The 57,671-nt window shown below is 37.8% G+C and carries 62 protein-coding genes and 2 pseudogenes (1 of these 64 running past the window's edge); 5 read left to right on the top strand and 59 right to left on the bottom strand.

What is annotated here, in order from left to right; translation table 11 throughout:
• A protein-coding gene (locus tag N782_RS08820; protein WP_036818609.1) for a PBP1A family penicillin-binding protein crosses the window boundary here: on the top strand, positions 1 to 498 show its 3' end. It extends 2,139 nt beyond the left edge of the window; the window shows 498 of its 2,637 coding nt (coding positions 2,140-2,637); the start codon falls outside the window, past its left edge; it ends in the stop codon at positions 496 to 498.
• A gap of 21 nt (positions 499 to 519) precedes the next feature.
• On the opposite strand, the gene N782_RS08815 is transcribed toward N782_RS08820, so the two are convergent.
• From N782_RS08815 to dapB, 17 genes are all read right to left on the bottom strand, one after another.
• Positions 520 to 867, bottom strand: a complete 348-nt coding sequence (locus tag N782_RS08815; protein ID WP_036818606.1) for a YpoC family protein — start codon at positions 865 to 867, stop codon at positions 520 to 522.
• A complete protein-coding gene (nth, locus tag N782_RS08810) occupies positions 860 to 1,525 on the bottom strand; it encodes an endonuclease III (protein ID WP_036818604.1) in 666 nt (221 codons plus the stop codon). The genes N782_RS08815 and nth overlap by 8 nt, the downstream gene beginning before the upstream one ends.
• A gap of 21 nt (positions 1,526 to 1,546) precedes the next feature.
• Positions 1,547 to 2,251 carry a DnaD domain-containing protein gene (locus N782_RS08805; RefSeq protein ID WP_036818603.1) on the bottom strand — a complete coding sequence of 235 codons (705 nt, stop codon included), beginning with the start codon at positions 2,249 to 2,251 and terminating at the stop codon, positions 1,547 to 1,549.
• Positions 2,252 to 2,479: 228 nt separating this feature from the next.
• Positions 2,480 to 3,772, bottom strand: a complete 1,293-nt coding sequence (gene asnS, locus N782_RS08800) for an asparagine--tRNA ligase (RefSeq protein ID WP_036818600.1) — start codon at positions 3,770 to 3,772, stop codon at positions 2,480 to 2,482.
• A gap of 19 nt (positions 3,773 to 3,791) precedes the next feature.
• Positions 3,792 to 4,976 carry a pyridoxal phosphate-dependent aminotransferase gene (locus N782_RS08795; protein WP_036818598.1) on the bottom strand — a complete coding sequence of 395 codons (1,185 nt, stop codon included), beginning with the start codon at positions 4,974 to 4,976 and terminating at the stop codon, positions 3,792 to 3,794.
• A 20-nt stretch (positions 4,977 to 4,996) separates the two neighbouring features.
• On the bottom strand, positions 4,997 to 5,521 hold the full coding sequence (locus tag N782_RS20675; RefSeq protein WP_237582629.1) for a cell wall elongation regulator TseB-like domain-containing protein: 525 nt from the start codon (positions 5,519 to 5,521) through the stop codon (positions 4,997 to 4,999).
• Positions 5,484 to 5,654 carry a YpmA family protein gene (locus N782_RS21020; RefSeq protein WP_084103031.1) on the bottom strand — a complete coding sequence of 57 codons (171 nt, stop codon included), beginning with the start codon at positions 5,652 to 5,654 and terminating at the stop codon, positions 5,484 to 5,486. Before N782_RS21020 ends, N782_RS20675 begins: the two co-directional genes overlap by 38 nt.
• 474 nt (positions 5,655 to 6,128) lie before the next feature.
• Positions 6,129 to 6,938, bottom strand: a complete 810-nt coding sequence (locus N782_RS08785; RefSeq protein WP_036818597.1) for a ComEC/Rec2 family competence protein — start codon at positions 6,936 to 6,938, stop codon at positions 6,129 to 6,131.
• Between the two features lie 60 nt (positions 6,939 to 6,998).
• Positions 6,999 to 9,803, bottom strand: coding sequence for an ATP-dependent DNA helicase DinG (gene dinG / locus N782_RS08780; protein ID WP_036818595.1), 2,805 nt, complete (start codon positions 9,801 to 9,803; stop codon positions 6,999 to 7,001).
• A gap of 73 nt (positions 9,804 to 9,876) precedes the next feature.
• Positions 9,877 to 10,260 (bottom strand): aspartate 1-decarboxylase, encoded by a 384-nt coding sequence (panD, locus tag N782_RS08775; RefSeq protein ID WP_036818593.1) that lies wholly within the window; start codon positions 10,258 to 10,260, stop codon positions 9,877 to 9,879.
• 12 nt (positions 10,261 to 10,272) lie between these two features.
• Positions 10,273 to 11,145, bottom strand: a complete 873-nt coding sequence (gene panC / locus N782_RS08770; protein WP_036818591.1) for a pantoate--beta-alanine ligase — start codon at positions 11,143 to 11,145, stop codon at positions 10,273 to 10,275.
• Positions 11,132 to 11,980, bottom strand: a complete 849-nt coding sequence (panB, locus tag N782_RS08765; RefSeq protein WP_036818590.1) for a 3-methyl-2-oxobutanoate hydroxymethyltransferase — start codon at positions 11,978 to 11,980, stop codon at positions 11,132 to 11,134. Before panB ends, panC begins: the two co-directional genes overlap by 14 nt.
• A 4-nt stretch (positions 11,981 to 11,984) precedes the next feature.
• A complete protein-coding gene (locus tag N782_RS08760) occupies positions 11,985 to 12,968 on the bottom strand; it encodes a biotin--[acetyl-CoA-carboxylase] ligase (protein ID WP_036818588.1) in 984 nt (327 codons plus the stop codon).
• Positions 12,944 to 14,146, bottom strand: coding sequence for a CCA tRNA nucleotidyltransferase (locus tag N782_RS08755; protein WP_036818636.1), 1,203 nt, complete (start codon positions 14,144 to 14,146; stop codon positions 12,944 to 12,946). Before N782_RS08755 ends, N782_RS08760 begins: the two co-directional genes overlap by 25 nt.
• Positions 14,139 to 15,287: an N-acetyl-alpha-D-glucosaminyl L-malate synthase BshA gene (gene bshA, locus N782_RS08750; protein WP_036818586.1), complete on the bottom strand. Its 1,149-nt coding sequence runs from the start codon at positions 15,285 to 15,287 to the stop codon at positions 14,139 to 14,141. Before bshA ends, N782_RS08755 begins: the two co-directional genes overlap by 8 nt.
• Positions 15,284 to 15,706, bottom strand: a complete 423-nt coding sequence (mgsA, locus tag N782_RS08745) for a methylglyoxal synthase (protein WP_036818584.1) — start codon at positions 15,704 to 15,706, stop codon at positions 15,284 to 15,286. The genes bshA and mgsA overlap by 4 nt, the downstream gene beginning before the upstream one ends.
• Positions 15,707 to 15,718: 12 nt before the next feature.
• Positions 15,719 to 16,519: a 4-hydroxy-tetrahydrodipicolinate reductase gene (dapB, locus tag N782_RS08740; RefSeq protein WP_036818582.1), complete on the bottom strand. Its 801-nt coding sequence runs from the start codon at positions 16,517 to 16,519 to the stop codon at positions 15,719 to 15,721.
• 480 nt (positions 16,520 to 16,999) lie between these two features.
• On the opposite strand from dapB, the gene N782_RS08735 reads away from it, so the two are divergent.
• Complete coding sequence (locus tag N782_RS08735; RefSeq protein WP_036818580.1) at positions 17,000 to 17,866, top strand: YitT family protein; 867 nt, start codon at positions 17,000 to 17,002, stop codon at positions 17,864 to 17,866.
• A gap of 137 nt (positions 17,867 to 18,003) precedes the next feature.
• Positions 18,004 to 18,639 (top strand): hypothetical protein, encoded by a 636-nt coding sequence (locus N782_RS08730; RefSeq protein WP_036818578.1) that lies wholly within the window; start codon positions 18,004 to 18,006, stop codon positions 18,637 to 18,639.
• Positions 18,640 to 18,991: 352 nt separating this feature from the next.
• Here N782_RS08730 and N782_RS08725 read toward each other — a convergent pair whose 3' ends face one another.
• From N782_RS08725 to N782_RS08560, 33 genes and pseudogenes are all read right to left on the bottom strand, one after another.
• Positions 18,992 to 19,684, bottom strand: coding sequence for a zinc metallopeptidase (locus N782_RS08725; RefSeq protein WP_036818575.1), 693 nt, complete (start codon positions 19,682 to 19,684; stop codon positions 18,992 to 18,994).
• A gap of 71 nt (positions 19,685 to 19,755) precedes the next feature.
• A complete protein-coding gene (locus N782_RS08720) occupies positions 19,756 to 20,547 on the bottom strand; it encodes a sporulation protein YpjB (protein WP_036818573.1) in 792 nt (263 codons plus the stop codon).
• Positions 20,548 to 20,616: 69 nt separating this feature from the next.
• Positions 20,617 to 21,204, bottom strand: coding sequence for a lipoprotein heptaprenylglyceryl N-acetyltransferase LhaT (gene lhaT / locus N782_RS08715; protein ID WP_036818571.1), 588 nt, complete (start codon positions 21,202 to 21,204; stop codon positions 20,617 to 20,619).
• A gap of 116 nt (positions 21,205 to 21,320) precedes the next feature.
• Positions 21,321 to 21,536, bottom strand: a pseudogene (locus N782_RS22185) (c-type cytochrome); the annotation flags it as partial.
• A 210-nt stretch (positions 21,537 to 21,746) separates the two neighbouring features.
• A pseudogene (locus N782_RS21955) lies at positions 21,747 to 22,505 on the bottom strand (menaquinol-cytochrome c reductase cytochrome b/c subunit); the annotation flags it as partial.
• Positions 22,506 to 22,546: 41 nt separating this feature from the next.
• Positions 22,547 to 23,221 (bottom strand): menaquinol-cytochrome c reductase cytochrome b subunit, encoded by a 675-nt coding sequence (qcrB, locus tag N782_RS08700; protein ID WP_036818569.1) that lies wholly within the window; start codon positions 23,219 to 23,221, stop codon positions 22,547 to 22,549.
• A 3-nt stretch (positions 23,222 to 23,224) separates the two neighbouring features.
• Positions 23,225 to 23,734: a Rieske (2Fe-2S) protein gene (locus N782_RS08695; protein ID WP_036818567.1), complete on the bottom strand. Its 510-nt coding sequence runs from the start codon at positions 23,732 to 23,734 to the stop codon at positions 23,225 to 23,227.
• Between the two features lie 138 nt (positions 23,735 to 23,872).
• Positions 23,873 to 24,340 (bottom strand): YpiF family protein, encoded by a 468-nt coding sequence (locus N782_RS08690; RefSeq protein WP_036818631.1) that lies wholly within the window; start codon positions 24,338 to 24,340, stop codon positions 23,873 to 23,875.
• A gap of 114 nt (positions 24,341 to 24,454) precedes the next feature.
• Positions 24,455 to 25,009, bottom strand: a complete 555-nt coding sequence (locus N782_RS08685) for a ReoY family proteolytic degradation factor (protein ID WP_036818564.1) — start codon at positions 25,007 to 25,009, stop codon at positions 24,455 to 24,457.
• Between the two features lie 37 nt (positions 25,010 to 25,046).
• Positions 25,047 to 26,306 (bottom strand): tetratricopeptide repeat protein, encoded by a 1,260-nt coding sequence (locus tag N782_RS08680; protein WP_036818562.1) that lies wholly within the window; start codon positions 26,304 to 26,306, stop codon positions 25,047 to 25,049.
• Positions 26,307 to 26,322: 16 nt separating this feature from the next.
• Positions 26,323 to 27,198, bottom strand: coding sequence for a hypothetical protein (locus tag N782_RS08675; RefSeq protein WP_036818560.1), 876 nt, complete (start codon positions 27,196 to 27,198; stop codon positions 26,323 to 26,325).
• A 68-nt stretch (positions 27,199 to 27,266) separates the two neighbouring features.
• The gene (aroA, locus tag N782_RS08670; RefSeq protein WP_036818629.1) at positions 27,267 to 28,553 is read right to left on the bottom strand and encodes a 3-phosphoshikimate 1-carboxyvinyltransferase; all 1,287 of its coding nucleotides are present in this window, start codon (positions 28,551 to 28,553) and stop codon (positions 27,267 to 27,269) included.
• Positions 28,554 to 28,576: 23 nt separating this feature from the next.
• Positions 28,577 to 29,677 (bottom strand): prephenate dehydrogenase, encoded by a 1,101-nt coding sequence (locus N782_RS08665; protein ID WP_036818557.1) that lies wholly within the window; start codon positions 29,675 to 29,677, stop codon positions 28,577 to 28,579.
• 3 nt (positions 29,678 to 29,680) lie between these two features.
• Positions 29,681 to 30,778 (bottom strand): histidinol-phosphate transaminase, encoded by a 1,098-nt coding sequence (gene hisC / locus N782_RS08660; protein ID WP_036818555.1) that lies wholly within the window; start codon positions 30,776 to 30,778, stop codon positions 29,681 to 29,683.
• Between the two features lie 3 nt (positions 30,779 to 30,781).
• A complete protein-coding gene (gene aroH / locus N782_RS08655; protein WP_036818554.1) occupies positions 30,782 to 31,159 on the bottom strand; it encodes a chorismate mutase in 378 nt (125 codons plus the stop codon).
• Positions 31,156 to 32,250, bottom strand: coding sequence for a 3-dehydroquinate synthase (gene aroB / locus N782_RS08650; protein ID WP_036818552.1), 1,095 nt, complete (start codon positions 32,248 to 32,250; stop codon positions 31,156 to 31,158). Before aroB ends, aroH begins: the two co-directional genes overlap by 4 nt.
• Entirely contained in the window at positions 32,250 to 33,416 is a 1,167-nt protein-coding gene (gene aroC, locus N782_RS08645) for a chorismate synthase (protein ID WP_036818550.1), read from the bottom strand. The genes aroB and aroC overlap by 1 nt, the downstream gene beginning before the upstream one ends.
• An 819-nt stretch (positions 33,417 to 34,235) precedes the next feature.
• The gene (locus tag N782_RS08640; protein WP_036818547.1) at positions 34,236 to 35,009 is read right to left on the bottom strand and encodes a CheR family methyltransferase; all 774 of its coding nucleotides are present in this window, start codon (positions 35,007 to 35,009) and stop codon (positions 34,236 to 34,238) included.
• 392 nt (positions 35,010 to 35,401) lie between these two features.
• Entirely contained in the window at positions 35,402 to 35,848 is a 447-nt protein-coding gene (gene ndk / locus N782_RS08635; protein WP_036818545.1) for a nucleoside-diphosphate kinase, read from the bottom strand.
• 98 nt (positions 35,849 to 35,946) lie between these two features.
• Positions 35,947 to 36,918, bottom strand: a complete 972-nt coding sequence (gene hepT, locus N782_RS08630; RefSeq protein ID WP_036818544.1) for a heptaprenyl diphosphate synthase component II — start codon at positions 36,916 to 36,918, stop codon at positions 35,947 to 35,949.
• 192 nt (positions 36,919 to 37,110) lie between these two features.
• Positions 37,111 to 37,824: a demethylmenaquinone methyltransferase gene (locus N782_RS08625; protein ID WP_036818543.1), complete on the bottom strand. Its 714-nt coding sequence runs from the start codon at positions 37,822 to 37,824 to the stop codon at positions 37,111 to 37,113.
• Positions 37,825 to 37,826: 2 nt separating this feature from the next.
• The gene (locus tag N782_RS08620; RefSeq protein WP_036818627.1) at positions 37,827 to 38,630 is read right to left on the bottom strand and encodes a heptaprenyl diphosphate synthase component 1; all 804 of its coding nucleotides are present in this window, start codon (positions 38,628 to 38,630) and stop codon (positions 37,827 to 37,829) included.
• Positions 38,631 to 39,060: 430 nt separating this feature from the next.
• On the bottom strand, positions 39,061 to 39,291 hold the full coding sequence (gene mtrB / locus N782_RS08615) for a trp RNA-binding attenuation protein MtrB (protein ID WP_202406218.1): 231 nt from the start codon (positions 39,289 to 39,291) through the stop codon (positions 39,061 to 39,063).
• Between the two features lie 257 nt (positions 39,292 to 39,548).
• Complete coding sequence (locus N782_RS08610; protein ID WP_036818539.1) at positions 39,549 to 39,821, bottom strand: HU family DNA-binding protein; 273 nt, start codon at positions 39,819 to 39,821, stop codon at positions 39,549 to 39,551.
• 441 nt (positions 39,822 to 40,262) lie between these two features.
• Positions 40,263 to 41,741 carry a stage IV sporulation protein A gene (gene spoIVA / locus N782_RS08605; protein ID WP_036818536.1) on the bottom strand — a complete coding sequence of 493 codons (1,479 nt, stop codon included), beginning with the start codon at positions 41,739 to 41,741 and terminating at the stop codon, positions 40,263 to 40,265.
• A gap of 311 nt (positions 41,742 to 42,052) precedes the next feature.
• Positions 42,053 to 42,790, bottom strand: a complete 738-nt coding sequence (locus N782_RS08595) for a hypothetical protein (protein ID WP_338048251.1) — start codon at positions 42,788 to 42,790, stop codon at positions 42,053 to 42,055.
• A 23-nt stretch (positions 42,791 to 42,813) separates the two neighbouring features.
• Positions 42,814 to 43,011, bottom strand: coding sequence for a DUF2768 domain-containing protein (locus N782_RS08590; RefSeq protein ID WP_036818530.1), 198 nt, complete (start codon positions 43,009 to 43,011; stop codon positions 42,814 to 42,816).
• A gap of 265 nt (positions 43,012 to 43,276) precedes the next feature.
• Entirely contained in the window at positions 43,277 to 43,531 is a 255-nt protein-coding gene (locus tag N782_RS08585; RefSeq protein WP_036818528.1) for a stage VI sporulation protein F, read from the bottom strand.
• Positions 43,532 to 43,608: 77 nt separating this feature from the next.
• On the bottom strand, positions 43,609 to 44,649 hold the full coding sequence (locus tag N782_RS08580) for an NAD(P)H-dependent glycerol-3-phosphate dehydrogenase (protein WP_036818526.1): 1,041 nt from the start codon (positions 44,647 to 44,649) through the stop codon (positions 43,609 to 43,611).
• Between the two features lie 13 nt (positions 44,650 to 44,662).
• Positions 44,663 to 45,973 carry a ribosome biogenesis GTPase Der gene (der, locus tag N782_RS08575; protein WP_036818626.1) on the bottom strand — a complete coding sequence of 437 codons (1,311 nt, stop codon included), beginning with the start codon at positions 45,971 to 45,973 and terminating at the stop codon, positions 44,663 to 44,665.
• A 249-nt stretch (positions 45,974 to 46,222) separates the two neighbouring features.
• Positions 46,223 to 46,408 (bottom strand): capping complex subunit for YIEGIA, encoded by a 186-nt coding sequence (locus N782_RS08570; protein ID WP_036818524.1) that lies wholly within the window; start codon positions 46,406 to 46,408, stop codon positions 46,223 to 46,225.
• Positions 46,405 to 47,301, bottom strand: coding sequence for a YIEGIA family protein (locus tag N782_RS08565; protein WP_036818522.1), 897 nt, complete (start codon positions 47,299 to 47,301; stop codon positions 46,405 to 46,407). Before N782_RS08565 ends, N782_RS08570 begins: the two co-directional genes overlap by 4 nt.
• The gene (locus tag N782_RS08560; RefSeq protein WP_036818520.1) at positions 47,298 to 47,900 is read right to left on the bottom strand and encodes a YphA family membrane protein; all 603 of its coding nucleotides are present in this window, start codon (positions 47,898 to 47,900) and stop codon (positions 47,298 to 47,300) included. Before N782_RS08560 ends, N782_RS08565 begins: the two co-directional genes overlap by 4 nt.
• Positions 47,901 to 48,006: 106 nt before the next feature.
• On the opposite strand from N782_RS08560, the gene N782_RS21010 reads away from it, so the two are divergent.
• Positions 48,007 to 48,135, top strand: coding sequence for a YpzI family protein (locus tag N782_RS21010; RefSeq protein ID WP_084103029.1), 129 nt, complete (start codon positions 48,007 to 48,009; stop codon positions 48,133 to 48,135).
• A gap of 354 nt (positions 48,136 to 48,489) precedes the next feature.
• On the opposite strand, the gene fni is transcribed toward N782_RS21010, so the two are convergent.
• The 9 genes from fni to prsW all read right to left on the bottom strand — a co-directional run bounded on the left by fni (position 48,490) and on the right by prsW (position 56,234).
• A complete protein-coding gene (gene fni, locus N782_RS08555) occupies positions 48,490 to 49,521 on the bottom strand; it encodes a type 2 isopentenyl-diphosphate Delta-isomerase (RefSeq protein WP_036818517.1) in 1,032 nt (343 codons plus the stop codon).
• Positions 49,522 to 49,536: 15 nt separating this feature from the next.
• Positions 49,537 to 50,673 carry a 30S ribosomal protein S1 gene (rpsA, locus tag N782_RS08550; protein ID WP_036818514.1) on the bottom strand — a complete coding sequence of 379 codons (1,137 nt, stop codon included), beginning with the start codon at positions 50,671 to 50,673 and terminating at the stop codon, positions 49,537 to 49,539.
• Between the two features lie 99 nt (positions 50,674 to 50,772).
• Positions 50,773 to 51,354 carry a lysophospholipid acyltransferase family protein gene (locus N782_RS08545; RefSeq protein ID WP_036818513.1) on the bottom strand — a complete coding sequence of 194 codons (582 nt, stop codon included), beginning with the start codon at positions 51,352 to 51,354 and terminating at the stop codon, positions 50,773 to 50,775.
• A 2-nt stretch (positions 51,355 to 51,356) separates the two neighbouring features.
• Complete coding sequence (cmk, locus tag N782_RS08540; protein WP_036818512.1) at positions 51,357 to 52,040, bottom strand: (d)CMP kinase; 684 nt, start codon at positions 52,038 to 52,040, stop codon at positions 51,357 to 51,359.
• Positions 52,041 to 52,119: 79 nt separating this feature from the next.
• On the bottom strand, positions 52,120 to 52,320 hold the full coding sequence (locus N782_RS08535; protein ID WP_052111256.1) for a DUF5359 family protein: 201 nt from the start codon (positions 52,318 to 52,320) through the stop codon (positions 52,120 to 52,122).
• Between the two features lie 59 nt (positions 52,321 to 52,379).
• Entirely contained in the window at positions 52,380 to 53,030 is a 651-nt protein-coding gene (locus tag N782_RS08530) for a flagellar brake protein (protein ID WP_237582627.1), read from the bottom strand.
• A 104-nt stretch (positions 53,031 to 53,134) separates the two neighbouring features.
• Positions 53,135 to 54,475, bottom strand: a complete 1,341-nt coding sequence (ypeB, locus tag N782_RS08525) for a germination protein YpeB (protein WP_036818506.1) — start codon at positions 54,473 to 54,475, stop codon at positions 53,135 to 53,137.
• A gap of 21 nt (positions 54,476 to 54,496) precedes the next feature.
• Positions 54,497 to 55,345 carry a spore cortex-lytic enzyme gene (sleB, locus tag N782_RS08520; protein ID WP_036818503.1) on the bottom strand — a complete coding sequence of 283 codons (849 nt, stop codon included), beginning with the start codon at positions 55,343 to 55,345 and terminating at the stop codon, positions 54,497 to 54,499.
• A gap of 202 nt (positions 55,346 to 55,547) precedes the next feature.
• Entirely contained in the window at positions 55,548 to 56,234 is a 687-nt protein-coding gene (gene prsW / locus N782_RS08515; RefSeq protein ID WP_036818500.1) for a glutamic-type intramembrane protease PrsW, read from the bottom strand.
• Positions 56,235 to 56,323: 89 nt separating this feature from the next.
• Between prsW and N782_RS08510 the strand changes: the two genes are divergently transcribed.
• Complete coding sequence (locus tag N782_RS08510; RefSeq protein WP_036818497.1) at positions 56,324 to 57,292, top strand: asparaginase; 969 nt, start codon at positions 56,324 to 56,326, stop codon at positions 57,290 to 57,292.
• Positions 57,293 to 57,671: the final 379 nt, after the last annotated feature.

The following is a 57,671-nucleotide window of genomic DNA, read 5'->3' as shown; positions in this document are numbered from 1 at the left end:
GTCGTATTTACTGTTAATGGCGGCGCACAAGGTGAAGAAAAGCAAACAATCGTTCCAAATACCAAGGATACAAAAGCAGAGATAAGCAACCTTGAAAAAGGTAAAACGTACACCTTTGATGTTATTGCCATTAGTGAAACAAACTCGGACAACAAAAGTGATCCAGCTTCTGTTCAAGTCCAAATACCTGAAGAACAAGATCCAGATGATATCTTAGACGGCGTTGGTGAAGATGAAGACGAAGAAGACAATCAAAATAACAATGACGAAAACAACGGCGAAGATAATGAGAATAACGAGGATCAAGAGGGTAATAACAACAACGATAACCAAAATAATGATTCCGATAATAATGATTCTAGCAGTAATGATGACAATGACACTGACAATCAGAATAACAACCAAAATGATGATTCTTCTAACGATTCTACAAATCAAGAAGATCAAAATGATACTAATAACGACGATGAAACAAATCAAACAGAAGATAGCAACTAATACAAAAAGGATCAATCCTGTTTAGGATTGATCCTTTTTCTTTAAAACCTTTGCTTTTGCAAATTGTTTTTCCAATGACTCATACAATTCGTCTAACTGTATGTAGGCATGGTAATGTTGTTTAGAATGATCGATAAAGGTTAGTCTGTCTACCGTATTCATCGGCTTATACTGAAATCCTTCGATATCTTTATGAATACTAGCATCGTCTCTATACTCTCTCTCGTTTAACTGGTATAGAGATTGGATAAATCCGATTATGTGCTTCTCCATACAAGAAGAAGCTTTCTGGTTTTGGCGAGATTTATAAAGAGATGCTATATAGTCTCGTTCCTTTTTCCATGTATCGATAGAATCTATACTATACATTGGTTTCTCTTTCCTTTTTCTTCATCCGTTTTTGGCCTTCACGGCATATCTCCAATAACGGACATATTTCACATTGAGGAACTTGTGCCTTACAATGATAACGTCCAAAGAAAATCATTCGATGATGTGTTGCACTCCACTCTTCTCTCGGAATTTTCCTCATCAATGTTTTTTCAACTTCTAAGACTGAATCTTTCCATCTGCATATACCAAGACGCTTTGATACTCGTTCAACGTGAGTATCAACTGCTATAGCAGGTTCCCCAAATGCTACGGCGCTTACTACATTTGCAGTTTTTCTTCCTACTCCAGCTAACTTTTCTAACTCAGCTTTTGAAGATGGTACTTCACCATCATATTCATCAATTAGCATCTGACTAAGCTTACGAATGTTTTTCGACTTATTTCTATAAAGACCAATGGAACGAATGTCTTGTTGTAACTCTTCTATTGGAACATTTACGTAATCTTCAGGTGACTTGTATTTCTTAAACAATTCTTTTGTCACTTTATTAACTAATGCATCTGTACATTGAGCTGACAACACTACAGCTACAAGCAACTCAAATGGATTTGAATGCTCAAGTTCACAATCCGCTTCAGGGAACATCTCTTGTAATGTATCAAGTACTGTACGAATTTGGGATTGATTTAACATATAGCTTTTCCTCCACCCTTTTTAAGCATCTTCAAGCCAATTGTAATAAATGGAGGCATCTTTCTTTTGCTGAGTGGACTCTTCAGTAGCAGGTGCTCCATATGATTGCTGGCTTCTAAATGATTTGCTGGCTTCTCTCGCCTCTTGGACAGTTCGAATTCCTTTTTTCTTCCATTCACGTAAAATACGATCAATATACTTGAAATTTAATTTACCCATTAAAACCGACTCACGTAGGGCAGCCTTAATGAGAGCTGGTTCTTGATGATCTTCATCAATCCACAAGTTAATGGTTTCAATCTCAAAAGGAGAAAGGGGACGACCGAATTCCTGCTCAAATAGTACAAACATATTTGGTTGTTCTTCCTCATCAGATTGGGAAGAAGTGGACTCATTATATTCCACTTTCTCTTCTACTAACGATTGCCACAAACCATCTAGAGTATAGATTTCATTTATAACATTGTCTTCATTTGTCATTTGTTCAATGGATAGATATCCTTTTTGTATTAACTTTCGCAAAACTTGAGAACATTCTTGTTCTGAAACAGTCAAGTATTGGGCAAGCTCACTTGGTGTTGGAAAGTCATTTCCTTCTATTTGAAAACGATGTATTTGAAGAATAACTAAAACATCTACCTCTGAAATTCCTAAAGTATGATAGTTTGTTAGTAATTTTTTCGGAAAAGCCATCTGATCTTTCATTAATAAGCTAATATGATTCATATTTTTCCTCTCACCTCTGCCTTTTCTTTAGAGCAACTCGCATCCTCATATTCGAGAGCGATCATATGATGTGAATCTTTTTATTAAAAGCAAAAGTAGACTGTAATTACAAGCGATTATTCCTATCTCAATGAGTGATACAAACTTGATTATAACATGTATCGCTTTCGATATCCGAGTATAAAAATAATGAAAAAGCTCCCAAGTAATGGGAGCTTTCTGAGTAAATTAAGGATATAAGCGATTTAACAAACGTGGGAATGGTATGGTTTCTCTAACGTGTTCAACACCTGCAATCCAAGCTACTGTTCGCTCTAAACCTAGCCCAAATCCAGAGTGAGGAACACTTCCATACTTTCTTAACTCAAGATACCACTGATAGGCATCTCCTGTTAAACCATGCTCTTCATATCTTTGTTCCATAAGCTCAAGATCATTAATACGCTCTGAACCACCAATGATTTCGCCATAGCCTTCAGGTGCTATTAAATCCGCGCATAAAGCAACATCAGGGCGCTCTGGATCAGGTTGCATATAGAAAGCTTTAATATCAAGCGGATAATGCGTTATGAATACAGGCTTTTCATAGCTTTCTGCGATGGCTGTTTCATGTGGCGCACCAAAGTCTTCTCCCCATTCAATATCATCAAACCCTTTTTCCTTGAGAAGTTTAACAGCATCATCGTACGTGATACGAGGAAAAGGTGCTTGGATTGATTCCAGTTTTGATGTATCTCGTTCTAAAATTTGTAACTCTAACTTACAATTTTCAAGTACAGATTGCACTACATGCGAAACATACTGTTCTTGGACTTCCAAGCTATCGTTATGATCCATAAATGCCATTTCAGGTTCAATCATCCAAAACTCAATAAGATGACGACGTGTTTTTGATTTCTCTGCTCTAAATGTTGGCCCAAAAGAAAACACCTTCCCAAAGGCCATTGCAGCAGCCTCCATATAGAGTTGACCACTTTGTGATAGGTAGGCATCCTCATCAAAGTATTTTGTGTGGAAGAGCTCTGTAGACCCCTCTGCTGATGAACCAGTTAAGATAGGAGGATCAATTTTAGTATAGCCGTGTGTATTGAAGAATTCGTACGTAGCTCGAATAATCTCATTACGTACTTTCATAATTGCATGCTGCTTCTTTGATCTAAGCCATAGATGCCTATGATCCATTAGAAATTCTGGTCCATGTTCTTTTGGTGTAATAGGGTAATCCACTGCTTCATGGATCAGTTCTAGAGATGATACTTGCATTTCATAACCAAATGGAGAACGAGAATCTTCCACAATGGTTCCAGTAACATATAAAGAAGATTCTTGAGTGATATTTTTAGCAAGTGTGAAAGCTTCCTCATCAACATCTGCTTTCACTACAACACCTTGCATAAATCCAGTTCCGTCTCGTAACTGTAAGAATGCAATTTTCCCACTTGATCGTTTATTTGCAAGCCATGCTCCTATGGTAACTTTTTCTCCAACATATTTATGAACTTGAGATATCGTTGTTTTCAAAATGGTTCCCTCCACTTACTTAAGATTGATGCTTTTCTACAAAACGGCGAATACGTTTTGAAGCTTCTTCTAATTGATCTAGTGATGTTGCATAGGATAAACGCACGTTTTGTTCTGACCCAAATCCAGAACCAGGTACGAGTGCAACTTTTTCTTCTTCTAATAGAGCTTTAACCCAGTCATCTACAGAATCGAAGTTATTTTCCTCTACCGCTTTACTCACGTTTGGAAATAAATAAAACGCACCTTTTGGCTTCACACATTCTATACCTGGTATATCTGTAATCCAATCATAGAGTTTCTCAAGCCTATGACTGAATGCAACCTTCATTTCCTCAACTTTTTCCTGTGAAGACGTATAGGCTTCTAGTGCTGCATATTGAGCAATAGTTGTTGGGTTAGAGGTTGAATGTGATGCTAAATTTGTCATGGCTTTAATTAATTTCTCATCGCCTAATGCGTACCCAATTCGCCATCCAGTCATAGCATGTGATTTAGAAACACCATTAATAATAATGGTTTGGTTTTTCAGTTCTTCAGAAACTTGTGCCATGGATACATGAGTACCATCACCATATATGAGTTTCTCATAGATTTCGTCTGAAATTATGTAAACGTTATGACGCTTACATACCTCTCCTATCTTCTCCAATTCATCTTTGGAATAGAGCATACCTGTTGGATTGGAAGGAGAGTTAATAATGATAGCTTTTGTACGACCCGTAATCGCTTCTTCCACTTGTTCCGGTGATAATTTAAAGTCATTTTCTTCTAAGGCCTTAACTACAACAGGAGTTCCTTCAGCTAATTTAATTTGCTCTGGATAACTCACCCAATAAGGAGCAGGAACGATAACCTCTTCTCCTGGATCTAATAATGCTTGGAAAAGTGTATAAAGCGCATGTTTTGCTCCGGTAGTAACGATTACTTGATTCGTCTCATATGTAAGCTGATGATCAACTTTATACTTTTTAATGATTGCTTCTTTAAGAGCAGGGATACCACCTGATGGAGTATATTTGGTATGCCCTTCATACATGGCTTTTTGAGCTGCTTCTAAAATATTTTCAGGTGTATTAAAATCAGGTTCTCCAGCACCAAGGCCAATAACGTCATGCCCTTCAGCTTTTAAGGCGTTTGCCATGGCAGTAATGGCTAATGTACTGGATGGAGTTAAAGTTTGTACTCTTTTAGCTAATTCCATGAAAAGTCCCTCCTATTGCTTTATTGTTTAAATCGTAATTGTTCATAAAAGTCGCCATTCTTCATGAGGAAGTAGTCTAATACATATCGATTTTTGTCATCAACGTATGTTAATTCCCATAATGGATTTCCTTTATCAATGGCAGGTTGTATTGAAATTAATTCACAACCATTACATGATGATTTCCATGAAGATAACATCTCTTGTTCCGTAGTGGTATTAGTAAGCATCTGATAGAAAATATCTTCATCTTTATTGTTAATTGGAACAAATGCATAACCTTTTGTTTCATCAACACCTTCGCCTGCTACTATATCATAACGATACTCTCCATGGTAGCGTGTAACTGAATTGGTAACTTCGAGTGGTGTTTCTTCGATAGCTGCTTGTTTTGAATGATCGAACGTGCTTGTCTTATCTTGTATGATTTGTATATAAATATAAATGAAGAGAAAAAATAGCAAAAGTAAACTGACACCTAAACCCCAAAATAAATATTTGAGTCGACTACGTTCTGTAGATGGTGAAAACTGCTGTGTTTTCATCATGTTCATCCAATGCTAGACCAAACATTAGGTCCTGTTGTTTTAATGTACGATTTAATGAATCAACTATTTTATACAAGTCATTTGATTTTTCCACTCTCACGGTTGATAAGACTTCCATTTTTTGCTCCATTCATGAACCTCCTAATGAAAAGTTACATCTATAATTTATCAAAAAATTCCCTTTCATATTTCGGTCGATAGTACACACAATAATAGTACACCAAAGAGAAATACCTCTTTATTATAACAGTAAATGTAAGACAATTTGATAACTATCCACCAATTTCAAAAATTCTTCCTAACCCATCTATTGCCTGTACAAATTCTTGTACAGGCTTTTTTTATCGTCAAGTAAATTATAAAATTCAATGCTTGTGTATAACTGAAAAAGTGATACGGCCACGTCCAGCTCCAGCGCCCAGCGACTAGTATGCTTCCCTCGCCTCCGTACGATAAGTTAACATCGAATCACTTCGTTCTTCGTGTTGCCTTTATCTCCTACGGCTCAGTCCAGCATATACGTCGCTAAACGGGCGCCTGCGCTTTTGTTCTATTTAAAAAGAACGAATGCAAGTTACATAAAAGTAACCTGCAATCATTTTTATTATTTAGGATACAACTCATAATCCTCTTTTGTGCAATGTACTGTAGTTGTCCCGACTTTTTTCAATTGGTAAACATCAATCCATGACTCATATAGACGTTCTAACAACCCATCATTAGGTGAAGATCCTTTGAGGGGATAAATCATAGCTATATGAGGATCAACACTCTCTAACAGCTTCAAGGTAGGGGAGTCTGTCCTTGCATAATCACCTATTTTAAGTATTTCTGCTTTAAGTGACGAATGTAACAATGCATCTTCAAGTTCCGTATCACCGCTTGCTAAATATAACAAAGACGTTTTGCCAAATGTAAAGTATAGACTCATATCATCTTGTTTGCTTATAGGTAACACCTTTACTTGTAAAGAAGAAGTTAATTCATGTGATTCACTCTGCTCCCATTCCTCCATATTGGCTTGTTCCATAACTTGATCCATGCAATCACCACGGACATTACCATGATAATATATGGTTTCAATGTGATATCGATCAACCATTCTTTTTGTATTTCCGCATTCAGATTCACTATGATTGGTTAATATCAAGCCATCTATTTGCTTCAAACCCAGATGGTTTATTTGTTTAATCAACTCATCTTCGCTTGCTTTTGATGCTGTGTTAACAAGGTAATTCTTGTCATTACCTGTTGCAATCAGCATAGCTTCTCCATCAGGTAAAGCAAAAAAGATAAATAACGCTTCATCTTCCTGCAAGGATACTTTTGGAGGAGATTGTGCATAACTTGGAGGCAATCCTACTAGCTGCACTCCAATTACAATCGTGAACATTAAGCAAATAATTACCCTCATTAGATATCACATCCTAACATCAAACTTCTTTATTAGAATGTGTTTATAAGCTTCACTTTATCATAACCACTTACGTGCCTCTTCCATTAAATCATTGGTAGTTCCATACTGAATAGGAACTTTAGGAATAGATTGGGTGAAATACTTTCCATATTTAGCCTTCATTATACGATCATCACACACCATAACTAAGCCCCGATCAGTACTTGAGCGAATCAATCGACCAAATCCTTGTTTAAATCGAATGACAGCATTTGGTAGCGATAATTCCATAAATGGATTTTTACCATTTTCTTTAATAGCTTCAGCTTTAGCTTCATATACAGGATGGTTAGGTGGTTGAAACGGTAAACGAACAATCACAAGGGACGACAAGTCATTCCCAGGTATATCCACACCTTCCCAGAAGGAACTCGTACCAAATAAAATTGCTTGATCAAATGCTTGGAAATTCTTTTTTAATCTAGCACGACTACCACTTGAAACACCTTGTGCGATCAGCATGAATTCATCCATATTAATGAATTCTTTCATGATGTTATATGTTTTCTTTAGCATCTCATACGAGGTGAACAGAACTAGCATACGTCCTTTGGAAATGGTGGCAAGGGAATAAATCGCCTCACATGTAGCATAGATAAAATCATCTTGATTTCCTGACTTAATACTTGGAAAATCATCTGGAACAAGTAATTGCACTTGATTCTCATAATGAAACGGTGATTCGATTTTCTTTTGAACGGTCTGGTTACGATCCAAGCCTAGACGTTTTAACATAAATGAAAATGAGTCATTCATTGTTAACGTTGCACTAGTCAATATGACACTTTCTTTTTCTTTAAAGAAATAATCAGATAAGAGTGAGCCTACTTCAATAGGTTCACTATAAATGAAGACAGAATTTCTTGCACCATATGCTTCAATCTCAATCCATTTCACCATTTGGTTGTCATCTGTTAATAGCAATTGATCAATGGAGTCAATAACCATCTCCAAACGTTCTGTGTACATGCGTATATCTTCTGTCCACCGTGCAGATTCCTCCGATGTTTCGGTCATACTAATCCAATTCTTGCACTTATGAAGGAATTGAATAGAATCCCTTATATGAAAAGAAACTCTGTTAGCCATTTCTCTAACTGTACTCCAGACGGTTGAACTTTCTTTCTCAGGCACATAACGATATTGAAATCGACCTACATCATTTAAAGAAATGTTAGCATTTTGCTGTTTAGATACGTAAGTAAATAAGTACCGGAATAATTCATCAGCATCCTCTTTGATCATCTGAACGGTATTATCCCATTTTGATACATTTTGCTTTAATGCCAAATCAGGATAGGATGACAACAAGTTACTCATCCAATCTCCCGATTTATTACCCCCCATCTCATTTAACAGGTATTGAATAGAAACATAATCAAGCTTTAATCCAAAGTGTTTTGCTGCTGATGATTCTAGATGATGAGCTTCATCAATAATGACTTTTGGATAAGAGGATAATAATCCATAATCATATATAATATCCGTACATAATAAAGAATGGTTCGTAACCACTATATGAGCTTTTTGTGCATTTTTTCTAGCACGCTGATAAAATGACCTAGAGAACCATGGCGATTTTGGCGTAAAATATCCTTCTGCCTCAGCGGATATTTTACGCCAAAATATGGCACCACTCGATGGAAGTTGAATCTCTTCTATATCACCGGTAGTGGTTTCTGTAAGCCAAACCAATATCATGGACTTTGTAAGTACAACATCGTAATTATTATCCGTTGAAGATTGAAGTTCGTATTCAAACTTTTTTAATGAAAGGTAATGTTGTTTCCCTTTCAATAATGCTGATCGAAAAGGAATTGGAAGTATTTCTTGAAGTAAGGGTATTTCTTTTTCAAGCAACTGTGATTGTAAATGAGTTGTATGCGTACTAATCATGATTCGTTCTTCTTTAAAAACAGACTCATAAATACATGGAAGTAGGTAGGCAAGGGATTTCCCTGTACCTGTTTCTGCTTCTATTAATGCATGCGAATGGGACTGAAATGCATCATATATCGTCGAAGACATTTCTCTTTGCCCCTTACGCTCCTCAAAATTATGTACATGGCTACTCATAAGTCCATCAGGTTTTAAAACATCATCTAAGAAGGGGTCAAAGCCTTCTTCTACATAATGATTTTCCTCTTCTATTTCGATTTCTCTCTTTAAGGCAATACCTCTAAAGATTTCTAAATCTTCTCGATCGTGAGTACTAAAGGATTTCTCTTGTAACCACATGTGAAGTATTTCGCTTAAATCGCTTTTAAGCCTTCCTTGAATTAAGGATAATTGATGCAGAACTTCGTATGGTAATTGTTTTGCCTTTGCGAGTAATTTCAGTAATATTTCTGCAGTCACATAAGCATCTGCTAACGCACGATGTGGATCATCGTGTTGGACTTCAAAGAACTCCGATAGTTGGGAAAGCTTAAATCCTGGAGCTTGAGGCATAAAAATGCGAGCAAGCTCTACAGTATCTAGTACAGGGACTGATAAAGCAGAACGATTCGCTTCCTCAAGTGCATAATTTAAAAAACCTAAATCAAATTGAACATGATGCGCTACAAAATATGCTCCCTCACATCTAGTTAAAATATCATCAATAAGTTCGTTAAATAAGGGTGCATCTACAACATCGTCATCTGCTATCCCTGTTAATTGTGTAATAAAGGTTGGTATTGGCTGCTCAGGATTTACAAAGGATTTATATTGGTCGGTTATGACACCATCTTCAATTGTAACCATCCCAATTTCGATAATTTTATCGCCTTTTTTAGGAGTATGGCCTGTCGTTTCTAAATCTACAACTACATATTTCGCCATTAGCTCACCTCTTTTCCACCTTACAATGGCTTTTATATAGAAGCTATATTAAGAAAGCTCCCAAGAATGGGAGCTACATTTCCGTTAATGGAGGTTCTTGTTCAATGATTTCATCAATCCCATTTTGTTCATTCATTAAGGCAACTCTCGGCTTGAAAGTTGCTAATTCATGATCATCTACCATAGCATAAGAAACAATAATGACAATATCATCTGGTTGTACAAGACGAGCAGCTGCTCCATTCAAACAAACTACTCCGCTATGTCGCTCGCCAGGTATAACATATGTTTCTAGACGAGCTCCGTTATTATTATTAACAATTTGTACTTGTTCATGTGGTAAAATGCCCACTTGATCTAAAATATGTGTATCAATGGTGATACTGCCTACGTAATTCAGATTTGCTTCTGTAACGCGGGCACGATGAATCTTTGATTTCATCATGGTGCGAAACATATTTCCTTCCCCCTATACGATCGCTGTTGCAAACGAACCTTGTTGATCTAATACAACGTTATCTATAAGCCGGGCGTGCTTAAAGTACACAGCAACAGCAAGTATCACTTGTTCATTAATATGGTTCACACGCTCCAATTCAGGGTATGACAAGAGATCAACATAATCTATTTTACCATGGGTGTGTGTATGAATGAAATGAGAAACTTCCTTGATAATAACCTCTGCATCCTGTTCACCTGCTTGCATAAGCTTTTGGCCATGAAGGAGAGCTTGATAAATATAAGGTGCCTCTATCCGTTCCTGATCGGATAAATTTACATTACGACTACTTTTAGCAAGTCCATCTTGTTCTCTAACAGTAGCAATTGGTCTCAATTTGATAGGAAAATTATAGTCTTGTATGAGTGCATCAACTACAGCTACTTGCTGAGCATCTTTCAATCCTAAATAGACATAATCAGGATAAACGATATTAAATAGCTTAGCCAATATGGTAACAACCCCATCAAAATGACCTGGGCGACTTTTTCCACATAACACATCTACCCTTTGATGGACGGTCATTCTTATCGTTTGATCCTTAGGATACATTTCATTTACATGAGGATAAAATAATATATCTACTTGTTCTTTTTTGGCTATATCTGTATCATGCACTTCATCTCGAGGGTATCGTTCGTAATCTTCATCCGGTCCAAATTGAAGGGGGTTAACAAATATACTTGTCACGACAATATCATTCTCTTGCCGAGCTTTCTTCATCAGTTGTTGATGCCCTTCATGAAGATATCCCATTGTGGGAACAAAACCAATGGATTTACCTGATTGCTTCCATTGCATCATCTTGGATTGCATGTCATGAATAGACTTAATGATTTCCATCTGATTGCCCTCCGTAAATACGAGGTAAAGACTCTTCTTTCATATGGAAGCTTTGTTCGTCATTTGGAAAAGTGCCATCATGAACATCTTTGATATAAGCACTTATAGAAGATTTTATTTGTTCATTAGCATTCAAATATGATTGTACAAACTTAGGAAGACGATCAACACCATATTGTATAAGGTCATGGTACACCAATACCTGACCATCGCACTCAACTCCTGCACCTATTCCTATGACAGGGATATGGAGTTTTTGTTGAACCTCACGGGCCAATTGTTTAGGTACACATTCCAATACAAGTCCGATGGCACCTTGTTGTTGGATGGCAACAGCATCTGATATAAGCTGTTCAGCAGCTTGGGAATCTTTCCCTTGTACACGGTATCCCCCTAGTACATGGACAGATTGTGGTGTTAATCCTAAATGGCCAACAACAGGGATTCCACCTTTTGTTAAGCGACCAATGATCGATATAACATCACCAGCACCTTCTAGCTTTAATGCTTCCGCTCCTGTTTCTTGCATCATACGCATTGCCTGCTTCATCGTCTCTTCTTCAGAAATATGATAAGACATAAACGGCATATCAATTACAGTAAATGTGTCAGTCGCTCCACGTTTAACCGCTTTTCCATGGTGGATCATATCTTCTACTGTAACTGGGATAGTTGAATCATAACCTAAAACCACCATCCCTAATGAATCCCCAACGAGAATCATATCCACACCAGCATCTTGAGCTAATTTTGCTGAGGGATAATCATAGGCTGTAAGCATGGCAATTTTTTGGTTCTCTTGTTTCATTTTCTTTAATTGTGTACTTGTTTTCATTGTATTAATCCTTCCCCCATTGTATCTCTGCAGAGTATAGAGTTTGTTCCTTCCCCTCTTCATCTACAACTCGAAGCGCTCCATCGCTTTCTATGCCCATTATTCTTCCATTCCAAGATGATTGATATGTCTGTATAGGCACAATTTCCCCTATACGATACCCAAATGCTTCCCATCGTAATTTCACCTTAGAAAATCCATCTTCCATAAATTCCTCGTATCTCTTCTCAAACGTTTGTATGATCTCTCGGATTAAACTTGCTAATTCCCAGGACTCTCCAGACTCGATTTTCAAGGAACTAGCTTTATCTCTAATTTCTTCTGGAAATGTCTCAATCGGATGGTTCACATTTATACCCATACCTAAAATAATATAATTAATTTGATCTTGTTCAGCTTGAAGTTCTGTAAGTATTCCTGCTAGTTTCTTACCATCTGTTAATATATCGTTAGGCCACTTTATTTGTGGTTTAATATCACAATACCCCTTAAAAACTTCAGCTAAGACAGTAGCAGCAAGTAACGTGATCTGTGGTGATTTATAAGGCTCAAAAGTAGGACGAAGGACGATGCTCATCCAAATCCCTTCTCCTTTATGCGAATGCCACGAGCGATTTAACCTACCTCTTCCCTTCGTTTGCTCATCCGCAATCACTATGGTTCCATGAGGAGCACCTTCTTGGGCTGCTTGATGAGCTAAGATTTGGGTAGAGGTTACAGTTGACTTATGTATGAGCCTTTGACCTAACCAGTTTGTGTTCATTCCCCATTGAATTGTGTTCTCGCTTACTTTATTAGGAAACGATACAATTCGATATCCTTTTCGAGGTGCAGCTTCGATCTCATATCCATCCTTCTCTAGTTCCTTCATGTGCTTCCATACGGCTGGTCTGCTTATATGAAGGTCTTCAGACAGCCTTTGACCCGAAACATACCCTTCCTCAACTTGAGATAATAATTCAATTAATTTTCCTCTTGTGGATTCCATTGTAAAACCCTCTCTTTAAGGATTCCCTTCTCATTCGTTAACTCACCTTCTATGACAACTCTTTCTATCGTAACGAGCATCGACTCAATCCAAGGCCCAGGTGTGCGATTAGGAAACCAAGATCTTATGTCCTTACCATTAACAGCTAATTCTTCTCTATTATAAATAGGTAAATGATGATACATCTTTTCAAGTGATGCAACCTCTAGTTTTTCTTCTGAACTCAATAAATTTATTACACGAGTAAATGGCGGTAACTGATCGAAGCCAAGCTTATATATGGCCCATATCGTATTTCCTTGCATCCATTCTGTATAAGCATTTAATAACCTGGTGGCCTTGCGTTTCACTTTGTTGGATAGCTTCCATTCTTTAACCCAATACTCTATCGAAAAAGTAGGTTCAAGTATATGGAACATACAGATTGCTTCGGAAAAATCACCTAATGCAAGCCAGTTTTTATTCGAACAACGTTTCATCAAGGAAGGCTCTTCTTTCAATACAGGTAAATACTTCTCCATATTCGATTGGGTGAACAAGGCCCAAGCATGTTTGGCACCATCGCCCTGAATAAGCTTTTCGAATTCAATCGATAAACGTTCTATAGCTATATTTTCTAACAATGATGCATGCTGTTGAATTGCATGATATGTAGTAGGAGAAAGAGTGAAACCTAACTGACTAACGAAGCGAAGTGCTCTCATCATACGAAGGGGATCTTCTTCAAAACGATCCTCAGCCTTCCCAACCGTTTCAATTTGGTTTCTTTTTATCGCTTTAGCGCCATTATAAGGATCAATTAACTCCCCATCTATATCCATGGCAATTGCATTCATAGTAAAATCGCGTCTAGCTAAATCATCTTGAATGTCTTCTACAAAATAAACTTGATCTGGATGACGGTAATCATGGTAATCCCCCTCGGTACGAAAAGTTGTTACCTCAAAGGATTCCTCACCATACCTGACCATGACTGTTCCATGTTCAATCCCTACTGGTATTACTTTTTCAAAAATACCTTGAACCTGTTCTGGTGTAGCAGAAGTAGCTATATCAATATCTCCAATCGGTCTTCCGATGAGAAAATCCCTAACCGCTCCACCAACGAAAAAAGCTTTATATCCATGATAATGTAACGTTTGAAGGATAGGTTCAGCGTTTACAAAAACATTATTCATCTCTTTCATCCCTTTGAGATAGTAAGTCGCTGTATATCTCCTCGTACTGTTTGACAATCGTTTCAGATTGGAACTCTGTTCTAACACGCTTCAATCCATTCTCTGAAAATGCTTGCCACTTATCCTTATTCGTAAGAAGTGTAAGAGCTCTTGAAGCAATTGTATCTACATCACCTAAAGGACATATGAAACCGTTATATTCGTCCATGATAACTTCAGGTATGCCACCTATATCTGTACCAATACAAGGCACCCCACAAGCCATCGCCTCTAATAGCACAAGGCCGAAGCTTTCCTTTTCAGATAACAACAATTTTAAATCAGAAATAGATAATAACTCAGACACATTTTCTTGTTTCCCTAAAAATAATACGCGATCTCTTAGTCCTAACTCACTAACAAGCTGACATACTTTAGAATACTCAGGTCCATCGCCAACTAATAATAATTTAGCCTTCGTGTGGGAGGCGATTTTATAAAAGGAGTGGATGACATCAGGTACTCGTTTTACTTGTCTGAAATTGGAGATATGTATAATAACACGATCATCATTTTCTATCCCATATTCCTCTTTTAAATGAGCCTCGTTTCTTTGTCTATACTCCCGTTCATCCACAAAATTATAGATAACATCCATCTTGCGATTCACTTGAAGCATATCTTTAGTTTGATCTACAAGGCTATGCGATACGGCTGTGACCCTATCCGATTGTTCAATACCAAATCGAATCATATTTTTAAAGCTTGAATCGACACCTAATACCGTAATATCTGTACCATGTAAGGTCGTAACAATCTTTACATCATGCTCAACCATCTGCTTTGCAAGAATTGCACATATTGCATGTGGCATAGCATAATGCACATGAAGAATATCAATTTGCTCTCGATTGATAACCTCTGCCATCTTATTAGCAAGTGCCAAATCATATGGAGGGTATTGAAAGACAGCATAATGATTCATTTCAACTTCATGATAATAAATATTTGGATAAATTCGTTTTAAACGGAAAGGGACGCTAGAAGTGATGAAATGAATCTCGTACCCTTTTTCCGCTAATAATTTTGCTAATTCCGTAGCGATTACTCCTGACCCACCTACAGTTGGGTAGCAAGTAATTCCGATTTTCGTTCGTCTCATTCTTTTCTCCCTTGCTGCTCATTCTCTTGTCTATTTTCTCTCCAGTTTAAATCACCACGTTCTATAGCTTGTACTAATATCTCAGCTCCTGCCAAATTAGTAGCTAAAGGGATTTGGTGAACATCGCATAATCTCATCAAAGCACTGATATCTGGTTCATGAGGTTGTGCTGTAAGTGGATCTCGTAAAAACAACACAACATCCATCTCGTCTTGAGCAATATATGCACCGATTTGTTGGTCCCCCCCAAGAGGACCTGATTGAAAACGATGTATGGATACACCTGTTGCTTCTTCTATTCTTTTTCCGGTAGTACCTGTAGCGAAAAGTCTGTGTTTTTCTAAAATGCTTTTATATGCAGTCGCAAATTGGACTATGTCTTCTTTCTTCTTATCATGGGCAATCAGTGCAATATTCATGATATCCACCCTCTACTCTAATAAATTTTCTAAACCATAGACGAGTACTTGTAAAGATAGAACTTTCTCAACGGAAAGTTTCACACCTGTCATAAACGATTCTCGATTAATTGAATCATGTTTAATCGTTAACGTTTCGCCAGTTGACCCAAACATAACCTCTTGATGAGCAACTAGACCAGGTAAACGAACACTATGAATTTTCATACCATCTACATCGGCACCACGTGCTCCTTCTAGCGTCTCCTGTTCATCTGGATGTCCTTGCTTCTTTTGATCACGAACCTCTTGAATGAGTTCGGAGGTTTTTACAGCGGTGCCACTAGGTGCATCCAATTTATTATCATGGTGACGTTCTATGATTTCGACATCCGGGAAGTATTTAGCAGCCCATTTAGAAAATTGCATCATTAGAACAGCACCAATAGCAAAGTTAGGTGCAATCACAACACCTAGTTGCTTATCTTCAGCCATTTGCTCTACCTCAGATAATTGCTCTTTCGTAAATCCTGTTGTTCCTACTACTGGCCTTACTCCGTATTCTAAAGCAAGACGAGTATGCTTGTACCCAAATTCCGGAGTCGTTAAATCAACCAAAACGTCAGCTTCTACCTCTTGAAAGCATTGCTCTATATCCTCATAGATCGGTGCATCAAGATTTGGTAGATACTCTATGTCTTTAACAGCTAATCCTCCATTTTTATGATCCACACAAGCCACTAATTCAAAATGGTCTTGCTTCTCAATCATCCGAAGTGCTTCACTCCCCATTTTACCTCTTGGTCCTGCTACAATGATTTTTGTATTACTCATTTGAATCTGCCTCCTCTAATCATATCCATCGTTTATTCTATATCTCTTTGCAAACTTACCCTTACATGTTTTAAACTCTCTCAAACCATCTGAAATTAAGACAGGTAAAAACAATTCATTTTTAATCAACCTATTTAATAGCGCTTTAATCTTATACGGATTTTTAAGGTTTCACCTATAGTATTAGTTTGTTTCACTAGCTAATCCTCTATCTATCATTAAGGTCAACACTCTTAGTATCTACGTTAAGATTGTGTTTTTAATTATGTAACAAACTTTTTCAGCTTAGGATTAAGTCAAATAGGTAGTTCCATTTCATCATTTTATTAGTAAGCTTGTTATCAATCTCCCTTCATGTTAGCTAAAAGGGGCTTGTTTGACAAATTTTTTGCTACATTAAAAGTATTCATTGCTCCTCATTCACTAATTTGTCTATAATAAATGGAGTGATGAGATAAGAATTAAAAAGGGGGAATCTATTTGTTCGGAATTAAATTAAAAAATATCTTCTTCATACTTATAGGATCAGCTATATTTGGATTTGGAATTGTACACTTTAATATACAAAATAATCTAGCCGAGGGCGGATTTACTGGAATTATACTTATACTAGACCATTTTGGACTTAATATATCCATCATGAACCTTGCTTTAAATATACCTGTTTTCATTATAGGCTGGAAGCTATTAGGTAGAAGCACACTCATTTACTCTATTATTGGAACATTTGCTGTTTCCTTTTTCCTATGGATATTCCAAGTATATATGATTGAAATCGACTTACGAAACGATATGACATTAGCATCTCTATTTGCTGGTGTGTTCATAGGAATAGGACTTGGAATTATTTTTCGTAGTGGAGGAACTACTGGTGGCGTAGATATCATCGCAAGACTTGTAAATAAATACTTCGGAGTCAGTATGGGACGGACAATGTTTTTATTTGATACAGCCGTCATCGCAGCTGCTGTCATCTTTTATCTTGACCATATTGAAGGGATGTACACATTAGTTGCCGTTTTCGTGGGAGCTAGAGTTATTGACTTCATCGTAGAAGGAGCCTATGCAGCCCGCGGAGCCACTATTATTTCGCATGAAAGTCAGGCTATCTCTGCTAAGATTATGAAAGAGATGGATAGAGGTGTTACGGTTCTTGCTGGAAAAGGTAGTTTTACTGGAGAAAGAAGAGATGTCCTCTATTGTGTTGTTGGACGAAATGAAATTATCAGGTTGAAAAATATTATTAACTCTGTAGACCCCCATGCTTTTGTCGCCGTTACTTCGGTTCACGATGTTTTAGGAGAAGGATTTACGTTAGATGAAAATAAAAATCCAATTGAAAAGTAAAGGACTTTTGTTCCTTTTTTAATAATTTTCAAATGATTGAGTTGACAATCTTACATTAATTGGTATATTTTCATTTAGGTAGGGAATATTTTGAATTTATTCTCAAAAATTAGATAGGAATAGAGAGGGGTCTTGAAATGAAGAAATTACTTCTTACATTAGGTGTATCATCCATCCTTATGGTAGCAGGATGTGGTGGTGAAGAAAGTGGAGACAGTAACGAGAACGAAGAAAATCAAGAATCACAGCAACAGGAAGAAACAACACAAGAAGATGAAGGTTCAACTGAAAACACAGAGAGTACAGATAACGCAGACAATGCAGAAAGTGATCAACAATCAGCTCAGTCTGTTTTAATGGATACTCAACTAAAAATGGCAGAAACCGTACGTTCTCAAAATGCAAAAATAGTAAGCGTTCAATCTGATGTTGCGAAGTTAGAAGGCGGCGAAGATGTTGAAAACCCTGAGGAATTAAAGTCAAGTATTAAGGAAAAAGCAAAAGAAGCTAAAACAGCTGCAGATGAAGCAGTTTCATCTTTAGACTCATTTGAAGTACCTAGTGAGCTTTCCCAAGAGCAAAAAGACACAATGACAAGTGCTATTGAGGATTTGAAGGCTTACTTCAATGAAGCTAAAACTGCGTTGGACAATCCACTAGAAGGCGATTTCTCCAAGGCTGAAGAGAAGTTTAATGCTTTCTCTGAAAAAATGAAGGGACTTTACGAAGAAGTAGACCTAGTCGCACCAGACTTTTATAAAGAGTTTCAATAATTGATTAGACGAGACCATTAGTTAGAAAGAGCTTAGGATAATTCCTAAGCTCTTTTATTTTATTTTTGGATTTATCCTTAATTTAGCCTCATTATCTTGAAGACTTGGAGTCGAGATATTATGGGTGGAGAATTGTTTCCGTTGCTCTTGTAAGAATAAATGTGGCCGTGGAAAAAATCCCGTCCTGCCGGCGTCCCTACACGATGTAGGGTCGTTCGACGTTGTTACACGAGGTGACGGTCTTAGTCGAACCTACCCTTATCATTCTGACGATCTTGCCTACCTCTTTCTTCTGCAGCAGTCTCCTTATCAAATTAAAAAAAGCTATCCACTTAGGATAGCTTTAGATTAATTAATCTTCGTTCATGCCTACGAAAATAAGAACAAAACGTATTAGCTCTAGAAGAGCTACTAGTGCGGATGCTACATAGGTTAATGCAGCTGCGTTTAGCACTTTTTTCGTTTGTTTTTCTTCATTGTTACGAATAACTCCTGAAGAAACAAGGTGATTCATTGCCCTGTTTGAAGCATCGAACTCAACAGGGAGTGTTACGAATTGGAATAGAACTGCAAATGCCATGAAGATAATCCCAATTAATACTAGACCTGATACAGAGAAAAGGACACCTGCAATTAAGATAAAGATAGACATGTTTGATCCTATACTTGCAACAGGTGCTAATGCAGAACGGAATTTCAAAAATGCGTATTCCTCTGAATCCTGAATAGCGTGGCCTACTTCGTGTGCAGCAACAGCTTGTGCTGCCGCAGATGGTTCATGGTAGTTGCCAGAAGATAAGCGAACAACCTTTTTGCGAGGATCATAATGATCCGATAGCATGCCTTTTACTTCTTCTACGGCTACATTATACAGTCCATTTTCATCTAATATTCTTCTGGCTACTTCTGCGCCAGTCATGTTTGATTCATTACGGACTTTCGAATACTTCTTATATGTGCTCTTCACTTTCCATTGAGCCCATATAGGGATGATGAGGAGAATTGCTAAATAAATTAAATAGCCTCCAAATCCACCAAAAATCATTTTTACATTCCTCCATTGGGGTATAAACTACTGTATTATAAGGTCAATTTTAGTCAAAAAAGTTCATTTCGTCAACTATCTCGCTCTCTGGTTCTTACTTCTTTTTCTGATTCACCCCTATATTTTCTCCAACCTACATAAATTAATGTAACAACAATTAATCCTCCAACTGTCCACATTAACCAAATAAATTCAGGCTCTTCCGTTAAGCTCTTCTTTTCTTGTGGTTGAATACCCTCTAACACATTCGCTAAATCTTGAAGTACTTGTACCCTACCTTCACTTGGACGCTCAGCTAGCTCCTGCAATAAAGCATTTTGCTGTAACTCAATTTTCATCCTATCATTTTTCTCTAGAGAAGTGTGCATAGATGGTATAATACTCTCATAAAGCATATATACTTTTTGCAATGATTCATTCGACACAGGGTTTTCACTAGTGATAGTCTGATTAATCATTTCAATGATATGACCTCTCCAAACAACCCAAAGTGGATCCACTTGATTTTGAAGTGCATCTACATACAAGGCCACCGTTAAAGCACGATTATATCTTTCCTGTCTTGTCGCTTCTTCGTCCTCTAATGTGTCTCTTGTTTCACGTAAAAGCATGTTCAAATTATATGGTCCATTTCGAAGATTACCTACCTCTTCTCCAGAGGCTATACGCTCTACTTTCGTAAGAATTGCATCTGCAGCACCAAGCCGGTCTTCTTCAATCAACTGTAAATACAAATAAGTACTGGACTGTAGCTCACTTAAAGAAGATTGAGCTTTGCCTACTTGTCCGGCCATCAAGAAAATTATCATCGCAATACAAAGCACTATTATTCTTCTCTGTTTCTGTTCAAATATCCGTCTCATATTGGTCCCCTCTCACACAAACCTTGTGCTTACAATGTATGAGTCGAATACGGGGATTAGTACAAGCGATTAAAATTTATATGTTTTTTGGATATTTTTTCTGACTGTCAGGAAATAGGCAATAAATAAAGAAATAATGCTTAGCCAAAATGTAAAGTATCCTATTTGATCTATGTATTGATTCAAACTTCCATATTTCGGCATCATGCCAAATACATAATCAATCACATCATTATGTAAAGTCCAAATTGCAGCCACTGCAATATGGCGTATTTTAATACGATAAAATGGGGCATACAATAATCCTTGAATCGCCATTGCTCCATGTGACGCAATTAACATATAACCTAAAGGCGAAAGGTAGCCTGATACTATTAATGTTAATAGATTCATTATTACTGCCCATACTCCATATTTAAATAGCGTTACAATAGCCAAAGCTTCTATGTATGGAACATGTTTACCAAAAATAAAGAAAGCTAAGAAGATGCAAAAAAACAAGCTTGCTGTTGGACTATCAGGTACAAAAATTAAAAAGTGGTCAGGAGTGACAGCAAGCTGTCCTTTATACCACCAATAACCATAAGCCGTACCAAATATATTAATAAATAACAATAGAGCTAGAAACGTCTTCTGTTTTAATATATATCTAATCATACAAACCATCTCCATTCAGAAAAAGAAGCTGGCTTCATAAAGCCAGCTTCTTCTCTCATTGGTAATTCTATACAACAAGAAGTTGTTTTTAGCTTGAAATTAAGGACTGAGATTTTTTAGCTACCATTTGATGGATTAGCAACAAATTCTGTTAGCTTATTAATGTCTTCCTCTGGTTTTCCTTGCATGACTGCAGGCATGCTACCTTGGCCTTTTGTAACAATTTGCTTAATCTCATCTTGAGAAAGCTCATTGTTTACCAGGTTAGGGCCAGCACCTCCGCCTAATTCTTGGCCATGACATGATGCACAGTTCTGTTTAAAGATCTCATAGCCAGCGGCTTCTGTGTTGATGCTTGCACTTTCTCCAGAGCTTCCCTCAGAACTCCCTTCAGAGCTTCCTTCGGATCCGCCTTCAGATCCTTCTTGAGAGCCACTTTCAGATCCGCCTTCAGATCCTCCCTCAGAGCTTCCTTCAGATCCACCTTCAGATCCTCCCTCGGAGCTTCCTTCAGAAGAACCGCCTTCAGAACCACCTTCACCGCCACCAGCAGGGTTTTTAACGAACTCTGATAGTGTTTGGATTTGGTCTTCTGGCTTACCTTTCATAACAGCAGGCATATCACCTTTTCCGTTAACAGCGATATTTTTAATCTCTTCAACAGATAATTCTGTACCAACTAAGGAAGGACCTACTCCTCCACCTAGTTCCTGACCGTGGCAGGAAGCACAATTCTGTTTGAAGATTTCATAGCCTGCAGCTTCTGTATTAATCTCTACATCTTTAGTAATCTTACCTGATTCAGCACGAGCTTCCCAATCAACATGGTCCGCTGCTTCCCAAGTAAGGAATACTGTTGCGGCTAAACCAATTAACATTAGCGCATTCGCTATCGGACGTTGAAATGGACGTCGTCCAGGCCCTGCATCCAAGAATGGTGCGAGCAATAATGCACCAAAGGCTAGTCCAGGAATGATAAATGCACCAAGAACAATATATGGTCCACTAGCGAATTCATATTTTAAGAACTGATAAAGAAACAAGAAGTACCAGTCTGGAAGTGGTATATATCCTGCATCTGTAGGATCTGCCATTTTTTCTAATGGTGATGGCGCTACAACGGTTAATGTTAAGAAACCAATAAGGAAAACAGCACCTACCAACCATTCTTTTAATAAGAAGTTGGGCCAGAACGCTTCTGTTCTACCAGGATATTCAGAATAGTCTTTTGGTATATTCGGTTTCTTTTCTGCCGGTACACGTGAGTCACCAACAAATTTCATACCCTTTCCCCTATGCACAGCGTTCCCTCCTTTATGTGTCTGTATTTTTCAAACGTGTTCTACAATGGTCCAGAAATACCTTGTTTACGAATCATCACAAAGTGAGCTCCCATTAAGCCAAACAATGCGGCAGGTAGGAAGAATACATGAATTGCAAAGAATCGTGTTAAGGTTTGAGCACCTACAATCTCTGGGTCACCAGCAAGTAGGGTTTTAACTTGAGTACCTATTAATGGTGTTTGTTGGGCAATCTCTAAGCCAACCTGTGTAGCAAAGAACGCTTTGTTGTCCCAAGGTAATAGATACCCAGTAAATCCAAGTCCAAGCATAACGAAGAAGATTAATACTCCTACTACCCAGTTTAATTCACGAGGTTTTTTGTATGCGCCTTGGAAGAATACACGCAATGTATGTAAAAATATCATCACGATAACTAGACTCGCACCCCAGTGGTGCATGCCGCGAACAATTTGCCCATATGCTACTTCTTTTTGTAAGTAATAAACCGATTTCCATGCATTCTCAATATCTGGTACGTAATACATGGTTAAGAACATTCCGGACAACACTTGTATAACTGTAATGAAGAATGTCAATCCTCCGAAACAATATACAAATGCAGAAAAGTGATGAGCAGGGTTTACGTGCTCTGGGACTTCGTGATCCGCAATATCACGCCATAAAGGTGTAATATCAACACGTTCATCCACCCAATCATATAGCTTTTGAAGCATGTTTTACACCTCCATATTTGGTACAGCTTCACCTAAGTAAAGCGTTCCATCTTTTACTTTTGTCTTATACGAATCTAACGGAGCTAGTGGTGGTGTACCTGGTACATTTTCTCCATTTTTCTCATACAAGCCACCGTGACATGGACAATAGAATCTGTCTTCATGTCCTTGTCCACCTTCCCAGTTGACAACACAACCGAGGTGTTTACAGATTGGAGATAGAGCAACGATCTCGTCATTCTCCTTTTTATACACCCATGCAGCTTTTGTTACTTCAGAGGTGTACCATGCATCTACTTGTTCAATTTTGAAGTTAAAGCGTTGAGGTTCTTTTGTTAACTTACTAACCTCTGTTACTGCTACAAAATCCCCCTCTTTCTTCGGTTGAAGAACAGGATCAACAGCCATACGAACCATTGGAGCAAGCATTGCTGCACCCATAAATCCGCCTACACCTGTTAATGTGTAGTTTAGAAATTGTCGACGGGATACTTGTTGCTTTCTTTCGCTCATTGTTTTCCCCCCTCTATCCATATAATCCAACGTTTACACGAACGTTCATGGAAAAATATCACACAGTTTACTAGGACATTACTATGATAGCGCAATCTACTTGTCCGGTCAATATTGAGAATGGAATCGCTTCAAGAATTATTCTTGCCAATATGCCATAATTAATTCTGTTACTTGATCAATTTGTGATTGAACATATTTTTGCGCTTCTTCACTTTGTAACGAGTCAACTTGTCCAGCAGGAAGCCAAACTAAAGAACCGTCTAATTTACGTTCTTGTTTCTTCCACTTTGGATCCATAGTAAATAGTAGAATATGGTTAAACCCTTGTGCTTCTGCTTCTTCACACCACTTATTGAGCCTATTCATTTCAAGTTCTATCTCTGCACTTGGCGAATACGTATAGGATGGAGATAAAAAGATCCTGCCTTTAAATTGCTTTTCTATTTCATTTGTAAATACTGTTAAGAATTCATGCTGAAATGCCATGGAAACTAGTTTATCATCTTCAGCATTAAAAGAAACAGGTAAAAGTGGGATGACGCACGTATCAACGTATTCCTTAGAATGAATATACATATTCATGTCTTCTGTGTTCCATTGCATATCCAAAACCCTATCCTTCCATTAACTAATAGTTATTTTCTATTGTACTACAAAATTCTGTGTTGAAAAGAAGTGAACGTGTAACTAGTAAAAAAAAATACACCCCTTCATTATTTATGGGGTGTATTTATACTGTAGCTCTTTTAGTTGAAGGGAGAGTCTCTGGAATTTTTCTTTATCACCTGTGTCTAATGCTTCATCGATTTGTAGCATCAATTGTTCTGTTTGATAGTTTGAGATGGATGTTTGTAGAACTTTTTCGGCTATTTCTTGATCTTTCTCTGTAATAAAATAGTCCTTAGGCATATACGGGTTTTCTTCTAAAACAGCAGCATATTGTGATGATTGGTGACCATTTTTAAAATTCAGCTGAATGTAAACTGCCTCATTTCTGTTTAGTCGAATGTCATGGAAGGATTTCTCGGCGTCTGTTGTCATAATTTGGTCCTTATAAAAACGAAACGGTACTTCTTCCACACAATGAGTTGAAATGATAATCCCACGTGGACAAAAACGAGCCTCTTCTACAAAATGAACATTTTCCATTATCGTGTCATGATTAATCAAATAGTTCAGGATCCAAACACTTTCTCGGCGCTTCAATTGATAATGATTCAAAAACCAACGAACAAATTCTTTCTTATCCTCTACCGATACAGGCGTTTTCACTTCCAGGACCTCCTTTTTTAAAAGAGATGAATCACTACTAGTCGTCATTAGTTTCAAGACGTGACATAAACTCTTGCACTTCTTCATCTGTAGGATCAATTTCCAGATACTTACTTAATACTTGGTGAGCATCGTTTACTCTTGCCTCTTCTACAAGAAAGTAACCGTATTCTTTAAGAAAGTCGCTATCATCTTTAAAGGCATTATATGCTTCTTGATAGTCGTTTAATGCCTCTTTAAAGTATTCTAATTCATTGTTTGCTCTTGCTAACTCCCATTTATATAGAGGTTCTTCTTCCTTCATTTCGATTAAATGTTCTAGTAAATCTTTGATCGCCTCAAAATCTCCATCCTCTTTTAGACGCTCTACTAGAAAGATTGCTGCTTCTTTGTCACCTGGATCTAGTGAGATAGCTTGTCGAATTAGTTGGTAACCTTCTTGTTTATTCTCGATTCGAAACGCGAGTTTACCTGCTTGAACGAACAAGTCTTTATTAAATTCATCTTTTTTCAAGCCTTTATGCGCAGTTTCATATGCTTCCTGTATCAATCCTTCTGACTCCTGTGCTTCTGCTAAAAGTGGGTAGGCAGATTGATAAAATGGATCCTCTTCAATTAGCTTCTTCCAAACACGCATGGCAATGTCTATACGATTTGCTTGATAAGCGGTGAATCCATAACGGAACAATACGTCAGGTGTGTAGTCATCCGTTGCTTGGAAGTAATCAAGAGATTGTTGGAAGTCACCCAAAATAGCATACGCCTCAGCTAATCGTAACGGTATCTCCGTTTCCCCCATCTGCTGATTTCTTCTCATCGCCTTTTCATAATAAGGAATGCATTTTTGATATTCTCCAGTAGAAAATGCTAGCTCACCTAATGCGAAATCTAACACCGGTTCTGCAGGTGATATATTTTTTGCTGCTAATAGCTTTTGCTCTGCAACTTCAAATAATCCTTGTGCTTGATATAAATCAGCAAGTTGGACAAGAGCGCTTAAATATTCATCATCATCTTCTGGAACTTTGTTTAACAAGTCAATAGCCAGTTCATCTTTTTCTTGATCTACATATATTTCAGCTAATAAAAGCGTAATTTCATGTTCTCCAGGGAAGCGCTGGTTCAATTCATGAAGAATCTCTTCAGCATCATCCGTCATGCCCCATTGCAGGAACATTTCAGCAATTGTGAATTTCTCCTCGTCATTTGCTCTTGATAATTCAGTACGTAACCGTTCAATAGCCTGATCTGATTTACCTGAATTCATTAATTGGATTGCTTGTTCTAGGCCTTGCATAATTCCACCCTTTCAATTAATACATAAAATGGTTAGGTATCGAGATCGTTCGATGTTTACCGTATCCACTATAATCATCTAATTCTAATTTAGCTCTTAATATATTACCACGTAAGACTGTAACATATGGAATAGCTTTATGATAAAACATTTGATCAAGAGCTTCAATTTCTTCAGAAGGATGAATGGAATATAAATTATAATCTGCGTCACCTAAATGAATAAATTCGCCTTTAAAGGGGGAAATTCCTGTCACTCGTAAATTTTCAATGGAAAGAGGTTTTTCATCTAAAGGCTTTGGCAATGTACGAACACCAAATTGTTTAGCAATCTTCAACCATTCACTATAGGAAATAGTTTCGCCAGCGATTTGAAATACGGGGACAATCGGAATAAAAGATGGATGTTGTGCTTGAGTAATCCACTGCCAGCTTTTCGAATAAAATTCTTCTTTGTTGCTAACTTCAACTATGATAAAGGGAGCCTTTTGCAGACCAAAGAAGCGAATAACGGAAGCATCCAGTTGAGTAAGAGGGATACGAGGAACAACCATATAATCAATAGCTAAACCTTCTAGTTCATTAATATAGTCAAGATATAACTCTTTCATCTCTCGCTTTGAAGGAATCGGTACTTGTGAAATGATGCAAGTACATCCTTTATAAATAAAACGTCGTACTAAAGGGGTGAGGTAGTCCACCTTATATAACGGAAACTCTATATCTACATACACCTTCCCCGGACTCATCCAGAGCATATCGGTATTCATTTGGAATGTCTGCTTCTTCAACTTCCTCTTTTCGCACCATTTTCCGTCCTTTACTCCAATCGATAAAGTTGACCATTCACCACGAATCATAGTCTGTTTAGAATGAATAGAATATGCCTCCATACCCTTACCTCCTACTTACTACCGTTTGTACAAGGTATGAAGGCATTCCTATAGTTATGTGTACTTTCCTAGTCTTCTAGAATCTGATCAAAATGTGCAAAAAATGACGGGTATGAAATGGAAATGCAATCAGGTTCTTGTAGAGTGATTTCTTCATCCGTTAATAAGGAAGCTATTGCAATCATCATTCCAATACGGTGGTCTTTATAGGAATGGTATTCTCCACCTTTTAATGTAGACGGTTTTCCATTAATGATTAGACCATCCTCTGTTCCTATAATATCAACACCCATACTGTGCAATATATCCACAACAGCCTGGATTCTGTCCGTTTCTTTGTAACGCAAATCTTCTGCATCTTTAATCAAGGTCTTTCCTTCTGCTTGGGAGGCTAATAATGCAATAATAGGGATTTCATCTATGACCCGTGGGATATCCGCACCTGAGATGGTTATACCATTTAACGGACCTCCTTGTACCGTCACATCACCAATTGGTTCATCTCCTATATATCTAGTAATACGCGTTTCGATAGTGGCCCCCATCCGTTTGAGTACATCGATGATTCCGGTACGAGTTGGGTTTAATCCTACATCTTTAACTACAAGGTCACTATCAGCTTTTAACGCTGCTGCGCAGATAAAAAATGCCGCTGAGGATATGTCACCTGGAACTTCTATATCTGTAGCCTCAAGCTGCTGCTGTCCTCTTAAGGAGATAGTGTTGCCTTCTCTACCTATATCGACACCAAACGCAGTTAACATTCTTTCGGTATGGTCTCGAGTTGGTACAGGTTCCACCACTTTTGTAACCCCAGTAGTAAATAAACCAGCTAATAGGATAGATGATTTAATTTGTGCACTATTAATCGGTAGGGTGTATTCTATAGGTTGCACCTCTCCCCCTCTTACACTCATAGGAAGAAGACGACCTTGCTGATTACCATCAAAAGTTGCTCCCATTTTACTAAGAGGAATCGTCACTCTGTCCATTGGACGAACAGATAATGACTCATCTCCATACAAACAATAATGGTGGGGTGTTCCTGCTAATATACCTAACAATAAGCGCGTTGTTGTACCAGAGTTGCCAAGGTTAATAGGTTGGGAGGACTCTTCTAATCCATATAACCCTTTACCATGGACAGTTATCTCGCTATCATTTTGTATAATATGAATCCCCATCGCTTGAAAAGCAGAAATCGTAGTTAAGCAATCCTCACCCGTTAAAAAATTATTAATAGTACTTGTTCCATTGGATAATGCCGCTAACATAATGGATCGATGAGAAATAGATTTATCTCCTGGTACCGTAATCATACCCTTCACAGCATTTGTTCTTCTTGATATGGTCATGCTACTCATATAGTTCCCACCTTTTAATATTGAATCGTCGTTTCATAACCATTTCTCTCTAAAACCAATTTACTTCTCTTTTGGTCTTCTTCTGTCTGAAAGCTCAATCTTAATACGCCAGTAATCCCTTCTCTAACCTCAAGAATTTGAATGTTAACAATACTAATTTTAGATTGAGCTAAAAGATGAGTTACCTCAGAGAGCGCTCCGGCTTGGTCATGTATATCAACATACACATCATAAAAGGAAGGGATAGCACCTTTCTTTTTAATGGGTAGCCCATCACGGAATTGCTTGGCATCAGCTAAGTAGGTTTGAAGTTTACTATGATCATCCGTTTCAACTAATTCTTTTAAATGGTTCATCTCTGTAATCCAATCTGTTAACAACGTTAAAATGGTGTCTTTATTTTGCAGAAGGATATCGTTCCACATTTTTGGATGACTAGAAGCAATTCTCGTAATATCTCGGAATCCTCCTGCAGCTAGTTCATGCATAAATGGGTAAACACGGTGCCAATTCTTAGCTTGATGAACGAGTGACGAGGCAATCAAATGTGGGAAGTGCGAAATAACACCAGTCATTTGGTCATGTTCCTGTTCTCCCACGGTTACGAAATGGCTGCGTGTTGACTCTAGTAAAGATTCCAGTTTCTCTACATCCTTATCGCTACTCCCTTTTCCTGGGACTAATAGGTAAAATGCATTCTCAAATAAGTGAGCTTTGGCAGCTTCGACACCGTGTTTATGAGACCCCGCCATGGGATGTCCACCCACAAAGTGTATAGCATTATTTTGAAGCTTGGATGCAGCTTCCATTATTGGTTTCTTAACAGAACTCACATCGGTCACGAGTAAAGGTTGGGACAGGCTCATATTATCAATTGTTTGAAGATAGTCGATACACACGGATACAGGTGTGGCTAGTACGACTACATCTGAAAGCTGAACACCTTCTTCAAAGCTAGGAACGAATTGATCAATCATGCCTGTTCTAACTGCATAGTCCATCGAGTCTTTGTTTTGATCAAATCCAATAACGGTGGTATGATTTTGTTTTTTTAAGTTTAAGGCGATAGAGCCTCCAATTAGCCCTAACCCACTTACAAGAATCGTTGTTTCCATGAGTTAAACCTGCCTACTTTCAGCCAGTTTTTCCCCCATGGCATCCATTATTTCTTCCATGTGTTCCTGTTTTCCGATAGTTAGGCGAATGGAATTCGGAATCCCTAATGCTTCTCCTGAGCGAACAATAAATCCATTACGTAATAAGTATTCCGTCATCTCATCTCCTGATATCGGCAAGTGAACAAGCATGAAATTAGTTTCAGAAGGATAATAGGTTAAACCATTATTCTCACAGAACTCTTGTAGCTCCTGTTTGGTTTCTACTGTACTTTTGTACGTTTCTTCGATAAATGACTGATCCTCTAATGCTAGTAAAGCTGCCTTTTGTGCCAATGAGGATGTGTTAAATGGTTCTCTTGAAGGTTCTAAACTAGAAATAATTGATTCACTAGCAATACCATAACCAATTCGTAAAGCAGCTAATCCATAAGCTTTTGAGAATGTTCTAGTTATTAATAAATTGTTGTAAGAAGATAAAGCAGAAAGTGTGTCTGGGAAATCAGAGCTGGAAACGTATTCTACATAAGCTTCGTCCATTACAACTAAAACATTGTCTGGACATTGTTCCATGAAAGACTCAAATGCTTGTTGATTAATCATGGTTCCTGTAGGGTTGTTTGGGTTACAAATCCACACAACACGTGTATGTTCATCAATTTGCTTTAACATCTCACTTAAATTGTGAAAACCTTGATCAAGCGGAACTTCTCTAACTTCCGCTCCTTCAATGAGTGCGTTATGACGGTATTGAGGAAACGTTGGAGTAGCCATTACTGTGTTAGAACCAGGCTCTAAAAATGTACGGCATATAATTTGTACAACTTCATCAGAACCATTTCCGAAAATAAGTTGTTTCTCATTTACACTCAACGTTTTAGAAAGCGTTGTACGTAATTCTCTAGCATAACCATCAGGGTATATTTCTAATCCTTCAACTGCTTGTTGTAATCCTGATTTTACATAGTCAGAAAAGCCAAAAGGATTCTCATTAGAAGCAAGCTTAACAATACGTTCTAGACCATATGATTGCTTTACTTCCTCTATCGTTTTTCCAGGTACATATGGGGTTAAATTAGCTAATATAGGTTTTGTTCTCATGGTTTACTCCTCCTCATCTCGTCTTACTAAATCTGGTCTAAGTTGAACAGCCCTATTGTGATAAAGATGATGGACTTCATTTTGCTCTTGTTCAGTGTTAAAGTGTATCATCACACGAATACACCTCTCTAAACTATTTGGCACAGGAATTTCTTGCATACACATAACAGGGACATACGTCCAACCTTCTACCTGTCGCAATGCTTTAGCTGGAAACGTGTCGTTTAAATCCTCTGTAGTTGATATAAAAACAGATGCAACATCCTCTGCTTTGATACTATTTTGTTGAATCATTTCTACTAACAGTTCATTTGTGTTGGTTAAAATTTCTTGTTCTTTATTCGCTTCTACCGTCGTTGCACCTCGAACCCCTCGTATCAAGAATTCCTCACCTCATTTCTAAACTCTATTAACTCCGCCATCAATGATTGCTCCGAGTATGGGACAAGTGTTGGTTCTCCTATAGAAGAAAGTAGCACTATACGGATTTGTTGATGGTTGTTCTTTTTATCCTTCTTAATCTTTTCCATTAACGCATCAAGGTTATATTCTTCTAGTTTTGATGAAAGAGGATAATTGTGCTTTTCTAGCCATTTTCGAAAAGCCTCATTGGGTAAATTTGCTTCAGGAAATTGCTTTGCACTTAAAAACAAAGCGAAATCGATTCCAATGGCAACGGCTTCGCCATGTGTAATACTTGAATACCCTGATTCAGCTTCTATAGCGTGACCAAGTGTATGGCCTAAATTTAAATAACGGCGAACGCCTTTTTCTTTCTCATCTTCTTGGACAATCGAAGCTTTTATGTGAATACCTTTTTTTAATAAATCAGCTATCGTTTCATTAGAGATCGCATCGAAGGATGGAAGATCAAAGCATTGTTCGAGCATTTCCTCATCTGCTATCAAAGCGTGTTTAATCACTTCTGCCATACCGGATCGCCATTCTGTTCCTGGAAGGGTATCGAGCGTTTCCGTATCGTAAATGACAGCTTGGGGTTGATGAAAACTACCAATCATATTTTTTCCTTGAGGATGATTAATAGCTACTTTTCCACCAACACTACTATCATGCGCAAGTATCGTGGTGGGTACTTGAATATAGTCAACTCCACGCATGTAAGTAGCTGCAACAAACCCTGCTAGATCTCCAACTACACCCCCACCAAGTGCGACAATCAAATCACTACGCTCAAGACCTGACTCTATTGCATACGTATGGCATTCATGAAACCAATCCATTTGCTTTGAGTTTTCACCAGCAGGAACAGTGTAGGTTGATACTTTTACTTCGCTAGAAAATGAATCCACTACATCATTCAAATACATATTCGCAATATGTGAATCCGTAATGATGAATACCTGATTATATTGTTTCGGCAAGTAGGTCTCAACCTGGTGGCGCAACCCCTTACCAATATAAACATTATAGTTCCCTGTATTCGTTTGAACCGGTAACTGCTCTACTCTCATTAAAAGCACCTGATCTCTTCTCGATATTGATCAATACTTTCTTTTAGCTTAGGGAATTGATCAGAAGGGAATTGCTCCGTAATTGCTTTCGCTAGCTCCCAGGCAACCACGTGCTCCATCACAATAGCTGCAGCAGGTACAGCACAAGAGTCAGACCTCTCAATGCTTGCTTTAAAAGGTTCTTTGGAATCAATATCAACACTTTGTAACGGTTTATATAACGTTGGAATAGGTTTCATAACACCTTTGACGATTATTGGCATACCAGTCGTCATTCCACCTTCAAAACCACCAAGGTTGTTGGTTTTTCGATAATACCCTTTTTCTTCACTCCAAGCAATTTCATCATGCACTTCACTTCCATTAAGGTTAGCCGCTTCGAATCCAATACCTACTTCCGCTCCCTTGAAAGCGTTGATGCTCATAATACTTCCACCAATTCTTGCATCAAGCTTACGGTCGTAATGTACATAAGATCCAACCCCAGCTGGCATACCTTCTACCATTACTTCAACGACGCCTCCAATGGAATCTCCTTCTTTTTTTGCTGTATCTATAGCTTCCATCATGGATTGTTCAGCTTCTTTATCGAGGGTACGCACTGGTGACTCTTCTGATTGTTCCTGTCGTTCTTGTAATGACATCCCAGCATCATACTTTGCTGTTATGCCTCCGATTGTATTTACATAACCGATTATATTAATCCCTAAGGAAGCAAGTAATTGTTTCGCTACAGAACCAGCAGCAACTCTTGCAGCAGTTTCCCTTGCTGATGAGCGTTCTAACACATTCCTCATGTCTCGATGTCCATATTTAAGGGCACCGTTTAAATCGGCATGACCTGGTCTTGGACGACTAATGGTACGACGTACTTCTTCATCGTCTGGAATAGGGTCCTCTCCCATAATATTTCTCCAATGAGTAAAGTCATCGTTGTGTAGAACTAACGATACAGGTGAACCAAGAGTATAACCATGTCGTACACCACCCGTAACTTCTATTAGATCCTTCTCTATTTGCATGCGACGTCCTCTGCCATATCCGCCTTGTCTTCTTATTAATGACTCATTAATTGTATCCTTAACAAAAGGCATTCTCGCAGGAAGTCCTTCTATAATAGTTGTTAGTTGTTTACCATGTGATTCTCCAGCCGTTAAATAGCGCATGAATAATACCTCCCGTATATGTATGCAATTTTGTATTACTATATCATATCCTTCAATATATGTGTGTTTCAAGTGAAAAAAATGAGAATAATAAAAGAAAGAAGTCCCTATTTTCAGAATAGTTTCCTTTACTATTCTAGTGTGTAACCTTACAGTACATTTTGCAACAATAACTAGCGTTTTCTCAACAATTGTTTGATTAAAATAAAAATTCAAATAAGAAAAGCTCGGGGCGCCCGGGTAGCGACGTACAAACTGGACGGCTCCGTATGAGATAAAGGAAACACGGAGAGCGACAGCGATCCGATGTTGACTTATCGTAAGGAGGTGCAGGAAGTTTGCTAGTCGCTGGGCGCTGGAGCTAGACCTGTAAGCGTCAGAAATTTATACTTTCTTTACTTCGAACAAAAGCTCGTTGCGCCCGGGTAGCGACATATATGCTGCGGCCTACACGACGTAGGTTGGTTCGATGTTGCTACGTGATGTAGCGTTCTTAATCGAACTTCCTTTAAGTTTCAGGAGATAAAGGAAACACGAAGAGCCATAGCGATTCGATGTTGACTTATCGTACAGAGGTGAGGGAAGCACACTAGTCGCTGGGCGCTGGAGCTGGACGTGGCCACTTCACTTTTTTAGTTATACACAAGCACTGAATTTTATAATTTCCTAGACGAGAACAAAAGCTCGGGGCGCCCGATTAGCGTTGTAGAGGCTGTGGCCCACATTACGTGGGTTAGTTCGATGTTGCTGCACGAGGGAGGTTCTCTAGAAGATAAATAAAAAAAGAGATCCTAATGACCTCTTATTACTTATTACTACTTATTTCTTCTGATAAAAGAACGTATCCGCAACTTCTAATTGATAATGCTGAGGAGTAAATATCTGTTCCGTACTTCCAACAAAGAGTATTCCATTAGGTTTCAAGGCATTACTAAACTTTTGATAGACATCCATTTTAGCCTGTTCTGTAAAATAGATTAGTACATTACGACAAATAATAAGATCAAAATGCTGCTCATATGAATCAGCCAAAAGGTTATGTTTTTTAAACGTTACCGTTTGTTTGATGTCATCGGTTACATGATAAAATTGACCTTCTTGTTTGAAGTATTTCTTTTTTATAGATAGTGGAACTTCTTTTAATGAACGCTCTGGATATATACCTTCCCGTGCTCGTTGCATGGCATTTTCGTCAATATCTGTAGCAAGCACTTTAATATCCGATAAGGAAAAGAACTGACTTAAAACCATTGCGAGCGTGTATGGTTCCTCCCCAGTAGAACAGGCGGCACTCCACACTTTTATTTTATGTTTGCCTTTTACTAACGATGGGAGAATCGTCTTTTCTAACACTTCCCACCTTTTATAATTTCGATAAAATTCCGATACATTAATAGTCATGCGATCCAAAAATTCAAAATATAATTCCTGATTCTTAATGATCGCTTTGAAATATTCATCAAACGTAGTATAGCCTCTTTTATCTCGTAATGTAGTTAATCTTCGCTTCATCTGTGCCTCTTTATAGAGGGATAAATCAATGCCTGTTCTTCGGTTTACTTGTTGAATAAACGTTTGATAATCCATGCTCATCTTTATGTACGCTCCCTTTTTCCCCGCTCCTCTTAATCCTATCAAACTTATGTTAATGCAACACTAGTTTTCTGTAAAAATGTCTGAAAAGCGTGAGAGATTTACGGATAAGTTCCACCAATTTCAACAAAATTATTGGTTTGTTGATGTTATATATTTAGACCGGAGATATATTAGAAGAAATTGTTTCTCCATAAACTTAATTGTAAGCAAGCTAATGCATCATCATGTTTGATTTACTCTTCTTCTCCTAATGCAGTTATAAACTTATCGAGTATGTAAATCTACGCATACAATTATCATAATGACCTTACCTAACCTTTCATCTAAATAGATAAAAACACCCTGGCTCCTATGCCAGGGTGCGTCTTAAGTAAGATCATTAGTTCAAATTAGTAAATCCAGTTGTGGTCATTTTTCTCATAGCTTACTAGTTCATCTTGATTAAAGAACAGGTTAATCTCGCGCTCTGCGCTATCAGGAGAGTCTGAGCCGTGTACTACGTTCTTGCCTACTGTTAGACCAAAATCTCCTCTAATTGTTCCTGGCATGGCTTCAGATGGCTTAGTTTGTCCCATCATTTGACGTGCGGTAGCGATTACATTTTCGCCCTCCCAAACCATTGCGAATACAGGACCAGATGTAATAAATTCTACTAGCTCTCCAAAGAAAGGCTTCTCTTTGTGCTCACCATAATGTTCTTCTGCTAGAGCATTTGGTATTTGCATTAGCTTTGCACCTGCTAATTTAAAGCCTTTTTTCTCAAATCGAGAAACAATGTCTCCTACTAAGTTGCGTTGTACTCCATCAGGTTTTACCATAATAAACGTTTTTTCCATTTTCTCCACCTCTTCATTATGTAGATTGTGAAAGCGTTTAAATATATTACCGTAGAAAATTCTATCAGATAATATAAAAAGTAGCAAACAGAATTTGGTTAAGATTTCCGTTTGCCAATATATTTTGCGATATTTTTCAATGTCTGTTTCTCTTTTTGATCAGGTAATACGTCTAATTCGGCAAAAGCCTTCTGTAGGTACTTTTCGCTAATAGTCAGCGATTGCTCTATTGCTCCAGTTTCTTTAATTCGGTTTATAATATGTTGCATCTGTTCATTTGATGGTTCTTCATTTTCAAGTGATTCAAGATATTCTGCTCTTAAATTAGAGTCTTGTTCCATTGCATACAACACAGGTAATGTTATATTCCCCTGCATTAAGTCACTGCCTGCCGGTTTACCCAGCTCTTTTTCTGTAGAGGTGAAGTCCAGTACATCATCAATAATTTGATAGGACATACCTACATAATACCCATAACGGAATAATGCATGCTCGATTTCTACAGATGCCCCAGCAGCTACTGCACCAAGTCTACAACTCACTGCAATGAGTATAGCAGTCTTTCTACGAATTCTTCTTAAATATGTACGAAGGTTTTGGTCCCAGTTAAATTTATCTTTAATTTGTTCGATTTCACCTATGCATATTTCAACTATGGTTTCTGAAAGTATTTGATGGGCTTTTGCTGTCTCTAAATTGGATAAACACTCTAACGCCCTAGCGAAAATATAATCACCTGTGTACATAGCTATGCGATTATCCCATTTCGCCTTAATCGTAGGTTGGCCTCTACGTAATTCAGCATCGTCGATGACATCATCATGAACCAGAGAAGCCATATGTATTAATTCTAACGATACAGCAACGTCTTTCATTCGCTCTATATCATATTGGCCAAATTTCCCAGAAAGTAGAACAAAAACAGGACGAATGCGCTTTCCACCTGCTTCAAGTAGTTGGGTAGATGCCTCTCGTAACACAGGATGCTCTGCCTGAATCGTTTGATTCAATGCCTGCTCAATTTTATCAATATCGTTTTTCAAAAATGGGTAAATCATTGCTAATTTCATTGGGGTCACCTTTTGAATCAGTTTATTTCTTGCTATATAGGGAGGTGTGGAAATTGGCTTGTTGATTATTTATAGAATTTATTTCTAACTTATGCGCACAGTGACTAGCCACTGCTCTAACCACACACATAAAACTACGATATGTAAATCGCAGCAAATACTAGCTAAGCGTGCGTGCTAAGTGTCTGATCCCTATTGGTTTGGCTTTTCACCCATATGCATTGCTGCTACTCCACCTGTATAGCTCTTTACTTCAACAGGACTCAGACCTGCATCCTGAAACATCTTACGCAATTCTTCCCTACCTGGGAAGTCTTTGGCTGATTCATGTAACCATGCGTATTCATCATAGCTTTTAGCAAAGAGACGTCCAAATGCAGGCATAATGTAACGAAAATAAAAGTAATAGGCTTGTCTAAACCCCATCGCTGTTGGTTGAGAGGTCTCTAAGCATACAACCTTCCCACCTGGTTTAACCACCCTTGCCATTTCTTTAAGAACAGTCATATAGTCAGGTACGTTCCGCAATCCAAAGCCAATCGTAACAAAGTCAAACTCATTATCTTCAAAAGGCAAATTCATAGCATCGCCATGAATAAATTCTGTGTTCTTGAGAGATAATTCTTGTTTCTTTTTACGGCCAACAGATAACATGTTCTGACTAAAATCAAGCCCTACTACTCTACCCTTGTTCCCTACTTCCTCTGATAGAGCTATCGTCCAGTCACCAGTCCCACAACATACATCAAGTGCTTGATCCCCTGAATGTACTTGCATTTTTTTCATTACGTCTTTTCGCCACGCTTTATGTCTCTGAAAGGATATAATGGAATTCATCAAATCATATCGATTATATATTTTTTCAAATACGTGATGTACACGCTCAGATTTAGTTTGTTGAGCCATATTTACCCTTCTTCCACCGCTCGTTGTTTAATATAAAATGATTGATATATATGGTGTTGTAAGTAATCCTTTAAGATTTCAAAATTTTGAGGTAGATGCGAAATGGAGTGTTCTACCCGAAGCATATGTTTGCGTATTAATTTGTCCATAGTACGTATAGCATGTATACCATTTACTTGAACAAAAGGGCTCTTCATCAACAACTCAAGAAGAGGCGCTGTTTCTCTTTTATGATAACGTTTGTTCTCAGATTGTAATCGCATCGCTAATAACCAATCACCTGCAACATCATTCATAACAGGCTTCTGTACAAACTCTGCAACTCTTTGAATTAATAATGATTCAACTTTCATTAATCCATCCATTACTTGAGATAGAGTTGGAAAATCTTGATTATATATGTTCATCTTCAACTCGTTAATTTCTTTAATCGTAGATGCTAATGTTTGAATCATCGGTAAATCCTCTAATTTGGATAGAAGATAATAGTACAGCCCACTATAATAATCGCCTGCTAATACTGTCAATTGTCGCTGCTTTTGAACTTCAGCCGTATCATGTACTCCTGTAGTCGTAACTAATTCATGTGTATCTAGTGCAATTTGAACTAGCATCGTGGTGATGATGTATTGCTTTTGCTTTTCTTCTGATAGCTCAGATTGCTTCATCAATGTAGCAAGAAACATTAATTTATCTTCACTTATCACAGGATTTGGGATGAATTTGGCTAAATAAGGATGTCGAATTTGATTTTCGATTGATGATCTAATTTCTTCAATATTTAAGTCTTTACTATTCAAAGCCATCACCTAAAGCCTTTCCATGCCGAATTAATCGGCTAAGTCATACACCATTATAGCATACCTCACTGTAGCAATTCACTGATCAATAGGTATAGGTTACCCATTTTCAACTTGAACAACACAATTCTTCCCTAAAGTTGCCTGATAGGTATGTCATCATTGTTGGATGTTCAACCATTAAATCTACTTTTTATAGTACAAATTTTCGTTTAATTTTATGTATGGTCTACCAAAAAAGAACAAAAGCTCGGTGCGCCTTGGTCACCCCCCGACAGGCTTAAGTCAATCCTCGCTGTGGCCAAAAACGCCACTTCGAGGATTGACTTAAGACCCCGAGAGGATAGGCGCTGGAGCTGGACGTGGCCACTTCACTTTTTTAGTTATACACAAGCATTGAATTTTATAATTTCCTATAAAAAGAAAAAGCAGAGAGTCACTCTGCCTCATCTGTGTACATTTCCCCGTGACTTGTCTGAATCATTGCTTTACCACGGACTTTCACAGCTGAAGTGTGCTCAGTAAATTGAGCAATCATCACCTCTCCTGTATCCAATTTCTCTGAGTGATGAAACCTAGTGTCCGTTCCTCTTGTTAAACCAATGACGTTCACCCCATCTTGGAGTGCCTTTATCACGAAAAAATCTCCACTTTTACCATTACTCATGAAGATCCTCCTAGTACATTTCTTATTTAACTATCTCGTAATTTTAATCCTATGTCAATTCATAAACAGTTGCTATAAAGCGCTGTATAGATACAGCTCAATAATCGATTGTATGTATGAAACAGGTTATGAATTTACATAAGATTAAATTTTCATTCTGTTACTTTAAGCTAGCAACGAATTAGTATTCGAATGAAGTGGAAAATAAGGCTGACTCAAGTTGAGTCAGCCTGTTATTCAGCCCTATATGTAAAAACTTATTTTACAGCATCTTTAAGGGCTTTACCTGGTTTAAATGCAGGAACCTTACTAGCAGAAATTTCGATTTCCTCACCTGTTTGAGGATTACGACCTTTACGTGCCGCACGTTCACGTACTTCAAAGTTCCCGAAACCAATTAGTTGTACTTTATCACCGTTTTGTAGTGAATCAGAGATAGATTCAAATACTGCATCTACAGCTTGTGTAGCATCTTTTTTAGAAAGATCACTTTTCTCTGCAACTGCATTGATTAGATCAGTCTTGTTCATGCTATTCACCTCCTCCCAAGGATGGTTGTTGTTGTTAGAACAAATGATAATTCTACTATCATTTGTTCACATTTTATTGACGTCTTATACGTACAAATCATCAATAAAACTTGATGACAAGCCTTATATTAAACGATGAGACTGGGAAATTCAATAAAAACCACTAAGATTCTTCATCATTTAGGCTATCATACCAGGTTTTACCCCTATTTCGGTAATAATTAACTAAATTTTCTTACAAATCCCTCAAACCTTGATATATCAGCTTTCAAAGCTTCTTGAACATATGAAATACCCCTACAAGATTAGACAATTTTTGCTGAGAAAAAATTTTTTATAAAAAATTTTAAAAAACCCTTATTTCTCGCTAGTTTCACGAAAAAATAAGGGTTATTATTATATGCAAAAGTACCTATCATAAAAAAAGCGGCGAATCACCGCTTATAAAATAATTGCGATTAATCCGCCACTACCTTCATTTATGATACGCTCTAATGTATCTTTTAATTTATATCTAGCATTTTCTGGCATCAATGATAATTTCGCACTAATACCTTCTCTAACTATAGAGCTTAGTGAACGACCAAATATGTCTGAGTTCCAAATAGAAAGTGGGTCTTCCTCAAAGTCTTGCATTAAATATCGTACTAATTCTTCACTTTGCTTTTCCGTTCCAATAATTGGCGCGAATTCAGATTCAACATCTACTTTAACCATATGAATGGAAGGTGCTACTGCTTTTAATCTAACACCGAAACGTGAGCCTTGACGAATGATTTCAGGTTCATCTAGGAACATATCCTCTAGTGCTGGAGCAGCAATTCCGTATCCTGTTTGTTTCACCATCTGTAACGCTTCAGAAACTTGATCATATTCTCGCTTAGCATGAGCAAAATCTTGCATCAATTGTAGCAAGTGATCCTTACCACGAATCTCTTCCCCTACTATTTCTTTTAATACTTGATCGTACAGGTAATCTGGTGCATGTAAATCAATTTCCGCTACACCTTCACCCATTTCCATACCAGCTAACTGTGCACGATCGATATAATCATAGTCAGAAAACTGGCCAACTACTCGATCGACATCTCTCAATCGTTTAATATCCTTCACAGTATCTTGAATAGCCTCTTGATAGTTCTTACGTAGCCAATGGCCCTCTTTAAGCACCATTACCCAGCTTGGTAGATTCACATTCACTTCTAGTACAGGAAATTCGTACAGGGCTTCACGTAAAACATTGTACACGTCATTTTCACGCATGCTCTCAACGCTCATTGCAATAACTGGAATATCGTATTTTTCCTGCAATTCTTGTCTTAACAGTTCTGTTTCTTGGCTATGAGGTCTTACAGAGTTTATAATCATAATATAAGGCTTGCCTACCTCTTGTAATTCCTCAACAACGCGCTCTTCAGCTTCTACATAATCATGTCTTGGAATTTCGCCAATCGTGCCATCAGTTGTTACGACAACACCAATTGTGGAATGCTCCGTAATTACTTTACGTGTGCCAATTTCGGCTGCATCATGAAAAGGAATTGGCTCTTCATACCAAGGTGTATGGATCATCCTTGGACCATTTTCGTCTTCATACCCTTTTGCACCATTCACCGTATATCCTACGCAGTCCACGACTCGGAAATTCACATCTAAACCTTCATCGACATGAACTTGCACTGCTTGATTAGGTACAAATTTTGGTTCTGTAGTCATGATTGTTCTTCCTGCTGCGCTCTGCGGGAGTTCATCTTGCGCTCGTGCTCTTTCGCCTTCATCCTGGATATTTGGAAGCACAACTAGCTCCATAAACTTTTTGATAAATGTGGATTTTCCTGTGCGAACCGCTCCTACTACACCTAAATAAATATCTCCATCAGTTCGTTTTGAGATATCTTTGAAAATATCTACTCTTTCCAAGTGATCCCCTCCCGATCCTTTACTTCTACTTCGCCTGGACATGCAAGACATAATCGCTTACGAATCTTTGACAATACAAGTCTATGATGTTGTCCTAGTGAAATATGACTTGTTTTTATTAGAAATGCATGATTTTTTAGCCAAGGTGTAAAAACTCTCTCAGATGAAATATATGACATCTCTTTCAGCTTAAGAATAAAAAGATAAGCTTGTTTAGGAAACAAGAAGTTAGCTTACCTCTAGGACTCTCGCAAAACTCTTATGCCTTATATTTTTGCGACTTGATATAATATATAAAAAAAGATGCCTCATTATGAGGCATCTTGAGAATTTATATTTGGAGCAAAAACTGGTTCCCCATCTTTAATGGTATAGGGCAAGGAATTTGCAGGTACAATAGGAGAATGTTCAGCTAACAAATAACGAATATCATCCCCGTTTTTATATTTATGATCGTACTTTTGCAGAAAATCGTATAAGTCTGGTCGATAATCGATATAAATATTTCCTTCGACATCCATTACAATAGGCAATAGATTTTGCGTGTATGGACTTTTCACTTGCGGAGGGTCATCAAAACCAATTTTATTGTAATTAATTGTATATATATTCTCTGCTACTTTCTCACCAAAAGGGGGGTAGCGATTTTCATTTCGATAGGCTGCGATTCGAATATTGACCTTAGTCAGCTTTTGTGTAGCTCGTATATCGATAACCTTTACAGTCGGATCATTCTCTGGATGAATGAGAACGTATTGATAGACGCCACCTCGCTGGAATGAGTTACCTGGTGCTTCAGCAAGTATATTAGCTTCTTTTAAACGACTAAAATCAATTGGATACTTTTGAAATACAGGGGTATCTTCTTCTCTATTTTTTATAGGAAGCTCATAGGGATGGCTTTCCTTAAATTGATCAATTGCTGTCTGCATAGATTGTAGCTGTACCGTATTTGGTACCTGATTTTTAGATAAATTTTCATCAGGATACAAGCATCCCGTTAATAAAAAGGGGACTAACACAATCATGAGCATGAATTTCCGAGACATCTCCATTCCTCCGTTATTGTTTCTTAGGTTGTAGGACCACTAAACACAATATAGAAAATAATGATACCACCTAGCATCAAAAATATGTAAGCAAGAAATGCTGTAATCCCACTAAGTAATCCGGATAATTTATGACGGCTTAATAATATCAATCCTATAGCAAGAAACATAAAAATGATGCCGGCAAATGAAATATACATGTTCAACATTCCTCTAGACATATAGCCAGCTCCTTACATTTAGTTGTACTTAAGACGTATGTATTATATCACACGTTAAGCAATGACAGAATCCTTCAATATGGTAATAGCTTGTACCATACCCTTCCCCAAAATTTCAAACGCACAAAAAACCGAGGTGATAGGGGCTAAACTCACCTCGGCCTGACTAAATAGTACCCTGATGTTACAACTCTTCATGTTTTACTGCTGCGATTTATAGTATGCATAAAATGATATAGATGCATCCTCAAATGCCTATAGTTCATTATTTTTTAAACATTTGATTCAATTGGTTCATGTCCATATTATTTTCTACAATGGCTTTTACAATTTTATCTTCTTTTTCTTTAGAAACAGGTTTTCCTGCCATTTTAGAGAGTTGTTTTACAAGATTACGAACCGTTTTTTCATCTTTAAAATCGGCATTCTTTACCGAATCAGCCACTTTAAAGATTTCGTCTGGTGAAATATTGGCCTTTTTTTGTAGATGGTCAAACGCTTTTTTTTGAAATCCGCTCACACGATTTCCTCCTTATAATAAACTTTCAACATAGTATATGCGGAGGAAAATTAAGCGTGAGCGCAATAATTATTCGTTTATGAAGAAAATTGATTACCCAAAATGTCAGCTAAGTCTTCCATCTCATGACGACGGCCTCTTGTCATTAATTGGTCCACCACATCTTTAGGGTGGGCACCATGGAACAATAGCTGTTCAATACCTTCTGTAATTGGCATCTCGACTTGTTGTTGTTTAGAGAGCTTATAAGCAGCGTTTGTCGTACGGACACCTTCGACTACCATGCCCATATGGTCTAACACTTCATCTAAGGCATATCCTTTCCCTAGCATATTACCAGCACGCCAGTTACGACTATGTTGGCTGGTACAAGTAACAATCAGATCGCCAACACCAGTTAACCCAGCAAAGGTAAGTGGGTTGGCCCCCATAGATGTGCCTAAACGAGCAATTTCTGCTAATCCTCTAGTTATAAGAGCAGACTTGGCATTGTCTCCATACCCAAGCCCATCTGATATTCCAGCTCCTAAAGCTATAATATTCTTTAATGCACCACCAAGTTCAACTCCAACCACATCCGGATTGGTATAAACTCGAAAATTCTCATTAATGAATAGGTCCTGCGCCACTTCTGCTTCAGCTATCGTATGCGATGATACAGTGACAGTTGTTGGTTGACGCAATCCAACTTCCTCTGCATGACTTGGTCCACTAAGAACGACAACATCTTCATATTGCTCCTGTGGCATTTCTTCTTGAATCATTTCGGAAACTCTTTTTAAAGAATCTGGATCAATACCCTTTGTTGCGTGAATAATCGTTACTTTTCGAGTTAAAGCTTGTTTAACCTTTTGACATACCTCTCGTATTGCTTTCGTTGGAACCACAAGAACTACTGCTGTTACATCATCAAGAGCTTTCTCTAAATCTGAATATGCTGTTAATGAAGAGGGGATTGTAGCTTCTTTTAAATAACGGGCATTTTTGTGAGTGCGATTAATTTCTTCTGCTTGGTCTTCACGATGGGTCCATAGACGTACATCATGATTGTTATCAGCTAACACAATCGATAAAGCCGTCCCCCAACTACCAGCACCTAGTACCGCTACTTTAGCCATTCAAATCTCTCCTTTACTTCCGCTGACGAGCGTAAATTTTTATCGGAGTACCTTCAAAGCCAAATGCATCTCTAATGCGATTCTCTAAAAAGCGCTCATATGAAAAGTGCAATAGGTCCGGATCATTGACAAATACTACAAACGTAGGAGGAGCTACGGCTACTTGTGTAGCATAAAAGATTCTTAGCTTTTTCCCTTTAAGAGAAGGGACTGGTTTCATAGCTAACGCATCCATAATGACTTCATTTAAAATACTAGACTGAACACGCTTCGTATGATTTTCACTTGCTTGTAAGATATTTGGCACTAACGTATGAATACGTTTTTTCGTTTTAGCAGAAAGATAAACGATTGGTGCATAATCTAGAAATTGAAATTGTTGACGAACTTTGTCTTCGAATTCTTTCATCGTCTTTTCATCTCGATCAATGGCATCCCATTTATTCACGACGATGACAATCGCTCTTCCAGCATCATGTGCATATCCTGCAATCTTCTTGTCTTGTTCAATGATACCTGTTTCAGCATCTAACACGACTAATACGACATCAGAACGTTCGATTGCTTTTAGGGCTCTCATCACGCTGTATTTTTCTAATGTTTCATATACTTTACCACGTTTTCTCATTCCTGCTGTATCAATGATTACATAATCGCGATCATCTTTTGAGAATGATGTGTCAATCGCATCTCTCGTAGTACCTTCTATATCACTAACGATTACTCTTTCTTCCCCTAAAATCGTATTAACCAATGATGATTTTCCAACATTCGGTCTACCTATTAAGCTAAATCGAATGGTATCATCATCTTCATCTGGCATTGCACGTTCTGGAAAGTGAAGGAGAACTTCATCTAACATATCACCCAATCCTAAGCCATGTGTACCTGAAATCGGGAATGGCTCTCCAAATCCTAAGGAGTAAAATTCATAAATTTGATCACGCATATCAGGATTATCTACTTTATTAACAGCTAATACAACTGGCTTATTTGATTTATAAAGGAGTTTGGCAACCTCCTCATCTGCTCCAGTTATACCTTCTCGACCATTAACCATAAAAATAATGACGTCCGCTTCATTAATAGCTACTTCTGCTTGAGCACGCATTTGAACGAGTAATGGCTCATCGCCAAGCTCAATTCCACCCGTATCAATAATGTTAAAGTTTGTATTCAACCATTCAGCTTCTGCATAAATGCGGTCTCTAGTAACTCCTGGTGTATCTTCTACAATTGAAATTCTTTCACCGACGAGTCGATTGAATATAGTGGACTTACCGACATTTGGACGTCCTACTACTGCTACTGTTGATTTACGCATGAAAGGATCACCCTTTCCTTTTCTATTTCGATTTCTATTATCACATTTCATTTTACGTTGTTCTGATTCAAATTTAACAAACATCCTATTCAATGAGTAGCGAGAGCAATACCTCTTTTTCATTGTAAAAACCCCTCTTGTCAAGTAAGAAGGGTTTACTCTTAACTTTTATATTTTAGCAAAACTAGACTTCACAAACAACGCTTTTCTTCGATTCTTGTTATAATTCGTCTAATTTCTAATCGTGTTTTAATGTTTTACAATAATATACAACTCATCACTAAGGGCATGACCTATCCCATCCAAAATTGCTTCCAAATTTGCCGCCAGTTGATCCATCTCTTCTTTTGAATCACAAATAAAGATTGGACTACCACCATCAACATTAGAACGATTGGTCGTCACAGCGGCTAACACAGCCTTTTCTATCTTCATGAAGAACCCCTCTTTTGTTTGTTGGTTTTCGACTCACTAGGCATTCGAATCGCATTTTCAAGAACAGGAACTGCCCCTATAATATCAATAGCCCTTTGTTTATCTCGTTCTTGCGGTAACACGAACACTCCTATCCTTCCATCATCTAGATCACGCTTAATGAGGGGCACGAGTGCTGGTGTACCACTATCTCTAAATACTCCCATCGAAACAGATACATCATGTAAGATAGCCTGTCTTTGACCAAGATTGGCAATAGTAGAACGAACATTAAAATTTTTCGGAGTTAATACAAATCCCATCCCGTACTCCACTATTTCTTCTTGCCGCTGTGGCAATCCAATATTCATGATATAAATGTTATCTACATAAAGACCAGCACCATCAAAATGAGGGTGAGCATATTCTATATCCACAATATCTTTTAATGAACTTCCACTCATGAATTTTTTAATAAGCAAGAATGATATTATAGAAACCCCAATAGCAACCAAAATGTTCCATACCAAATAACCAAAGGTAGCAAGAAACGATGAAAAGATCACTAAATAATTACGCCCTTCAAATGCTATGGCAATCCCTTCTATATATGTATTACCTCTAGGGACTAATTCAAATGCATCTAACTCCGTCAAAGTATTACGCTCCATGTTTCGTACTTCCCGGAATTGACTTGCTGCAATTGTTAAAAATGTTACTGCTGTGTATTCCTTTTCTATAATAGCCGGAACAGCAATCGTCCCTAATAAAGCAGCTATAAATCCAAGCGATAAATGGATTACCTTACCATGTAAATAGGTTGGATACTGTCTATAATCTGTACGCAACATTAGAAGCCTTGCTAAGACTCCTACCACGACTCCAAAAAGGATAGGATAAGTAAATTCATTCATGGCTTTATCCCCACTTTCCGTTTCACCCTCTGTGTAATAATAGTTTCTAATTCATTTATAAGATATAAAAATGACGTTGTGGTTAACACCATAAAAATAACAAGACTATACATATCTAAGTAAGCAAACTCACCAATTGGTTCGCTATACCCCATTTCTGCTACATATACAGAATAAATAACCTCTCCTAACATAGAACCAAGCCCCCATACTCCTATTCTCATCCATGTTTGATGCACTGCTACATATACTAATAAATAAGCTAGTAACGTAATGAGAAACAACCTTGGGAATATCATCCAAACAGGACTAACCGCTTCCCAAAATAAAGCTCCGGTATAGCCTAAACCAATCGAGATGGAAATAATAACAGCTTTAATGTGTTGCTTTTGCATAGACAAAATAACTAAAGAGGAAACTACAATAATAATCGCAGCCAGCGATATGGTATAGGAACGTATTTGAAACGTATAAGGTACACTATTTAGCAATACTAAGATTAGAAAAGAAGCATACCATCTAGTTGGGGTTTTCTTAGATAAAAACGTAAGCACAACCCACATAAGCCAACAAGTATAATAAAAATATATTCCATCCATCCCAAATCTCCTCTCTACCCTTATCATTATGGTCATTTGAGATGAATCTAATCATGTATAAACTCAGAAAAAAACTAAAAACTATACGTAGAAGGAGGAGATTACTTTGGGTAAAGACCGACAAGAAAAGAAACTTCGTAAAGAACGACGAGTAGAAAGCGATCGTGATACACAGTCACATCCAAAAGGAAGCACATTTATGGAAAATGAACAGCCTGCAAAAGAGAAGAAATAGATTTAACATATATGAACAAAAGTGCAAGCGCCCGCTTAGCGACGTACAAACTGGACGGCTCCGTATGAGATAAAGGAAACACGAAGAGCGCAAGCGATTCGATGTTGACTTATCGTAAGGAGGGGCAGGAAGTTTGCTAGTCGCTGGGCGCTGGAGCTGGACGTGGCCGCATCACTTTTTCAGTTATACACAAGCATTGAATTTTATAATTTCCTATAAAACAAAAAAAGCCACACCCGAGATAAGATACTCGGGTGTGGCTTTTATATTAACGACATATCATTTTTAGCAAATTGAACTGTTCATCGTTCCATTTTCTTCTTGCTCATATATTATGCTGATGCTAATCTTCCTTTAGAACGTTGGGAGTCTTTGTTCTAACCATGTTTTGGTTCTTCCTGTGAAAATATGTGGCTTTCCATCTAACATGTAGGTATCTTTAGCACCTAACACCATCATGGCAATAGTAAATTCATGGTGAATGTGATTGATTTCCTGAACTAGAGTTTCTAAATCTTCTTTCATTAAAATTCTTAATAAATGACCTGCCATACCAAAAGCATTAGCACCAAGTACAAACGCTTTAGCTCCATCTAGTCCATTCCTCATACCACCTGATGCAATAACGTTGCATTCAGGAAAGACACTCTTCACTTCTTTTACAGAAATAGCAGTAGGAACTCCCCATTGATTGAAGGAAGAAAACGGTTGTTTTCTACGTTTGTTCTCTACTTTAGAGAAGTTTGTGCCTCCCTTACCACCAACATCGATATAAGAAACACCAACTTCTTTCAATTGACGAGCAGATTCCATGGATACTCCAAAGCCAACTTCTTTTATAATGACAGGAATATCTAATTCTTTTACGATTTGTTCAATCTGTTGAAGTCTATTCGTGAAGTCACGATCACCTTCTGGCATGATTAATTCCTGTAGCACATTTAAGTGTATCTGAAGGGCATCTGCTTTAAGCATGTCCACTGCTTCTTTGGCTTGGTCTAAGGTAGCCTCACTACCAATATTAGCGAAAATAATACCATTTGGATTCTCTTCGCGTACAACTTCATAACTTCTTTTTTCTCTAGGGTCTTTCAGCGCAGACATCTGGGAGCCAACAGCAAGAGCAATACCTGTCTCCTTGGCTGCCATAGCCAATTGACGGTTAATATTTTCTGTCTTTTCTCCACCGCCACCAGTCATTGCATTGACAAAAAGGGGCGAACTTAAAGTAAGTTCGCCCAATTGAGTCTGCAAAGAAATATCATCCCAATGGATATCTGTTAAACTTTGATGAATAATTTCCATTTCATCGAAGCTGTTAATATCTAATTCATCGCGGCTTATTGCGTGTCTAATGTGTTCTAGTTTTCTTTTTGATCGACTCAATTATATCACCAAGTATTATTTTAGTTTATTTAATTTATCTCCGATGAAATCTCCAAGTTGGAATCCAGAGTCGTCATCTTTCGTATATTGCTCTACTTCAGCACGACTTTGATCTTCTTCTAATTCTTTAATACTTAGAGAGATTCGTTTTTCATCTTCATTAACATCCAACACTTTTACTTTAACCGTTTGTCCTTCTTCTAATACCTCTTGAGGTGTAGCAATGTGTCGATTTGCTATTTGAGAAATATGCACAAGACCTTCTACACCAGGTAACAACTCAATAAAAGCACCAAAGTTAACTAAACGTCTAACGGTTCCTTCAAGAACATCTCCTGGACGTACTTTCTCCTCAACTTGTTCCCAAGGTCCAGGCAAAGTATCTTTAAGAGATAATGAAATACGCTCATTGTCACGGTCAACAGAAAGGACTTTCACATTAATATGTTGTCCTTCTTCTACTACGTCTGAAGCCTTCTCAACGTGCTCATGAGCTAATTGGGAGATATGCACTAGACCGTCCATACCACCAAGATCAACAAACGCACCAAAATCTGTGATTCGCTGAACTGTACCTTCAAGCACCTGACCAGCTTCAAGTGATTGCAATAATGAGTGCTTGCGTGCATCATTCTCGTCTTCTACCACTGCACTGTGGGAAAGGATAACGCGATTTTGTTCACGGTCTAATTCAATAACCTTCAACTTAAGCGTTTTACCTTTATATTCATTGAAGTCTTCAACATAATAAGTTTCCACTAGAGAAGCAGGGATAAAACCACGTAGACCTACATCTACAACAAGTCCACCTTTAACGATGTCCTTCACTTCTGCTTCAAATACCTCACCAGTTTCTAGCTTGTCTTCTAGATCTTCCCATGCAGTTTCTGCATCTACTGCACGCTTGGATAATACAATCTCATCATCTTCCATTTTCTTGACCTTCAATGTAAGTTCATCACCTTCAGACACAACGTCTGCAGCTTTCTCTACATGAAGGCTAGATAGTTCACTGATCGGTACGATGCCTTCTACTTTATAGCCGATATCTACAAGCACTTGCTTGTCCTCGACTTTTACTACCTTACCTGTTAGTACATCTCCGACAGAAACGTTTGGCATTTCTGACATTTCTTGATTCATTTCATCCATTTACAAGACCTCCTTCAATTCCACCACAACCAGCCATAAATTTAATCCTTTGTTCTAACTTCTAATATTTATGGCATTTTGTCAAGCAAAACATACATTCTATTGCTTTTTATCAAGTAGATGTTGTATCTCTTCCATGATAACATCTGTTACTTCTTGAGAGGAAGCTTTTCTTTCTCGTAAATCGGCCATTGGTACTGGTTTTCCATATACAACACGTAACGGTTGTTTGGATTTATAAGATCCAACTATAGCACATGGAATAACGGTTGCCTCTGAGCGAAGAGCAAAAAAACCTGCCCCTGCCAAGCCTCTACTGAGTTCCCCTGTTTTACTTCTGGTTCCCTCTGGAAAGACTCCTAGTGCCTGATTATCATTTAACACATCCATAGCTTTGCGGAGAGCTTGACGGTCTTTCATTCCCCTCTTAATTGGAAAAGCATGAACACGTTTCAACAATCCACCTAAGAATTTATTCTTGAATAGTTCTTCTTTTGCCATAAAGTAGATATCTCTATTATTGGTAATTCCTACAACAACAGGATCCATATTAGAGATATGGTTCGAACAGATAATGACTGGTCCTTCACTAGGTATATTCTCTTTTCCTTCTACTTTAATGCGATACCGAGGATAAAAAAGAGCAGCACATACTGATCTAGCAAAATGATATAAAGCCATCGTTATTCTTCCTCCCCTTTGCAATCCAAAACTACTTGCAGAATTCTTTCAGCCACCTGTTCAATGGATAAAGAAGTTGTATCAATTTCAATCGCATCTTCGGCTTTAAGCAATGGTGAAACTTCACGTTCTGAGTCAATTTGATCTCGTTTACGAATTTCGTCTTTTAATTGTTCAAGGTTAGAGTTATAACCTTTTTCTATATTCTCTTTATGTCTTCTTTCTGCCCGTTCGTCTACAGAAGCAATCAAGAAAATCTTAACTTCAGCATCAGGAATAACATGTGTTCCAATGTCCCTTCCATCCATCACAACGCCCCGCTTAGCTGCTAGGTCTTGCTGTCGTTTAACCATCTCTTCTCTTACAGCTCCATGCTTTGCAACGACAGATACATTGTTTGTAACTTGTTGAGACCTTATCTCTTCCGTAACATCTTGGTCGTCTAGTAAAACACTCTGACTATCTTTGTTCTGTTTCAATAATATAGTTGTGTTTTTTAAAATGTCATATACAGTTGATTCATTCTCTAAAGATATATTCTCTCTTAATGCTTTCAATGTCAGTGCTCGGTACATAGCACCTGTATCAATATAAATATAAGATAGCTTAGCTGCTACTCGTTTGGCTACAGTACTTTTCCCCGCAGCGGCTGGACCATCTATTGCAATTGCTAAGTTATGATTCATTGTGCATCCCTCTCTTATTCCAATCAAAAAGTAAACAAGCAGGGGTTCCTGCTTGTTTATGCTGTACAGTCTTTATTCCTCAAAATGATAACACATCTTGAAAGATTCGGTCTATTGTTTCAAGAATTTCTCCTTGATACTCGCGGTTTACACCAAAATATTCATAAATTGGATGAATGTAATAGCCCATATCAGTATGTAGTAACAACCATTGTACACCAATAAGAAATATTGCATGAAAGAACACAAGGATAACTAGCCATTGCTCTATACGTTTCACTATAAATCCGCTACCTTTTTTATCCTCTATTGTATCCTTCTATGCATCATCTATTCAGTTTAACGAATTCCCCTTTTTCTTAAAGATAATTGTTTCTCAAAACAATACCGAATAATGGTTTGACGATCATTTTCATCAATGGCTTCAAATTCTAAAGACACTTTTTCATTATGATTTTTGTTTTCTTTCCACACGCGAATCACTCTGGAACTTGTACAGATATAATGCATATCACCAGAGGATAGTGGGATCACAAACCATACTTCAAGAAGTTGATTTTGTTCAATCGTGTGAGCATAAGGTGAAATGATAGCAGCTCCTCCGCCGCTAATATCTGCAGTAACGGTTGTAAAAGGTGTAATCTTTTCATTTACACCGTGGACGCTTGTGTCAACAGACGTCTCCACTCTTACATATTTTCTACGTTGTATTCGAAGCATTTCTTCTTTTTCAGGGAAGTGAAGCGTTAAAACTGGAATGGTGAGTTTCTTTCTTCCACGAACGTCCGTATGAAAGACATAGACTGAACCATCCGTTCCAACAAATGTTACTTTGAATTGGGTGCCTTCTAGAAAGAAACCGGTTCTTCCTGACTGTTCATTAATTGGGTAATCAATATAGAGCACACCTTCATCTTCTTCAACGACTTTTGAGCGGTAGGTTTCAAGATGATCGTCATCTGCATGTTTTAGTTCTAATGTAATAGGCATTCCGATTTTAATCAAGCTCTTTCCCTCTCTCCCTATAACTGTGAGCATCTATTCATTATTATGGCAAAAAAATCAAAAAAGGGAAAGACAAGTTTCATCTTTCCCTAGGTAGTTTGACCAAATTTCATTTCAGATTGCTTTAGTTTCTCCACTTTTTCTTCCGTGCCATCTTTCGCATTTATGAATATTCGGTAGGTACTTTCTCCCATAGTCCCAACAAATTCATAACAAAGGACTTCTTCATTTAAATCATTTTCGATAAGAGCTAAATGATGTTCCTGGATTTTAACATTTGGATTTACATTTTCTTTAGCTTTTTCTTCGGATAGAGCTGGTTTAGGGAAAGCTCGTTCTTCATGATTTCTCAAAAACTCTCTTGCCGAGAGCCCTAATATATCACCATTATCTAGAGCTACCTTAACTTGCATCGAATCAGGATAAATCCTTACTTCATCTTGTACGTACAAAAAGCTATACACACCTACGTTATCGTATTGGCTGCTTTGAAAAGCTTCCATCCCATTATATTTATGTTTTTTCAAAAATTCTTCTGCTTTATTAAGCCCTTTATAAAGACTCAATTCCTGTTCGTTTACTTTTCGGTCAACCATGATATCGATTGGGTTACCACCTTTAACCGTCATATCCATATAACCATTTTTCCCGTCTCCACGATAGGAAAGACTATAGGTTGGAATTTCAGCACCTTTCCCACTCTTAGTCATCGTAATTTTTGCACCTTCAGGAATAGAAAAGATATTTTTTGATTTTTCTTTTGCTTCTTCTTCCGACATATTTTCGCCCTTCACAAACCTAAATTCATGGTTTTCGTTTGTAGCTCCAGTAAACATTGGTCCTAAATCACCTTCAGAATATCCTTGTACATTTTTTTCAACTGTTTTAAACCCATCAATGATTTTGTTATCACTTTTATCTTCTGTGGCTAAAGCTAGCTCAACATCCATCCACTTTAAATTTTCATCCAAAACGGTATGTTGAACATTCCTTAACTCATTTTTTATTTCTGCTGATTGCTTGTATAGCTTATTAAGCATAGAAACCTCATCATCTGACAAAGGTTTTTTGTTTAGGTCTCGAATTGCAGTTCTATAACTAAACTCTCCTATGTTTGCTAAGAATTCTTCCGTTTTATTAAACGGTAGTAGTACTAATGGAAGTTGACCTACATCATTATGAGCTTCTGATGTTAATCTCCAAATATCTGCTAGCTGTGGTGAAAGCTGTTTTTGTGAATTCATCGCTAGAACGGTCCCCATCTTGTCATGTAGTAACTCCATTTGATACGTTAAATCATGGAAGGCTCTTTGATACGAATTTTCCGCTTGAACAAGTATCGCATTTTTTTCTTTATGTTCCTGATAACCCCAAACTCCCGTTCCGACTACCCCAATTGCCAGCACTCCTATTAGTAACCAACGAATCATAGCTCCACTTCCTTTCTTTATTTATTTTGCAAAAATGTGCTTTCCTATTTGCTTAATTTGAGGTCTACTCCAAATCCAATCGGACGTTGCTGTATTTGGGTTAAAGTAATAGATAGCTTGCCCAGAAGGGTCCCAACCATTTAGGGCATCCACTACAGCTTCCTTAGACTCCTCGTCTGGAGTTAACCAGATTTGACCATCTGCCACAGCTGTGAATGCTCTTGGCTCAAAAATAACTCCTGAAACAGAATTTGGAAAAGATGTGTTTTCCACTCTATTCAGTATAACTGCCGCTACCGCTACTTTCCCTACATAAGGTTCTCCACGTGCCTCACCATGAACCGCATTAGCCATTAATTGAATATCATTCTGAGAGTAGCCTGATGGTATATTTACAGCAGTTGCACCTGACTTCTCTTCAGCTTGTTGCTTTCCCTGTTCAGCTTTTTGTTGGGTATCCTGAGGCTGCGCTCCATCTTCTGTCTGAATTTCTTTTGGAACACCACCGTAATAGGTAAAGTCTTTGCCTGAACGAATTTGTTGTTTCACATATTGAGGATCATACTTCGTTGCGGCCACTAGCTTTTGCTTCGTTTCTCCCCCTAGTAACCCATCAATCTTCAAACCAAAATCCTTTTGAAAATTTCGTAGCGCCCAGTAGGTCCCCCACCCAAACACCCCATCAATGTTTCCATTGTAAAAACCGATATACTGTAACCTTGCTTGCAATTCTATTACATCATCACCAGTAGCCCCTTTTTGAACAGTACGTTGACTGAAGGCTTCCGTTTCCTTGTTAAAACTAGTTGGAATGGAAACAAACAAAGCGACGACTAACAGTGCAATTGAAATGATCCGAATAAGTTTCATTCCTGTTCCTCCTGCATATAAATGATCTTGTTGTCCCAACTAGTTTTTGAAACTCCGGTGCTTTTATACATCTCTAGTTAAAACTCTACATAATACGCTTTTCGACTGAGACAAGGTAACTTTGCTAGAAATACGTAATTATCAGAAAAGAACATTAAAAAAGGCATAAAAAATACAGCCTACTCTATCGTGTAGACTGTTTCTATGCTTTCCACTTTCGTTTTTCCATAGGAATAACGTTTTCTCTTCTTTGGTTGGTTGTCTTTATTTTATGAAGTGCCATAAACCAAAGCATAATCATAAACGGAATTAATAAATAAATCACATTACTACTCTGAACTTCCAACACTACATCATAGAACCCATGTAGAATTGCTGGGATTATGAGAGCAACTGTGAGAACTTTATATTGATTTTTGACAGCTCCTACTTTAGCTCTTCCCATATAATATCCCATCATTACTCCTAAAAGCGCATGACAAGAAACTGGGAATAATGCCCTCAGAAAAGCAAGTGATATACCATTTGCTAATAAGTACAATAGATTTTCTACTGTTGCAAAACCAAGACTGATGGAAACTCCATACACAATTCCATCATATCGCCCTTCAAATTCTGTATGTTTATATATAGCATATAAGAAAATAAACCATTTAAAGAATTCTTCCAATGTACCAGATAATAAAAATGACTTCAATATTGGTGTCTGAGCTACACCCTCTTGTTCGAAAGCGTATTGTATAAACATAATAGGAAAAACCAATAATGCCCCCAATATAAACGTTCGAAATACTTTGGAAAAGGGCTCAGAATCAAAACGGTCCTTTAAATAGATAAAGGCAAGCAAGGCAAAACCAGGTGCAACTGCTGCAGATAAAATCGCAAACACGACCGTCACTCCCCTTCCATTCACATCTATTCCATCGTATCATGAACATATTGGAAATAAAATACTAACTTAACTAGTAGGTGATCGTAATGAAAAAGGTTCTAATAATACATACCGGTGGAACAATTTCCATGAAAGAAGATAAGAACACTGGGGAGGTTTCTCCCGCAACGGAACATCCGTTATATGAAGTAGTACCTTCTTTAGCAGAGTTTGCAAAAATAAAAGATGAGGTTTTATTTCATATTCCATCGCCCCATATGACACCAAAAAACATGCTACAGCTAGGCTCAAGAATACATGAACAATTAGCCACAGAAGATTATGATGGTATTGTTGTCACACATGGTACAGATACATTAGAAGAAACGGCTTACTTCTTAGATTTATACTTACAAACTCGTAAACCTGTAATTGTAACAGGAGCAATGAGATCGATTAATGAAATCGGATCTGATGGACTATATAATCTCATTACATCTGTAAGGGTAGCTTGTTCAGAAGAAGCTAAAGATAAAGGTGTCCTTGTAGTCATGAACGATGAAATTCATACAGCCCAAAACGTTACCAAAACGTCTACAAGTAATGTGGCAACCTTTCAAAGTCCTCAATACGGGCCTATAGGTATGGTGACAAAACGAGGGGTCTTTTTCCATCATACTTTAACTAAGCACGAATCCTATCCTATTCAAACAATCACAACACATGTCGCCCTTTTAAAAACCTATGCAGGAATGGATCATACTATTTTGGAAGCTATTCGACAAACGAATATTGATGGCCTTGTTATAGAAGCTTTAGGACAAGGAAATATCCCTCCTGCTCTAGTTCAACCTCTGCGTGAAATCGTAAATGCCGGCATACCAGTTGTGCTTGTTTCTAGATGTTATCAAGGTATTGTTCAGGATATTTATAGTTATGATGGTGGAGGAAAGCAATTAAAGGATATGGGAGTTATTTTCTCAAATGGTCTAACAGGACCTAAAGCAAGAATAAAACTTATGCTTTCATTAGAACTAACTCGTAATCCTCACGACCTTGTGGCAATGTTTGCATAGGTCTCGGCTTTATATACTAATGCTGTTGATATTTCATATTTGCCCCATTATGTTGAAGAATTGAAGTCGAGATATTTTCAGCAACTGGTGGGTCCGATGCTTAAAAGTGAAGAGGGGGTTACGGTGGAACAACTCGCTTTCCTGCGGGCGAGCTGGTGAGCCTTCTCACTCGCTTCGCTCGCTCCGGGGTCTCACCAACCTCTTTCTCCCGCGGGAGTCTCGCAGTTCCCCCTTCACCCCCATCCGGGTAATGGTTATCGGACCCTCGACCAAATATTGTGTCCCGAAAGCACAAATAAGTGTTATTTCGAATTAAATGTCTAAGAGCTTTCTTGCCATCAGAAATTTCTTGAGCCAATTTTTATCTATTGCTTACTAA

The organism is Pontibacillus yanchengensis Y32 (genome assembly GCF_000770635.1).
GTDB lineage: Bacteria > Bacillota > Bacilli > Bacillales > BH030062 > Pontibacillus > Pontibacillus yanchengensis.
Note: the sequence above shows the minus strand (reverse complement) of the source record. Positions and strands in the feature narration are given on the sequence as shown.

Bases quoted from the DNA above. Each gene is read 5' to 3' on its own strand.
- dapB (WP_036818582.1), bottom strand. From the start codon at position 16,519: ATGAGTAATACAAAAATCATTGTAGCAGGACCAAGAGGTAAAATGGGG.
- N782_RS08795 (WP_036818598.1), bottom strand. From the start codon at position 4,976: ATGGAATTAGCTAAAAGAGTACAAACTTTAACTCCATCCAGTACATTA.
- N782_RS08815 (WP_036818606.1), bottom strand. From the start codon at position 867: ATGTATAGTATAGATTCTATCGATACATGGAAAAAGGAACGAGACTAT.
- hepT (WP_036818544.1), bottom strand. From the start codon at position 36,918: ATGAAATTAGCAATGATTTACCCATTTTTGAAAAACGATATTGATAAA.
- cmk (WP_036818512.1), bottom strand. From the start codon at position 52,040: ATGAATCATAACTTAGCAATTGCAATAGATGGTCCAGCCGCTGCGGGG.
- lhaT (WP_036818571.1), bottom strand. From the start codon at position 21,204: ATGATTAGATATATATTAAAACAGAAGACGTTTCTAGCTCTATTGTTA.
- N782_RS08580 (WP_036818526.1), bottom strand. From the start codon at position 44,649: ATGGCTAAAGTAGCGGTACTAGGTGCTGGTAGTTGGGGGACGGCTTTA.
- N782_RS08805 (WP_036818603.1), bottom strand. From the start codon at position 2,251: ATGAATCATATTAGCTTATTAATGAAAGATCAGATGGCTTTTCCGAAA.
- N782_RS08565 (WP_036818522.1), bottom strand. From the start codon at position 47,301: ATGAATGAATTTACTTATCCTATCCTTTTTGGAGTCGTGGTAGGAGTC.
- panB (WP_036818590.1), bottom strand. From the start codon at position 11,980: ATGAAAACAAGTACACAATTAAAGAAAATGAAACAAGAGAACCAAAAA.
- bshA (WP_036818586.1), bottom strand. From the start codon at position 15,287: ATGAGACGAACGAAAATCGGAATTACTTGCTACCCAACTGTAGGTGGG.
- N782_RS21020 (WP_084103031.1), bottom strand. From the start codon at position 5,654: ATGGAGCAAAAAATGGAAGTCTTATCAACCGTGAGAGTGGAAAAATCA.
- N782_RS08730 (WP_036818578.1), top strand. From the start codon at position 18,004: ATGAAGAAATTACTTCTTACATTAGGTGTATCATCCATCCTTATGGTA.
- N782_RS20675 (WP_237582629.1), bottom strand. From the start codon at position 5,521: ATGAAAACACAGCAGTTTTCACCATCTACAGAACGTAGTCGACTCAAA.
- N782_RS08675 (WP_036818560.1), bottom strand. From the start codon at position 27,198: ATGGAGGCATATTCTATTCATTCTAAACAGACTATGATTCGTGGTGAA.
- rpsA (WP_036818514.1), bottom strand. From the start codon at position 50,673: ATGGATGAAATGAATCAAGAAATGTCAGAAATGCCAAACGTTTCTGTC.
- N782_RS08665 (WP_036818557.1), bottom strand. From the start codon at position 29,677: ATGGAAACAACGATTCTTGTAAGTGGGTTAGGGCTAATTGGAGGCTCT.
- aroA (WP_036818629.1), bottom strand. From the start codon at position 28,553: ATGACCATATCAAGAAGAACAAATGCTGTGAAGGGTATGATTACGGTA.
- panD (WP_036818593.1), bottom strand. From the start codon at position 10,260: ATGTTTCGCACCATGATGAAATCAAAGATTCATCGTGCCCGCGTTACA.
- panC (WP_036818591.1), bottom strand. From the start codon at position 11,145: ATGGAAATCATTAAGTCTATTCATGACATGCAATCCAAGATGATGCAA.
- N782_RS08695 (WP_036818567.1), bottom strand. From the start codon at position 23,734: ATGAGCGAAAGAAAGCAACAAGTATCCCGTCGACAATTTCTAAACTAC.
- N782_RS08620 (WP_036818627.1), bottom strand. From the start codon at position 38,630: ATGGCTTTGAATAGTAAAGACTTAAATATTGAAGAAATTAGATCATCA.
- sleB (WP_036818503.1), bottom strand. From the start codon at position 55,345: ATGAAACTTATTCGGATCATTTCAATTGCACTGTTAGTCGTCGCTTTG.
- N782_RS08560 (WP_036818520.1), bottom strand. From the start codon at position 47,900: ATGGATGGAATATATTTTTATTATACTTGTTGGCTTATGTGGGTTGTG.
- mgsA (WP_036818584.1), bottom strand. From the start codon at position 15,706: ATGAATATTGCACTGATTGCCCATGATAAGAAGAAAGAAGACATAGTC.
- N782_RS08590 (WP_036818530.1), bottom strand. From the start codon at position 43,011: ATGTCTAGAGGAATGTTGAACATGTATATTTCATTTGCCGGCATCATT.
- hisC (WP_036818555.1), bottom strand. From the start codon at position 30,778: ATGAGAACAAAACCTATATTAGCTAATTTAACCCCATATGTACCTGGA.
- N782_RS08755 (WP_036818636.1), bottom strand. From the start codon at position 14,146: ATGAATAATGTTTTTGTAAACGCTGAACCTATCCTTCAAACGTTACAT.
- N782_RS08785 (WP_036818597.1), bottom strand. From the start codon at position 6,938: ATGAGGGTAATTATTTGCTTAATGTTCACGATTGTAATTGGAGTGCAG.
- N782_RS08690 (WP_036818631.1), bottom strand. From the start codon at position 24,340: ATGCAATGGAACACAGAAGACATGAATATGTATATTCATTCTAAGGAA.
- N782_RS08640 (WP_036818547.1), bottom strand. From the start codon at position 35,009: ATGAGCATGGATTATCAAACGTTTATTCAACAAGTAAACCGAAGAACA.
- aroC (WP_036818550.1), bottom strand. From the start codon at position 33,416: ATGCGCTATTTAACGGCTGGAGAATCACATGGTAAACAACTAACAACT.
- N782_RS08760 (WP_036818588.1), bottom strand. From the start codon at position 12,968: ATGGAATCCACAAGAGGAAAATTAATTGAATTATTATCTCAAGTTGAG.
- N782_RS08510 (WP_036818497.1), top strand. From the start codon at position 56,324: ATGAAAAAGGTTCTAATAATACATACCGGTGGAACAATTTCCATGAAA.
- N782_RS08595 (WP_338048251.1), bottom strand. From the start codon at position 42,790: ATGTCTCGGAAATTCATGCTCATGATTGTGTTAGTCCCCTTTTTATTA.
- ypeB (WP_036818506.1), bottom strand. From the start codon at position 54,475: ATGATTCGTTGGTTACTAATAGGAGTGCTGGCAATTGGGGTAGTCGGA.
- N782_RS08680 (WP_036818562.1), bottom strand. From the start codon at position 26,306: ATGCAAGGCCTAGAACAAGCAATCCAATTAATGAATTCAGGTAAATCA.
- N782_RS08610 (WP_036818539.1), bottom strand. From the start codon at position 39,821: ATGAACAAGACTGATCTAATCAATGCAGTTGCAGAGAAAAGTGATCTT.
- mtrB (WP_202406218.1), bottom strand. From the start codon at position 39,291: ATGAGTAATGGTAAAAGTGGAGATTTTTTCGTGATAAAGGCACTCCAA.
- der (WP_036818626.1), bottom strand. From the start codon at position 45,973: ATGCGTAAATCAACAGTAGCAGTAGTAGGACGTCCAAATGTCGGTAAG.
- N782_RS08725 (WP_036818575.1), bottom strand. From the start codon at position 19,684: ATGATTTTTGGTGGATTTGGAGGCTATTTAATTTATTTAGCAATTCTC.
- nth (WP_036818604.1), bottom strand. From the start codon at position 1,525: ATGTTAAATCAATCCCAAATTCGTACAGTACTTGATACATTACAAGAG.
- dinG (WP_036818595.1), bottom strand. From the start codon at position 9,803: ATGGCGAAATATGTAGTTGTAGATTTAGAAACGACAGGCCATACTCCT.
- N782_RS08570 (WP_036818524.1), bottom strand. From the start codon at position 46,408: ATGAAGATAGAAAAGGCTGTGTTAGCCGCTGTGACGACCAATCGTTCT.
- N782_RS08625 (WP_036818543.1), bottom strand. From the start codon at position 37,824: ATGGCTCAACAAACTAAATCTGAGCGTGTACATCACGTATTTGAAAAA.
- N782_RS08545 (WP_036818513.1), bottom strand. From the start codon at position 51,354: ATGGCTTTATATCATTTTGCTAGATCAGTATGTGCTGCTCTTTTTTAT.
- ndk (WP_036818545.1), bottom strand. From the start codon at position 35,848: ATGGAAAAAACGTTTATTATGGTAAAACCTGATGGAGTACAACGCAAC.
- N782_RS08720 (WP_036818573.1), bottom strand. From the start codon at position 20,547: ATGAGACGGATATTTGAACAGAAACAGAGAAGAATAATAGTGCTTTGT.
- qcrB (WP_036818569.1), bottom strand. From the start codon at position 23,221: ATGCTTCAAAAGCTATATGATTGGGTGGATGAACGTGTTGATATTACA.
- N782_RS08530 (WP_237582627.1), bottom strand. From the start codon at position 53,030: ATGCCTATTACATTAGAACTAAAACATGCAGATGACGATCATCTTGAA.
- aroB (WP_036818552.1), bottom strand. From the start codon at position 32,250: ATGAGAGTAGAGCAGTTACCGGTTCAAACGAATACAGGGAACTATAAT.